Genomic DNA, 56,485 nt, shown 5'->3' with positions numbered 1-56,485 from the left:
GGCGCGCCGATGCCTGCGCCGATCGACGTGGAGCCGCTGGACGGTCCGGATGAGACGGCGCAATCGAGCGATCAGACCACGCCACCCGATGCGATGGCGAGCACACCCGATACGTCTGCCCAAGATACCACCACCGCGCCCGAAGCGCTGAACTCCGACACCACCGCGGCGACTGGCGCACCGGCCCTGCGGGACGTCACCCCAGCCCCGCAAGAGGCTACGCCCGCGCCCGAGCCGGTGGAGACGCTGGCGGAGTCGCGCCGTCTCGAAGCCGCCCTCGATCCGCAAACCAAGCGCGACATCCAGACCGCGCTGGAATGGGAAGGCAGCTATCAGGGCGCGATCGACGGGATTTTCGGCCGTGGCACGCGCGGCTCCATCGCCGACTGGCAGTCGAAGAATGGCTACCAGCCAACAGGCGTCCTGTCCTCGACCCAGCAGGCCGCACTTCTCGACAAGGTCGCCTCCGAGCGCGCGGCGCTGGGGCTGCAGACCGTCACCGAGCAGGAAGCCGGGATCCGGATCGAGCTGCCGATGGGGCTGGTGAAATTCGCCCGCCACAACGCGCCGTTCGTCAATTACGCCCCCAAGGACGACAGCGGCGTGCAGGTTCTGCTGATCTCTCAGCCCGGCGACACGGCGCGGCTGCGCGGGCTCTATGACGCGATGCAGACGCTTGAAATCGTGCCGACGGGCGGCGAGCGCAACATCCGCGGCAACAGCTTCACCATCGAGGGCGAGAATACGGCGGTCCATTCCTACACCCATGCGGAGCTCTCGAACGGGCAGATCAAGGGCTTCACGCTGGTTTGGCCCGCCGGGGACGACAAGCGAATGAATCGCGTGCTCGACGCGATGAAGAGAAGCTTCACGCCAATCGGCTCCAAGACGCTCGACGCGACGCTCGGTCAGCCGATGTCGGTAACGCGGGCTGCCCTGATGGCTGGGATCGAGAAACGCGCACCGGTCTTCTCGCGCTCGGGCTTCTTCATTGATGCGGACGGCCATGTGCTGACCGCCGCCGACGGGCTCGACCAGTGCGGCCGGATCACGATCGAAGACCATGCCGCCTCGCTCAGCTTCGACGGCGGCGCCAAGGGTTACGCGGTTCTGACGCCGCAAGACACGCTCGCCCCGAGGGAAGTCGCGAAATTCAATCCCGACGCGCCGCTGGCCGGGGCGAAGGTCGCGGTAGCGGGCTTCTCCTACCCCGAAGCGCTCTCCGCGCCGGTGCTGAATTTCGGTACGCTCTCGGCGCTCAAGGGGCTGGAAGGACAAGACAATCAGGCCCGGATCGAGGCGCAGACCCGCGCGGGCGACGTGGGCGGGCCGGTGCTCGACGGGACGGGCGCGGTCGTGGGGATGTTGCTGCCCGCGAGTGACGACGCGAACCGGGTGCTGCCCGACAATCTGAGCGTCGCGCTGCAAAGCAAGGCAATGACGCCGGGGCTGTCGGACAAGGGATTCACGCCGAAAGAGGCGGGCATCTCGGCCAACCGCGCGCCGGAAGACCTGCAGCAGATGGCCGACGGGATGGTGGTGCAGATTTCCTGCTGGAAGTGATCAGCCCCGCCAAAAGCGCGGCAGCAGCAGCACGAGCACGCTCATCAATTCGAGCCGCCCGAGACACATCGCCGCGCTCATCAGCCACTTCGCGCTGTCGGGGAAATCCGCGACCGAGCCGTTCGCGGTGATCTCGGGCCCCCATGCGGGGCCGATATTGGCGATAGAGGTCCAGGCGGCGGTCATCGCCGTTTCGGTTCCGAGCCCGGTGAAGGTCAGCGCGATGATCAGCATCCCGAAGATCAGGATGAAGAGCGAAAAGAACGCCATCACCGAGTTGACCACGCTATCCTCGACAGGGCGCCCGCCATATTGCACCTTCAGCAGGCGGTGGGGCGAGTAGAGCCGCTGGATCTGCGCCTTGATCGCCTCCAGCAGGATCAGGTAGCGGAACACCTTGACGGAACAGGCGGTGGAGGCCGTGCAGCCCCCGATCAGTCCGGAAATCAGCAGGATCGTGAAGGCCAGATGGCCCCATTGGGTCACGTCCTCAGAGGCATAGCCGGTGCCGGTGAAGGTCGAGACCACGTTGAACGTCACCTCCCGCAGCGTCGGCCAGAAAGAGGCCTCGTGGCGGATCATGCGGTAGAGCACGATGATCGCGATCGCGTAGCCCATCCAGCGCAGGAAGGCGCGCACCTGCGGGTCGCGCCACAGTGGCATCGTATCGCCGCGCATCACCTGAACGAAGCGGATGAACGGCATAGCGGCCAGCGCCATGAAGACCGAGGCCGCGTATTCGGGCGCGCCCTTATAAACGGCGAAGCTGGCGTCGTAATTCGAGAAGCCGCCCGTGCTCATCGTCGTAAGGGCGTGCATGATCGCATCGAACCCCTTCATGCCGAGACCGATATAGGTCAGCGCGCAGGCAATCGTCAGCCCGACATAGATGCGGATCAGCGCGGTCGAGATATCCATTGCGCGCGGCAGGATTTTCCCAAGCGTGTCAAACCCTTCCGAGCGGAAGAACTGCATCCCGCCGACCTTCATCACCGGAAGGAAGATCATCGCGACGATGATGATCCCCAGACCGCCCAGCCATTGCAGCAGTCCGCGCCACAGGTTCACCCCCGGCGGCAGCGTATCGAGTTGCGGAATCGCGGTGGTGCCGGTCGTGGTCAGCCCTGACATCGCCTCGAAATAGGCATCGACCAGAGACAGATGCGGCACACCCAGCATGAAAGGTAGCGCCCCGAAGAACGGCAGCGTCAGCCAGACGAGCGAGGTCAGCAGAAAGCTTTGATGGATCGAGAGCGTCCGCGCCAGCCCGTCGCGGGAGGCCAGCGCCAGCAGCGCGCCTGCCGTCGTCGTCAGCACCGCGCTTTCGACGAAAACCAGCCAATGCGCTGCACCATGGCCCAAATCCACCGCCGCCGGGATAAGCATCGTCAGCCCCAGCACGGATGTCAGCATTCCGATGATATATCCAACCGGGCGCAGATCGATCATGCGCCCCACCTTGCCCAGAGCGTCAGTCTAGTCAATCCCGGACCGGACCGGGACAGGCGCGCATCGGTGCGGATCGACTTTGCAAACTCTCGCACATTGGTCAGTAAATTTGCCCAAGTTTGCAGGTAGGCCCTTGCGCTGCGGCGCGGCAACTGTACCGTAGCGGCCACTTTCGACAACAGGGAGAACGCTATGTTCAACAAGATCCTCGTGGCCAACCGTGGCGAGATCGCCATCCGGGTGATGCGCGCCGCCAACGAGCTGGGCAAGAAGACGGTCGCCGTCTACGCCGAAGAGGACAAGTTGGGCTTGCACCGCTTCAAGGCCGATGAAGCCTATCGCATTGGCGAAGGCCTCTCGCCCGTCGGCGCCTATCTCTCGATCGAAGAGATCATCCGCGTCGCCAAGGAAAGCGGCGCCGACGCGATCCACCCGGGCTATGGCCTGCTGTCGGAGAACCCCGATTTCGTCGAAGCCTGCGACGCCGCCGGCATCACCTTCATCGGCCCGAGAGCCGAAACGATGCGCGCGCTCGGCGACAAGGCCTCGGCCCGGCGCGTCGCGATCAAGGCCGGCGTGCCGGTCATTCCCGCGACCGAAGTGCTGGGCGAGGATTTCGACGCGATCAAGAAAGAGGCCGCCGAGATCGGCTACCCGCTGATGCTGAAAGCCAGCTGGGGCGGCGGCGGGCGCGGCATGCGCCCGATCCTCGGCGAGGAGGAACTGGTCGAGAAGGTCCGCGAAGGCCGGCGCGAAGCCGAAGCCGCCTTCGGAAATGGCGAGGGCTATCTCGAGAAGATGATCACCCGCGCGCGCCACGTCGAAGTGCAGCTTCTGGGCGACACGCATGGCAATCTCTATCACCTCTACGAGCGCGACTGCACCGTGCAGCGCCGCAACCAGAAGGTCGTCGAGCGCGCCCCTGCCCCCTACCTGTCGGACGAACAGCGCGAAGAGGTCTGCCAGCTCGCGCTGAAGATCGGTCAGGCGGTCGGCTATGAATGTGCCGGCACGGTCGAATTCCTGATGGATATGGACACCGACAATTTCTACTTCATCGAGGTGAACCCGCGCGTTCAGGTCGAGCATACCGTGACCGAGGAAGTCACCGGCATCGACATCGTGCAGGCCCAGATCAAGATTGCCGAAGGCGCGACACTCGCAGAGGCGACCCGCGCCAAGTCGCAAGACGAGATCGAACTGTCGGGCCACGCGCTGCAATGCCGCGTGACCACCGAAGACCCGCAGAACAACTTCATCCCCGATTACGGCCGACTGACCGCCTATCGTTCGGCCACCGGCAACGGCATCCGTCTCGATGGCGGCACAGCCTATGCGGGCGGCGTCATCACCCGCTATTATGACTCGCTGCTGGTGAAGGTCACCGCCTGGGCGCAGGATCCCGATCAGGCGATCCGCCGGATGGACCGCGCCCTGCGCGAATTCCGTATCCGCGGCGTGAGCACGAATATCGACTTCGTCATCAACCTGCTCAAGCACCCGACCTTCCTCGACATGAGCTACACGACGAAGTTCATCGACACGACGCCGGAGCTGTTCGACTTCAAGCAACGCCGCGACCGGGGCACCAAGATCCTGACCTATATCGCGGACATCACGGTGAACGGTCACCCCGAGACCGCGGGCCGCAACAAGCCGCATGCCGAGGCGAGACCGCCGCGCCTGCCCGCGTTGAAAGACGAGGTGAAGCCCGGCAGCCGCAACCTGCTCGAGAAAGAGGGCGCGAAGGCGGTCGCCGACTGGATGAAGGCGCAGAAGAAGCTGCTGCTGACCGACACCACGATGCGCGACGGCCACCAGTCGCTGCTGGCAACCCGGATGCGTTCGATCGACATGATCAAGGCAGCCCCCGCCTATGCCTCGAACCTGAGCGATCTGTTCTCGGTCGAATGCTGGGGCGGCGCGACATTCGACGTGGCCTACCGCTTCTTGCAGGAATGCCCGTGGCAGCGCCTGCGCGACATCCGCGAAGAGATGCCCAACATCCTGACCCAGATGCTTCTGCGCGCCTCGAACGGCGTGGGCTACACGAACTACCCTGACAACGTGGTGCAGTTCTTCGTCAAGCAGGCGGCGGAAAGCGGCGTCGACGTGTTCCGCGTCTTCGACTCGCTGAACTGGGTCGAGAACATGCGCGTCGCGATGGATGCGGTGATCGAGAGCGGCAAGATCTGCGAAGGCACGATCTGCTACACGGGCGACATCCTCGATCCCGACCGCGCGAAATATGACCTGAAATACTATATCGGCATGGCGAAAGAGCTGGAAGCGGCGGGCGCCCATATCCTCGGCCTCAAGGACATGGCGGGTCTTCTGAAACCGGCCGCCGCGCGTCAGCTGATCTCGGCGCTCAAGGAAGAGGTCGATATCCCGATCCACTTCCACACCCATGACACCTCTGGCATCGCAGGCGCGACGATCCTTGCTGCCGCCGATGCGGGCGTCGATGCGGTGGACGCGGCGATGGACGCGTTCTCGGGCGGCACTTCGCAGCCCTGCCTCGGCTCCATCGTGGAGGCGCTGGCCCATACCGAGCGCGATACCGGCCTCGATATCCACGCGATCCGGATGATCTCGAACTACTGGGAGGCCGTGCGCCACCAATACGCGGCCTTCGAGAGCGGTCTCGAGGCTCCCGCCTCCGAGGTCTACCTGCACGAAATGCCCGGCGGCCAGTTCACCAACCTCAAGGCGCAGGCGCGCTCGCTGGGGCTGGAAGAGCGTTGGCACGAGGTGGCGCAGGCCTATGCCGATGCCAACCAGATCTTCGGCGATATCGTAAAGGTCACGCCGTCCTCGAAAGTCGTGGGCGACATGGCGCTGATGATGGTCGCGCAGGGCCTGTCCAAGGAAGACGTGCTCGATCCGGCCAAGGATGTCTCCTTCCCGGATTCGGTCATCGACATGATGCGTGGCAATCTCGGCCAACCGCCCGGCGGCTGGCCCGAGGGGATCGTGGCGAAGGTGCTCAAGGGCGAAACGCCTTCGACCGAGCGTCCCGGAAAAAACCTGCCCCCGGTGGATCTGGAAGCCGCCCGCAAGGAGGCCTCCGAACAACTCGACGGGCGCGAGATCGATAACGAGGATCTGGCGGGTTACCTGATGTATCCCAAGGTCTTCACCGATTACGCAAGTCGCCACGAAGCCTATGGCCCGGTGCGCACCCTGCCGACCCCGGTCTTCTTCTACGGGATGGAGCCGCAGGACGAGATTTCCGCCGAGATCGACCCCGGCAAAACGCTGGAGATTCGCTATCTCACCACCGGAGACACCGACGAACTGGGCGAGGTGAAGGTCTATTTCGAGCTCAACGGCCAGCCCCGCGCCGTGCGCGTTCCGAACCGCGCGGTGAAGGCGACGACGGCGGCGAAACCGAAGGCCGAGGCGGGCAACCCGGATCATATCGGTGCGCCTATGCCGGGTTCGATCGCCTCGATCGCGGTCAATGTCGGCCAGAAGGTGAAGCCGGGCGATATGCTCCTGACCATCGAGGCGATGAAGATGGAAACCGGCATCCACTCCGAGCGCGACGCCACCGTGAAAGCGATCCACGTTTCGCCGGGCGCCCAGATCGACGCGAAGGATTTGCTGATCGAGCTGGAGTAAACCGGTCCTGATCGAGACCGAACCGCGCGCCACGGCCCCGCCCCGGCGCGCGGTTTCATTTTCGGACCGACCGTGAAGTTCGGGGGGCTGCCCCGGGCCCGCACGGGATATTTGGTTCATTGAAGGCGAAAAACGCCCGGCTCTAGCCTCAGAGGGGAGGGAAAGCCGGGCTTCTCGAACTGCGCGGCAATCGGCATCCCGCCTGCACCGCAGCGGCAGCATAGACGGACCGAGGTTTAGTAATTATTTCGGCTTTCCAATTGCTTGATATTCCCCTGGGGCGTGAGACGGAGTGAGAATTCGTCGTTTCAAACGACACGACCCCGAACACTGAATAGCCTGGACTGAGGGCCGGCGGGCGCCAGTCCCCGCACCTCAGAACAATTCCGACCCGGGGCGCGAGGAGACCTCCAGAAGACCCATCACGTAGCCCGCGACGGAGCGGAAGGAGACCAGCGAGATCTCGTCTTCCCCCGATCGCCAGAACGCCGCCGCCACTTGTGCGGCGCGAGAGCGGCGGATTTCGCCTTTGGGTAGCGTCGCGACATCGGCGGGGGAGAGCTTCATCACCACTTGGTCGGCCTTCTCGCCGCGGATGGTGAACATCGCGCGGGCGTCAGAGACGTTGACGACCAGCGCATGCTCTGCGGCAAGCGCCTCGGCCAGCCGGTCGGTAAGCGCGGGCGCCTCGTCATGGGCGCAGATCAGCAATAGCTCATCCGGGCTCATCCACGCGATGGAGCGCCCGTCGACGGTCTCGATCCGGCGCGGACCGGGGACGGGCAGCCCCTCGGCCTTGAGCGCCTTGGCCAGCGCCTTCGCGCCCAGATCGCAGCGGATGGAGATCATGCCCACCAGTCCGGTCTCGGACACGGTGACGAAACCTTCGTGGCTCTGCCCGGAAAGGGCGCTGACGGCCTCAGACATTCTGCTTCTCCCCGTCTTTGTCGTAGAAGACCGGATCGACGATCCGCGCCTTGACCATGTCCTCGCCCTCACCGGTGAACTCGATCACCTCGCCCATCCGGTCGGGCCCGTTCAGCACCAGCCCCATCGCGATACCCTTGCCGATCGTCGGCGAGTAATAGGTCGAGGTGACGCGGCCTTGCGTGTTGCGCTGACCGTTGGCGTTGAACCCGTCGGCGGGCGCGTGGCTGCCATCGGGGATGACCGATCCGTCGAGCGTCTCGAGGCCGACGAGCTTCCAGCGGTTCGGGTCGGTCATGTGGGACCGCTCCTGCGCGCGTTTGCCCAGATAGTCGGTCTTCTTCTTCGAGATCGCCCAGTTGAGGCCCAGATCCTGCGGGATCACGGTGCCGTCGGTCTCGTCGCCGATCATGATGAAGCCCTTCTCGGCGCGCATCACGTGCAGCGCCTCGGTGCCGTAGGGCATCACGCCAAGCGCTTCGCCCTCGGTCATCAGCTTCTCCCACAGCGCGAGGCCCTGCGACGCGGGAACCGCGATCTCGTAGCTCAGCTCGCCCGAGAAGGAGATGCGGAAGATGCGCGCGTCGAAACCGCCCAGCGTGCCGTCCGCCCATTGCATGAAGGGCAGCGTCTCCTTGCTGACATCCATGCCACCCAGTCGCTCCAGCAGTTCGCGCGACTTCGGGCCGACGACGGCGATCTGGGCATATTGCTCGGTCAGGTTGGCGGTGTAGACCTTCCAGTCCCACCACTCGCATTGCAGCCAGTCTTCCATCCAGCCATGGATGTGATCCGCCCCGCCCGAGGTCGTGTGGCACAGCCACGTATCTTCGGACAGGCGCGCCACGACCCCGTCATCCATCAGGAAGCCGTTCTCGTTGCACATCAACCCGTAGCGGCATTTGCCGACTTTCAGCGTCGACATCATGTTGGTGTAGAGCATGTCGAGGAATTTCCCCGCATCCGGCCCTTTCACTACGATCTTGCCCAGCGTCGAGGCGTCGAGCATGCCCACATTCTTGCGGGTATTGGTGATCTCGCGATTGACCGCGTCGCGGTGGCTCTCGCCCGACTTCGGGTAGCAATAGGGGCGACGCCAATGGCCGACCGGCTCCCAATGCGCGCCCTTGGCTTCGTGCCAGGACTGGATCGGGGTGCGGCGCAGGGGCTGGAACAGCTCGCCCTTGGCCTCCGCCGTCACGGCGCCGAGCGAAATCGGCGTGTAGGGCGGGCGGAAGGTGGTCGTGCCAGTGGCCGGGATCGGTTGGCCAAGCGCATCCGAGAGAATAGCGAGCCCGTTGATATTGCTCAGCTTTCCCTGATCGGTCGCCATACCGAGCGTGGTGTAGCGCTTGGTATGTTCGACCGACTCGTAGCCCTCGCGGGCGGCCAGCTGCACATCGGAGACCTTCACGTCGTTCTGGTAGTCGAGGAAGCTCTTGAAGCGCAGCGCATCGGGCGCGCCCGCGGGCATCATCCAGACGGGGGCGAGCGGCGCTTCCTCATCGGAAGCCGCGCCGATGCCCAGACCGCCCATCGCCTCGGAGAGCGTCAGATCGCCATTGGCGGCCCCCACGACCGTCGCCATGCCGGTCCCATCCGCGCCGGTCGGCGGACGGTTCGGATCGGGGCGGAACATCGCACGCGCATCGTCCCAGGTCAGCTTGCCGCCGCAATGCGACCACAGGTGCACGACCGGCGACCAGCCGCCCGACATCGCGACGCAATCGCAGTCGATCGTCTCGACCGCCCCGCCCTCGCCGGCCTGTGCGCAGATCTCGACGCCGGAGACGCGTTTGCGACCGAGCACTTTCGCGATGCCGCGGCCTTCAAGCACACGCACACCGCGCGCTTTCACGGCTTCGGGCAACGCGCCATGGGTTTCCTCGCGCGCGTCGACGACGGCCGAGACCGTCAGCCCCGCATCGAGGATCGCGAGCGCCGTGCGATAGGCGTCGTCGTTGTTGGTCACGATCACCGTGCGATCGCCGGGCGAGACCGCCCAGTTCACGATGTAATCGCGCACCGCCGAGGCCAGCATCACGCCGGGCACGTCGTTGCCCGCGAAAGCAAGCGGGCGTTCGATCGCGCCGGTCGCAGTGATCGTGTGACCCGCACGGATGCGCCAGAGACGGTGGCGCGGACGGCCATCGCCGGGGGTGGTGTCGGCGAGGTTCTCGTAGCCGATGACATAGCCGTGATCGTGCAAGCCCGCCGCCATCAGGCGGGTCCGCATCGTGACATTCTCCATCGAGGACAGTTCGACCAGCGCGCTGTCGATCCAGTTCTGCGCGTCGTGACCGTCGATTTGACCGCCATCGACCGGCGTGCGCCCGCCCCAGTTCGGGGTCTGCTCGATCAGCCAGACGCGTTTACCGGCGCGGCCTTCCTTGAGCGCCGCGGCAAGACCCGCCACACCGCCGCCCACGACGAGCACGTCGCAATGGGCGTAGACCTGCTCGTAGCGATCCGGGTCGGCCTCTTTCGGCACGCCGCCCAAGCCCGCCGATTTGCGGATGATGGGTTCGAACAGGTGCTTCCACGCTGCGCGCGGGGCCATGAAGGTCTTGTAGTAGAAACCCGCGGGCAGGAATTTGTAGAAGGTGTTGTTGATCTCGCCGATGTCGAAATCGAGCGACGGCCAGTGGTTCTGGCTGGTGGTCTCGGCCCCCTCGAACAGCTCGGTCGTGGTGGTGCGCTGGTCGGGCTCGAACCGCGCGTTGCGGCCCAGACCGACGAGCGCGTTCGGCTCTTCCGCGCCCGAGGCCACGATGCCGCGCGGGCGGTGATATTTGAACGACCGGCCCACCATGACCTGACCGCCGCCCAAGAGCGCCGAGGCCAGCGTATCGCCCGCAAAGCCGCGCATCGGCTTGCCGTTGAAGGTGAAGGCGAGCGGTTTCGCGCGGTCGATCAGACGACCACCCTTGGAAAGACGCGTGCTCATTTATAGCCCTCCCAGTCGGGGCGTTTCGCTTTGATCTTCGCGATCACATCGGCGGGGGGCTCGGTGGTCTGCGCCTTGTAGGTCGCAAATACCTCGAGCGTGCCCGTGTCGCGCGCCGCCAGGAACCACTTGCCGCAGCCATAGGCATGGCGCCAGCGCTCGAAATGGACGCCTTTCGGGTTCTTGCGGGCGAACAGGTATCCCTCGAACTCGTCATCCGACGAGCCCGGCCCGAAGCGCTTGAGATGCGCCTCTCCGCCCGGGGCGAATTCGGTTTCCTCGGCGGTGACGCCGCAGCAGGGACAGGTGAGGGTCAGCATGTCGGATGCACCTCTTTACTGGAGAGCGCCGGGAGGGATTTGAAACAGGTCGAAAGGGAGGTCGTCTTCATCAGTGCGCCACCCCTGCGGCGACGCTTTCATCGATGAAGCGGCCTTCCTTGAAACGGTCGAGCCCGAATTGGTCGGTCAGCGGCGAGTGGCCGCGCGCGATCAGCTCGGCCATGCCATAGCCCGAGCCCGGGATCGCCTTGAACCCGCCCGTGCCCCAGCCGCAATTGACGAAGATGCCCTCGACCGGCGTTTTCGACAGGATGGGCGAGCGGTCGCCGGTCATGTCCACGATGCCGCCCCATTGGCGCAGCATCTTGAGGCGCGAGATGATCGGGAAGGTCTCGACCAGCGCGCGGGTGGTTTCCTCGACATGGTGCCACGAGCCGCGTTGGGTGTAGTTATTGAACCCGTCCGTGCCGCCGCCGATCACCATCTCGCCCTTGTCGGATTGCGACATGTAGCCGTGCACGGTGTTGGCCATCACGACCACATCCATGCAGGGTTTGATCGGCTCGGACACCCAGGCCTGCAGCGCCACGCTCTCGATCGGCAGACGGAAGCCCGCCATTTCGGCCAGGACCGAGGAATGCCCCGCGACGATGATGGCGAGCTGTTCACAGTCGATCTCGCCCTTGGTGGTCGAGATGCCCTGCACCTTGCCGCCTTCGGTGCGCACACCGGTCACTTCGCATTTCTGGATGATGTCCATTCCCATGTCCGAGCACGCCCGCGCATAGCCCCAGGCCACCGCGTCGTGCCGCGCCGTGCCGCCGCGCTTTTGCAGCAGAGCGCCCAACACCGGGTAACGCGGCCCGTCGATATTGATGATCGGCACCAGCTCCTTGACCTGCTCCGGTCCGATCCATTCGGTGTCGATGCCCTGCAGGCGGTTGGCGTGCACCGTGCGCTTGTAGCCGCGCACCTCGTGCTCGGTCTGGCCCAGCATCAAAAGACCGCGCGGCGAGAACATCACGTTGTAGTTCAGATCCTGGCTCAGATCCTCGTAAAGCGCACGGGCTTTCTCGTAGATCGCCGCCGACGGATCCTGCAGGTAGTTCGAGCGGATGATCGTGGTGTTGCGGCCGGTATTGCCGCCGCCCAGCCAGCCCTTCTCGATCACCGCGACATCGGTGATCCCATGCACCTTGCCAAGGTAATAGGCGGTGGCGAGGCCATGCCCCCCTGCCCCCACGACAATGACCTTGTAGCGTTTCTTCGGCTCGGGCGAGCGCCAGGCCCGCTCCCAACCGCGATGGAAGCGCATCGCCTCACGCGCAACGGCAAACATCGAATAGCGTTTCATGAGCGCGCCTCCGAGCAGTCTCGACTCTTTCGCCTTTGTGATGGACCGGGGCGGCGGGCGAAAGCCCCCCTGTTGCGGCATCGCAGGGAAAAAAGCGACATGGGCCTGCGACATCGGGTTCCATTCACGCGCTAGACCCTTTCGGCGCGGCGTCATCTCGCCTAAATGGGAGGCGAAGGATGAGGAGACGCCATGCTGTTCTGGATTATCGCCGCCGCGCTCGTTGCGGTTATTGCGCTTCTGTTTGCGCTTGCCCTGTTGCGCGGACGTGGGGAAGACGAGATGGCACCGGCGGCCTCGTATGACGTGCAGGTCTATCGCGACCAGCTGCGCGATCTGGAACGCGACGTCGAGCGTGGAGTCACATCACGCGAGGAAGCCGACCGGGCAAAGCTGGAAATTTCGCGCCGAATGCTCGAGGCGGACCGCAAGGCGCAGGCAGGCTCCGATCTGGGCCGGGCACCGAAAGGGCCAACCATCGCGCTGGTGATAGGTGGCGTCGTGATCTTCGGCGCGGCGTTCTGGCTCTATACCCGGATGGGCGCGGAGGGCTATCAGGACCAGCCGATCGCGCAGCGTTTCGCGGATGCCGACAAGCTCTATGACAGCCGCCCCTCGCAGGCCGAGGCCGAGAAGATGCAGAAGGCCCGTGCGACCCCCCCGGCCAATCCGGACCCGAAATTCCTCGAACTGATGAAGAAGCTGCGCGAAGCCGTGGCGAAGAAGCCCGACGATCCGAAGGGCCTCGAACTGCTTGCACGCAACGAGGCGGCGCTGGGCAATTTCGACGCCGCATGGAAAGCGCAGCAGCGGCTCGTCGCGACAAAGGGCGATGCCGCCACCGCTCAGGATTACGCCGAGCTGGGCGAGATGATGGCCGTGGCCGCTGGCGGGCTGATCACGCCCGAGGCGGAGAAAGTCTTCGCGACCGCGCTGAAGATGGACCAGAATAACGGGCTGGCGCTCTATTATGTTGGCCTGATGATGGCGCAGAACGGGCGCGGCGACCGGGCGTTCCGCCTCTGGGACAACCTGCTGCGCAACTCGGAAAGCAGCGATCCGTGGGTGCCGCTGGTGCAGCAGAACATCGAGGAACTGGCATGGCTCGCGGGCGAGAAGGATTACACCCCGCCGAGACCGCGCGGCGCACCCGGCCCGTCGCAGGCAGATGTCGCGGCGGCGGCGGACATGTCGCCCGAGGCGCGTCAGCAGATGATCCGCTCGATGGTGGAGCGCCTGAACGACCGGCTGGCGCAGGAAGGCGGCAGCGCAGATGACTGGGCACGCCTGATTTCGTCGCTGCGCATGATCGGTGAGGTCGACCGCGCAGATGCGGTCTATGGCGAAGCGAAGGGCAAATTCGGCTCGCGCCCGGACGACATGGCGAAGATCGACGCGGCGCATCAGGCCCCGGCCGGTCAGGCGCTGCAGGACATGGGTGGCGCGCAGGCGGGGCAAAGCGCCCCGCAAGCGGCCCCCGCCCTGCCCGGTCCGAGCGCGCAGCAGATGAAGGACGCGGCCTCGATGACGCCCGAGGAGCGCCAGCAGATGATCCAGGGCATGGTCGATGGTCTCTTTGACCGCCTGACCACCGAGGGTGGCACGCCGCAGGAATGGGCGCGGGTGATCTCGTCCCTCGCCACGTTGGGCCAAACCGACCGCGCCAAGGAAGCCTGGGGCGAGGCGCAGAAGGCGTTGGCCGACGAACCGGATGCGCTGGCTCAGGTCGAGGCGGCGGCGAAATCGGCAGGTGTGGCGCAATGATCTGCGAGACGATTGAAGAATTCGCCGATGCGATCCCGCGCATGGGCGGCGTCGCGGGGCTCGATCTGGGCACCAAGACCATCGGCGTCGCAGTGTCCGACGGGCTGCGCTCGGTCGCGACGCCGCTATCGACGATCAAGCGCAGGAAGTTCGGCCTAGATGCCGAGGCGCTTCTCAAGATCGTGGCGGAGCGTGATTTGAAGGGGCTGATCCTCGGCCTGCCGAAGAACATGGACGGGACCGAAGGAGCGCGCTGCCAATCGACCCGCGCCTTCGCTCGCAATCTCAGCCGCCTCACCGATCTGCCGATCAGCTATTGGGACGAGCGGCTGAGCACGGTCGCCGCCGAACGCGCGATGCTGGAGGCCGATATGTCGCGCGCCAAACGCGCAGAGGCGATCGACCACGTCGCGGCAAGCTTCATTCTGCAAGGCGCGCTGGATCGGCTGCGCTATCTGGGGGCGGCATGAACGATCCGCAAAACACCGACGACATCTGGAAACGCGCCGAGATCGAGAGCCCCTGCGTCAAGCTCTGCCAGATTCACCCCGAGGCGCGGATTTGCATCGGCTGCTACCGCACGATGGAAGAAATCGGCGCGTGGTCGCGGATGACGCCCGAGGCGCGCCGCGAAGTGATGGCGGAACTGCCCGAGCGAGCGCCGCAACTGCGCAAGCGCCGGGGCGGACGTGCGGGGCGACAGGACCGCTGAGCGGTTAAGCGTCGGCCCCTTTCGCCGGGAAGACAAAGCAGCGATCGCGACGGATCATCAGCCACATCGGCGTGCCGGGCTTCGGCAGGAATACGTTCGGGACGCTGGCGCGCAGGATCGTGCCGTCGAAATCCATCCGGAACTCGACGAGGCTCTCGCGGCCCAAGAAGCGTGCGCGTTCGACGACGCCACGCGCGGGCGTGCCGTCCTGCGGCGTCGGGGACGGGCCGCGCCCTGCCCGGTCGAAATCGATCTTCAGATGCTGCGGGCGGATCACGATGTCGATCTCGGTCCCGTCCGCATGGCCCGGCGTCAGGAAATCGCCGAAGGGCGTCACGGTCAGCGCGTCCTGCACCTGCCCCTTGAGCACATTCACATCCGAGAAAAACGCCGCCGCCGCCCGGTCCACAGGCGCGTTATAGAGGTTATAGGGTGCGCCGCGCTGCACGATCTTCCCGCCGCGCATCAGCAGGATCTCGTCGGCCATCCGCATCGCCTCATGCGGCTCATGCGTGACCAGAAGAACGGCGGTGTTTTCCTCTTTCAGAAGCGCCAGAGTCTCGTCGCGGATATCGTCGCGCAGGCGTTCGTCCAGTCCCGAGAAAGGCTCGTCCATCAAGAGGATACGCGGTCGGGGTGCAAGCGCACGTGCCAGCGCCACGCGCTGCTGCTCGCCGCCCGAAAGCCCGTGCGGATAGCTGTCGCGATGGCGCAGCAGGCGGACCTTCTCGAGCAATTCCGTCACGCGGGCGCGCTTTGCCGCCGCATCGCCCTTGAGGCCGAAGGCGATATTTTCGGCAACCGTCAGATGCGGAAACAGCGCAAAGTCCTGAAACATCAGCCCGATCGCGCGTTGCTCGGGCGGGACGTGAACGGAGCCGTCGCTGATCGCGGCTCCGTCGACGTAGATCTCGCCCGCATCCTGCGTATCGACTCCCGCGATCAGCCGGAGCGTCGTCGATTTGCCGCAGCCCGAGGGGCCCAGCAGACAGGTCACCTGCCCCGCTGGGATCGCAAAGGACACGTCGTCGACCACGGCCAACCCGTCGAACACGCGGCCAAGCGCGCGAACTTCGAGGCGCGGAGGGGGTAATTGTGCGCTCATGCAGCGAAATCTCGACCGAAAGTGTCAGGCAATGCAGGGCGGGAGATAACAGCCCCCCGCCCCCCAAGCAAGCCCGGTAGGTCGTCCGGCAGACCCGGCTCAGATCGAGATGTTGTTCAGCCCGCCGTCGAGCATCACGTTCTGCCCGACCATGAACCCGGCGTGAACCGAACACATGAAGGCACAGGTCGCACCGAACTCCTCGGACGTGCCGTAGCGACGCACCGGGATCAATGCCTCGCGCTGCGCTTTGGCTTCCTCGACCGAGATGCCCTTCGCCTTCGCCGCCGCCGTATCGAGCGACACCGCGCGGTCGGTCGCATGCAGGCCCGGCAACAGGTTGTTAATGTTCACGCCATATTCCGCGACCTGCCGCGAAGTGCCGGCGACGAAGCCGGTCAGGCCGGAACGTGCAGAGTTCGACAGGCCGAGCTGCGCGATCGGCGCGCGCACGGATTGCGAGGTGATATTGACCACCCGCCCCCAGCGCTGCTCGATCATGGCCGGCAGCACCGCCTGCATCATCGCGATCGGGGCCAGCATGTTCGCATCGAGCGCCGCGATGAAATCGTCGCGCGACCAGTCGCGCCAGTTGCCCGGAGGCGGCCCGCCCGCATTGGTCACCAGAATGTCGACCTCGCCCGCTTCGCCCAGCACCGCCGCGCGTCCCTCGGGCGTGGTGATGTCGGCGGCCACGGGCGTCACGGTGACCCCGGTCGCGGCCATGATCTCGTTCGCCGTCGCGGCCAGCGTGTCGGCGCCGCGCGCATTCAGCACGATGTCGACACCTGCCTGCGCGAGCGCCATCGCGCAGCCCCGTCCTAGCCCTTTCGAGCCCGCACATACGATCGCCTTGCGGCCCCTGATACCAAGATCCATCGCGCCCTCTCCTTTGCTTTCATTCTCCGGCGTGATCCGGCGAGCCCATCGCGCGAAACATCGCGCGCGGCCCTGCCAGCTACGCCTCGCACAGTAGCTTGCCCGAATGGGAGGACAAGCGCGCTGTGGCCGCTTGACCATCACGAGCGGCCCGCGGTAAGCCGATGCGATCCAGGAGTTTCAGACGGCCCGACAGGGCGAGGGAGAGCGCGTGTCAAACCCGAGCCAGATCGTTCACGTCTTCGAGGCAGAGGATATCTGGGTCACCTCCGGGGCCAATCAGGGCGACGCGCTCGGCCTTGCCGAAGATTGCGAACCCGGCGACATTTATCAGCTCCATCGCGCCGCCAAACCGCGCCGCCTCGTGCTGGCCCAGCAAGGCGCCGCGCCGACCGTTGCTGAAGGCTCCGAGATCGGCGCGCCGGGGGATGCGCTCGAGCTGATCGCGCGGCACCTGCTGATCACGCCCGAGGGCGACACGGTCGACATCCTGATGATCTGCCACGAGGCCACGGGCGCGCATTACGCGTTGCCGCTCTCACCGATGGCAGCGCGCTTCGACTACACGTTGCTGGAGGCGCGCGACGATCCCGGCGAGGTGCGGCTGTCGGACCTCGTCTGCGTGGCCTTCACCACCGGCACGATGATCACGCTGGCCGGCGGCGCGCAGATGCCGATCGAGCAACTCACCCCCGGCGCGCGGGTGCTGACCCGCGACAATGGCCCGCAGCCGGTGAAGCTGGTGGCGAAGGCGACGATGCGCGCGCTGGGGTCTTTCGCGCCGGTCGTGATTTCGGCGGGCGTACTGGGCAATGAAGGCGACCTGGTGATCTCGCCCCATCACCGCGTGTTCCTCTATCGCCGCGGCGCGCAGAAGTTGGGCGACACGTCGGAAATCCTCGTGCAGGCGAAGCATCTCGTCGATGGCGAGAATGTCTGGCAGCGCGAGGGCGGGTTCGTCGATTACTTCGCGCTGGTCTTCGACCGGCATGAGATCATCTATGCCGAAGGCGTTCCGGTCGAGAGCCTGATGGTGTCCGAGGCGACGCTGTCACTTCTACCTGAAGAATTGGGCCGCGAGATATCCGAGCGCTTGCCCGACCTAGCCCACCGCCAGCATTTCGGCACCGAGGCAACCCGAGAACTTCTCGATCGGATCGGGCGCGAGAAGCTGTTCCGCAAGCGCAAGGATTGAAGCACGAGGGGGCGCGGCCCCCGCTCTTTTCTGCCCTCCGCTTGCGCTTCGGGCGTTCCGCGGGGCGTCCTTCCACTGAAAGGCCGCTGATCTCGCCTCATCCGGCGGGATCTTTTCAGAAAGAGGAAGAGATTAGCCGTTCAGCGCTTCGAGCGCGGCGGCATGAATCTCCGGCGAGGCGGCGGCGAGCACCTGCCCGCCGCGATGCGCCGGACCACCCTGCCAGTTGGTGACAAGGCCTCCCGCCGCTTCGATCACCGCGATCGGAGCCGCCACGTCATAGGGCTGCAGGCCGGCCTCGACCACCAGATCGATCTGGCCGGCGGCAAGCAGCGCATAGGCGTAGCAATCCATGCCGTACCGCGTCAGCCGCACCTGCTTCGACAACCGAGCGAAGGCCGCGCCCTCTTCCGCCGTACCGACTTCGGGGAAGGTGGTGAAAAGCGTCGCGCTGTCGAGCCCGCGCCCGGTCCGCACGCCAAGCTGGCGCGCGCCATGCGGACCGTCGAGCGTCGCGCGCCCGAAGCCGCCGGTAAAACGTTCGCCGATATAAGGTTGGTCGATCACGCCCATGAGCGGCGCGCCGGGGCCGTCCGGTTCCTCGGCGCACAAGGCGATCAGCACGCCCCAGGTCGGCGTTCCCGACAGGTAGCCGCGGGTGCCGTCGATCGGGTCGAGTACCCAGGTCAGTCCGCTTTGCCCGCGGGTGACGCCATGCTCTTCGCCGTAGATGCCGTCTTGCGGACGACGCTCCATGATCAGGGCACGCATCGCGGCCTCGGCGGCACGGTCGGCCTCGGTCACCGGATCGAACCCACCTTCGAGCTTGTTATCCGCGCCGATCCCGCCCACGGGACGGAACTGCGCCAAGGTCTCCCGCCGCGCGCAATCGGCAAGCTCAGCGGCCAAGGCCGAAAGCTCCGCGCGGGTATCGGTGTCGAGATCAAGCATCAGTGTCCTCCCCGGGCCGCGCCGTCACCGCAACCGACCCCCAGAAATGAGATAAGGGGAGCGGTAACCGCCCCCCTTCTCCGGGTCAAGCTGCCGACCGCCCCACATTCGGTCGCCAGTTGCGCCTAAAGGCGTCCGCGTGGCGCTCAGGCCGCGTCGGAGAGCACCTTGGCGAGTTCGAACAGCCGGCGGCGCTGCGCCTCCGGGATCGAGTAATAGGAGCGCACGAGCGCGAGCGCCTCCTTGTCGGACAGAATATCTCCCGCCACTTCCGGTTGCATCCCGCTATCTTCCGCGAGCCCTTCGAAGAAGAAGGAGATCGGAACTTCGAGCGCATCCGCGATATCCCAGAGTCGAGATGCCGAAACCCGGTTCATCCCGGTTTCGTATTTCTGGATCTGCTGGAATTTGATCCCAACTTTGTCCGCGAGCTGTTGTTGGGTCATCCCAATCATCCAGCGGCGATGCCGGATCCGCTTGCCTACATGGACATCAACCGGATGCTTCATACTCTTTCCCCTTCAAGCCAATTTCACCCACAAACTACCGTGCGCTGAGTGTGGCCCGCGCGGGTAAAATCGCAAACCTGTCTAAAAAGACAGGGAAATTGCAGCTTTCCGCAGCACACCTAACCTAAAGGATAGGTGCCCCCCTATTCGCCTTCCGCGTGTTTTGCGATTTGCAACTCGAAGAGTTGGGTTCCGTTACGGAAGACTATGATGCCAACCGCCCTCTCACGGAGGATTGATTCGCTGGTCAATACCCGGCGGCGACCCTGCCGCGACGTCCCGCTCCGGGCTCTGGCAGGCGGGCTGGCCCTGATCGGCTGCGCGGTCTATCACGGGCGACGTAGGGTCCGCTTTGCTGGCCAACCAACCCCGCGACACAACTTGCCGGAGCATTCGATGCGCGCCTATGTTCAAGCCGCCCCCGGGCAAAACCCCGAGCTGACCGAAATCCCCCTTCCCGCCCCGGCACCGGGCGAGGTGCAGGTGGCCATCCGGGCCTGCGGTCTGAACTTTGCCGACCTGCTGATGATCGAGGGGAAATATCAGGACACCCCCACCCCGCCCTTCACCCTCGGCATGGAGCTCGCGGGAGAGGTCATCGCAGCAGGCGAGGGCTGCACCCTCGCCACGGGCACCCGCGTCGCCGTCTTCTTAGGGCAAGGCGGGCTGGCCGAGGCGGGCAATTTCCCCGAAAGCCGCTGCACGCCGATGCCGGACGCGATGAGCTACGCGCAGGCGGCGGCCTTCCAGATCGCCTATGGCACCAGCCATGTGGCCTTGGAGACGCGTGCAGGCCTCGCCGAGGGCGAGACGCTGGTGGTTCTGGGCGCGGCCGGTGGAGTCGGCCTCACGGCGGTCGAGATCGGCAAGAAGTTGGGCGCACGGGTGATTGCCTGTGCGCGCGGCGAGGCGAAGCAGCAGATCGCGCGCGCCGCCGGGGCCGATGAGACGCTCGATAGCGAGAGTGACGATCTGAAAAGCGCGATCAAGGCCCTTGGCGGTTGCGACGTGGTTTACGACGCAATCGGCGGCCCCGCAGGCGAAGCCGCCTTCCGCGCCCTGAGACCCGGCGGGCGCTATCTGATGATCGGGTTCGCCAGCGGCAGCCAGCCGAAGTTGCCCCTCAACCACGTGTTGGTGAAGAATATCGCGATCCACGGGCTTTACTGGGGTGGCTATCTCAAGCTCGATCCGCAGGTTCTGACCGGGTCGATGGCGCGGCTCTTCGACTGGTTCGCGCAGGGCGGCCTCAGCCCCCATATCGGCGCGACCTATCCGATGGAGCAGATCCCGGACGCGCTGGAAGATCTGCGCGCGCGCCGCTCCACCGGCAAGCTGGTCATCGAGATCGACGCTCAGGCATAGGCCTCCCGGATCAGCGCACGCAGCCCCTCGACCGGATCGCCGGTCAGCCGGCCCGTGTCGTAGAAGCAGATCCGCGAGCGACCGAGCGGCGGCAGACCGCTTTCCGGTCCCAGCGCCACGCAGCCCGGCGGGATGTCACGCGACAGCCGCACCGCGACGCCCATATCGGCGGCCACCGCCGCGCTCGCCATTTCGTCTGATTGCCCGTCGAAAGCCGGTTTGGACTCGATCCCGACCGCCTCGAGCGCCGCCAAGGCCGCGCCGTAGAACGCGCATCCTTCCTCGATCGACAGCATCAGAGGGCGCGCGCAAAAGGCGCGCCCGAGCTGCGCGCCGATCCAGACCAGTTGATCGGCAGAGAGCACCTCGGCCTCCGGACCGGGCGTCTCCTCCGTTGTCAGGATCATGTCCAGCTCGCCCGCATCCAGCATTCGCCGCAGGGTCTGCGAGCGGCGCGAGGCGAGTTGCAGCCGGACCATCGGCCATTGCTCTGAGAGCGCGCGCAACAGATGCGGCATCTGCGGGCTGACCAGATCATGTGGCAGGCCGAAGCGCACGGTCACCTCGGCATCTGCCGCGCGCAGCCGCGCCAGAGCCGCGTCATTCTCGGCGCAGATCCGGCGCGCATGGTCCAGAAGAGAGCGCCCCGCACGGGTCAGCGCCATCTTCCGGTTCGCCCGATCGAAGAGCACCTTGTCGAGCGCCTCCTCCAAGCGGCGGATCTGCATCGAGACTGCCGATTGGGTCAGGTTCAGAAGCCGCGCCGCCTGCGTCACCGAGCCGGTTTCCGAAACGGTCAGAAGCGCGCGCAGCGCTGCGATATCGAGGTTTTGTGCCATGTCGGCCTTTCCATCACGTTTCGTGATACTAAATAGCACAATCATTCGTTTTCATCATTAAAAAACTTGCGTCATCCTTCCGGGCAGAAACGATCACCCACGGAGGATAAGACGATGACCTTCCTGACCCAGCGCAACGCCGCCTGCTGCGCGCCTGACCGCCCCGCCCGGCGGAGCGCCCTTGCCACGCTCGCCGCGATTGTCACCCATTACCGCTCGCGCCGAGCGTTGGCGCGGCTCGATGCAAGGCTTCTCGAGGATATCGGGCTGACCGAGTCCGAAGCCGCGTTCGAGGTCCGGCGCCGGATTTGGGACGCCCCCGACCACTGGCGCGCGGGTCGCTGAGGCACAACCTGTGAAAACCATGTGAAACGACGCATTTTCCGGCAGCCCCAAATCTTGAATTCCGGGGCTGCTCTGCCAATATCGGTCGGGAAACCGGTCCGAGGGACGACCGGACGACATAGTTGGAGGTGCTGATGGCTGATTTCGAAACGATGCGGACCCCTCGCGCGGGCACGCGTCAGGCTGCGATTGACGAGGGTCTTCGCGCACATATGAACAAGGTCTACGGACTTATGTCGCTGGCGATGCTGGTGACCGGGGCCGTAGCGTTTGGTGTGGGTACGAACCCGGCGCTCGTTGCCGCGATCTTCGGTTCGGGCCTCAAATGGGTTGTGATGCTGGCCCCGCTGGCGATCGTCTTCGCCTTCGGCGCGATGATCAACAAGATGTCGACCAGCACGGCGCAGATCGTGTTCTTCGTCTATGCCGCGCTGATGGGCCTGTCGATCAGCTTCATCTTCGCCGCCTATACCGGCATCTCGATCGCGCAGACCTTCCTCGTGACGGCGATCTCCTTCGCGGGTCTCTCGCTTTACGGCTACACCACGAAGCGTAACCTTTCCGCGATGGGCTCGTTCCTGATGATGGGTCTGATCGGCCTGATCGTCGCCTCGATCGTGAACATCTTCCTCGCCTCCTCGGCGATGGCCTTCGCGATCTCGGTGATCGGCGTTCTGATCTTCGCGGGCCTCACGGCTTACGACACGCAGAACATCAAGAACACCTACCTGCAGCTCGCTGCCAGCGACTCGGAGTTCATGGGCAAGGCCGCCATCATCGGCGCGCTGCAGCTCTACCTGGACTTCCTGAACCTGTTCATGTTCCTGCTGCAATTCATGGGCAACCGCCAGTAATCGGCACGCCCACGAGACATTCGAAAGCCCCGCCCTTCCGGCGGGGCTTTTTCATGTCAGCCCATCCGTAGTGCCATATCCAGCATCCGGTTGGAGAAGCCCCACTCATTGTCATACCAGCCGAAGACCCGGATCAGCCCGTGCGCGGTCGCCCGCGTCTCGGGCAGCGCCATGACGACGCTCTCGGGGCGCGCGCGCAGATCGGTGGAGACGAGCGGCTTCCCGGTCGTGCCGATCACCCCGCCTGCGTCCCGCAGCATCGCGTTGACCTGTTCGACCGTGGCGGGATTTTTCACCGTCACCGCCAGATCAACCGCCGAGACGGAGGCCGTGGGCACCCGCACCGCCTGCGCGATCAGGCGACCGGCGAGATCGGGCAGCACCTCTTCCATCAGCTTGCCCGCAGAGGTCGTCGTCGGCACCATCGAGAGCGCCGCCGCGCGCGAGCGTTCCATCGGGCCGCGCGGCTTGTCGACCGTGGGCTGCGAGCCGGTATAGCAATGCACCGTCGTCATCGAGCCGGTGACGATCCCGAATTCCGCATCGATCAGCCGCGCGAGCGGCGCCAGCGCATTCGTCGTGCAGCTTGCATTGGAGACGATCTTCTGCCCGTTCAGCGCCGCGTCATTCGCGCCCAGAACCACCGTGATCTCCGCCGCTTTGGCAGGTCCCGATATCAGCACGCGAGACGCGCCGCCCGCGATCCCCTGCCCTGCAATCTGCGGACTGTCGGCCCGACCGGTGCATTCCATCACCAGATCAATGCCAGACAGATCGAGCGTGGAGATATCATCCGCGCGGTGCAGCGCGATCCGGGTGCCGTTGATCACCAGCGCGCCCTCTTCCAGCGTGACACGCCCGCGCCACGGGCCGAAGACGCTGTCATATTCGAAGAGGTAAGCCAGCATCTCGGGCGCTTCGATATCGTTCACGCCCACGATCTCCAGCCCCGGCCAGCGCGCAGGCGCCTCCGCCCAGGCGCGCAGCACCGAGCGACCGATCCGTCCGAACCCGTTTATGAAAACACGCATCTGGCGCACCTCCTGCAACCGCCCTTAGCGCCGCGAGGCGCCAAGGGAAAGCGCGCGATTGTCACCGATACGGCAGAGACCGCCTCAAGCGGACAATTCGCGCGCGGTGATCTGGTAGGTGAAGTCCTTGGCGTCGAGATAGTCGCGGCGTTTGCCGTCGATCTCGGCCTGCGGATACATAAGATAGGGCAGCTCCGGCCCGTCCGAACCCGGCAGATCCACGTCATGCGCGTAGTTATAGGCGACCCAGTTGCCTTCCCATGCGCCGAAGAGCTTCGCACGCACATCGACCACTTTGGGGTCTTTGAGGCCCAGATGCCCCTTGCCTTCCTGCAGCATCACCTTGCGCACATCGGCGGCATCGGCAGGCACCCAGCCGAAGCCGCTCAGCCAAACCTCCGAGCGGCAATGCTGCGCGCCGGTGGCGTCGTCGGATTTCAGACCGAGGCTCTTGTAGCCGAAACGCGAGGGCGCGACGCGGATGCCATAGACATCGCGCGCAGGGATCCCGGCGGCGCGCGCCAGACCCACGAAGAGCGCGTTGAGGTCGGCGCATTTGCCCGACAGATCGCCCGAGGTCAGCATGAAGGCGATATCGCCCAACCCGCAGCCCGGCGTCTTCGGGTTGCGCACGGTGTTCGCGACGATCCACTCGTAGATCGCGCGGGCTTTCTCCAGATCGCCGGTCTTTCCACGGGTGATCGAGTCGGCGGTCTGCTTCACGATCCCGTCGGTCGGCAGCAGCTTGGTCGCGGCGGTGAAACGCGCACGCTCGACCTCGTCGAGCGGCTCCACGTCGCCCGGTTTGCTCAGATCGACCACGAAGTCCTGCGTCTGGGCCTGTGCGGTCACGGTCAGCTTGCGCGGGCCCTCGGAAGCGCCCCAGACGGCATGCACCATCGGAGTGCCGCTATCGGGCGCGTTCACGATCTGCACCTCGTCCGCATCGCTTTCCCAGTTCACCGCGCCGGGCTTCATCCAGCCGTCGCCATGCACGGAGGGTACCGGCACCCAAAGCTGCGCCGTCTCGCCGCCGCCGGGCAGGCTGACTTTGGTGACCAGCTCGAAGTTGCGCCAGCCCGTGGGCTTGGGATCGAACGCCGCCATCGCGCCGCGCGGGCTGGCCGCCAGCGCCACCGAAGCCGCGCCGAGTTGCAGAAGACGCCGTCTGTTCAAAGCCATGTCACCACTCCGCTGAATTCTGGCCGCGTTCTACGCCCGCGTCCCTGCAAGAACAAGGCATCCGTGCGCTCAGCCGAAACGGCCAGTGATGTAATCCGACGTGCGCTCGACCCGCGGGCGGGTGAAAATCTGAGCGGTCTCGCCCTCTTCGATCAGCTCGCCCAGATACATGAAGGCGGTGCGGTCGCTGACGCGGCTCGCCTGCTGCATGTTGTGGGTGACGATGGCGATGGTGAACTGCTCCTTGAGCTGGTGGATCGTCTCCTCCAGCTTGCCGGTCGAGATCGGGTCGAGCGCGGAAGCCGGTTCGTCGAGCAGGATCACCTCCGGTTCCACCGCGATGGTGCGCGCGACGCACAGGCGCTGCTGCTGACCACCCGAGAGCGACTGGCCCGAGCTTTGCAGCTTGTCTTTCACCTCGTCCCAGAGCGCCGCGCCTTTCAGCGCCGCCTGCACCCGGTCGTCGATCTCGGATTTCGCGTAATTCGCGAGGCGGAGACCGAAAGCGATATTCTCGTGGATCGTCATCGGGAAGGGCGTGGGTTTCTGGAACACCATGCCCACCTTCGCGCGCAGCCGGTTCAGATCGACCTTCTTGCCGAGGATATTCTCGCCATCGAGCAGCACTTCCCCCGTCGCGGTCTGCTTCGGATAGAGGTCATACATGCGGTTGAGCACGCGCAGGAGCGTGGACTTGCCGCAACCCGACGGGCCGATGAAGGCCGTCACGCGGTTCTCGGGCAGGTCCAGATTGATCGATTTCAGGGCTTTGAAATCACCGTAGAAGAAATCGAGATTCTTGATCGAGATGCGCGGTTTCGGCGCGGGATCGACCCCGTCGAAGGTCATCGGCGAGCGTTCGCGGGTGAGGGTATCCATCAGTGTTTCTCCTTCTTGGAGGTGACAAGGCGGGCGACAATCGACAGCGCCAGCACCGCGACGGTGATGAGAAGCGCGCCTGCCCAGGCAAGGGCCTGCCAGTTATCGTAGGGCGAGAGCGCGAATTGGAAGATGGTGATCGGTAGCGAGGCCATCGGCTGCGTCAGATCGAGGCTGAAGAAATTGTTGCTGAGCGCCGTGAACAGAAGCGGCGCAGTCTCGCCCGAAATCCGGGCGATGGCCAGCAGCACGCCGGTCACGATCCCCGCCATCGCCGCCTTGTAAGCGACCGTGCGGATCACGATCCAGCGCGGCCAGCCCATCGCAAGCCCCGCTTCGCGCAGCTGATCGGGCACGAGGCGCAGCATGTCCTCTGTGGTGCGCACGACGATCGGGATCACGAGGATCGCCAGCGCGACCGAGCCCGCAAGCGCGGAGAAATGCCCGAGGCTGACGACGAGCACCTGATAGACGAAGAGGCCGACGATGATCGACGGCGCCGACAGCAGGATGTCGTTCACGAAACGGATCACTTTGGACAGCTTCGCATAGCGCCCGTATTCCGCCATGTAGGTCCCGGCGAGGATGCCAATCGGCGTCCCGATCGCCACCGCGATCACCGACATGATCACCGAGCCGAGGATCGCGTTGCGCAAGCCGCCCGGCTCCATCGGCGAGGGCGTGTCTTGCGTGAAGACGGCTAGGTTCAGCGCGCTCGCTCCCTTGTAGAGCAGGTAGAGCAGGATCACGGCCAGCACGAAGAGGCCGAGCGCCGCCGCCCCCGTGGACAGCGTCATCATCACCGCGTTGACGGTCTTTCTGCGGGTCATCGAAGCCATGCGTTACGCTCCCGACTTTTGCTTCATGCGCTTGAGCATCCACTGGGCAGCGGCGAGCACGATGAAGGTGAGGATGAACAGAACGAGGCCCAGCGCGATAAGCGATGAGGTGTAGATCGGCGTCGTGGCCTCGGTGAATTCGTTGGCGATGGCCGCCGAGATCGTCGTGCCCGGCGCGAGGATCGAGCCCGAGATGCGATGCGCGTTGCCGATCACGAAGGTCACGGCCATCGTCTCGCCCAGCGCGCGGCCGAGCGACAGCATGATACCGCCCACCAGCGCGGTGCGCACATGCGGGATAACGATGTGGCGGTTCACCTCCCAGCGGGTCATGCCCATGCCATAGGCGCTTTCACGCAGCATCGGCGGCACCGTCTGGAAGATGTCACGCGCGAGCGAGGCGATGAAGGGCAGGATCATCATCGCGAGGATCAGCCCCGCCGTCAGCATCCCGATCCCGTAGGGCGGGCCCGCGAAGAGAGAGCCGATCACCGGGACATTGCCCAGCGTGTCGATCAGGAAGGGCTGGATATAGCTCTGCATGAAGGGCGCGAAGACGAAGAGGCCCCAGATGCCGTAAATGATCGAGGGGATGCCCGCGAGCAGCTCGATCGCGATCCCCAACGGGCGACGCAACATGCGCGGGCAGGTCTCCGTCAGGAAGATCGCGATGCCAAGGCCCACCGGCACCGCTATGACCATCGCGATGATCGAGGTGACGACCGTGCCGTAGAGCGGTGCCAGCGCGCCGAACTTTTCGGTCACCGGGTTCCATTTCTCGGTCCACAGGAACGGCAGCCCGTATTCCTTGAGTGCCGGCCACGCCCCCATGATGAGCGAGACGAACACGCCCAGAAGGACCAGCAGCACCACCACCGCGGCGGCCAGCGTCAAGGTTCCGAAAATCCGATCGGACTGGGCCACCGGGCGCGCGCTCTTCACGCCTCTCTCGTAATCGCTTGTCGCCGTCATCGCGCACTCCACTCAAAATCGCAGAAAGGGAGGGCCGCAGTCACGGCCCTCCCCCGAAGGTGTTTATGAAGGAAGGATCAGTTGTTCATGGCCCAGACGGGGTTGCCGTCCTTGCCCTTGATCTGGCCCCATTCCTTCTTGATCTGGGCCACGACATTGTCGGGCATCGGGATGTAGTCCAGCTTCGCCGCGGCGTCGTCGCCGTTGGCGTAGGCCCAGTCGAAGAACTTCAGCGCCTCTTTCGACGCTGCGCCGTCCTTGGCATCCTTGTGCATCAGGATGAAGGTCGCCGCGGTCATCGGCCAGGTCTTGTCGCCCGGCTGGTTGGCGAGGATCACGCCGAAGCCCGGCTGGCTCGACCAGTCGGCATTGGCGGCGGCAGCGGCGAAGGCTTCGGCCTTCGGCGCGACTTTCTTGCCTGCTTTGTTGATCATGTCCGTGTAGGTCATGTTGTTCTGCAGCGCGTAGGCATATTCGACATAGCCGATCGAGTTCTTCGTCTGATCGACATTCGCGGCCACGCCCTGGTTACCCTTGGCGCCAAGACCCACCGGCCATTCGACCGAGGTCGAGACGCCGATATCGTTCTTCCAGGTCTCGTCGACCGAGGCGAGGTAATAGGTGTAGTTGAAGGTGGTGCCCGAACCGTCCGAACGGTGGACAACGGCGATTGCCGCATCGGGGAGCTTCACGCCGTCATTGAGCTTCGCGATGGCCGGATCGTTCCACTTGGTGATCTTGCCTTCGTAGATTTTCGCCAGCGTCTCGCCGTCGAGAACCAGCTCGCCCGGCTTGATGCCTTCGACGTTCACGACCGGAACGATGCCGCCCATGACGGTCGGGAACTGAACCAGCGTGTTCTTCTCCAGCTCGTCGCCGCCGAGCGGCTTGTCGGACGCGCCGAAGGTCACGGTGCGGGACTCGATCTGCTTGATGCCACCGCCCGAGCCGATGGCCTGATAGTTGAGACCGGTACCGGTCTTCTCTTTGTAGGTTTTCGCCCAGTCCGAGTAGATCGGGTAGGGGAAGGTCGCGCCGGCGCCGGAGATATCGGCGGCCTGCACGGCGGCGGCCGAAGCCAGCGTCGCACCGGCGATCGCGGCGGAGAGGGTGAGGCGGGTGATGAACATTGAACAGTCCTCGCTGTCAGAATTCGGATACTGTGAACGCGGTAACGAAACTCGTCCCGTCCGCTGGGGGGACTAATGACGGGGCTTCTTGACAGCTATGTAACAGTCGCGACTGCGTGAAAGGCCGTGATATTCGGACGTTTTCGCGGACTTCGGGATCACGAGGCGCGGCGCACGGACGCCCCGAAAATGACGACCTGCAAGACGCTTTCGCGCACCGCTATCGATCACGACAAAATCGCAAGGTCGCGAGGCACGCGCGTTTTGGGCCACCCCTCGTGTAAATTTCCCCGAGAAAATGACAGGTGGCAGGCGTTTTTTGTGACGGTTTCTCTCTCAAGCAGCGTCCGTGAGGGCCGGATTGTTCATCCCCAGCGACCCCGAGTCGCGGCGCCACAGCCCTGCGGCGACCGGCTGACTCGCCATGCTCGGCCTCCGCAGGTCAACTACGCGACCTGCCGGGCCGCCGGGCCGCTCACAAGATCACGCACGGCTCGGGAATGCCCACGAACGGCGCGCGCAGAAGATAGGTCAGGCCTTGCGCCGCATCCGGGTCGGTCATGCCCTCCAGCGCGCTCGTAACCAGCAGGTCGCGCATATCCGCGCCGCCGAAGGCCGGACAGGTGCTGTTCCTCCCGGGCAGATCGAGATGGTGGGTCATACGACCTTCCGCATCGAAGCGGGCCACGCGCCCGGAACTCCACAGCGCGCACCAGAGGCCACCCTCGGCATCGACCACCGCGCCGTCGGGATAGAGGCCCTCGGCCGAGAGGTCGAGAAAAGGTCTCCGCTCCCCCTCGGGCCAGCCATCCGCATCCAGCGGCTGACGCCAGACCTTGTGGCTGGGCGTATCTGCGAAATAGGCAGTCCGGCCATCCGGCGTGAAGCAAATCGCGTTGGGGATCGAAATCTCCGTGACCAGACGACGTAGCTCGCCGCGGTAATAGCGGTAGATCGCACCGCGCCGTCGCTCGGCCTTTTTGCCCATCGTGCCGAACCAGAAGCCGCCCTGCCGATCCGCGCGCCCGTCATTCGAGCGGGTGCCGGGATCGTCGCCTTCCACCTCGATGAGCGGCTCGAGCGTCCCCTCGGCAATGTTGAACAGAGACAGCCCGATCTCGGTCGCGAGGATCATCCGCTCGCGGTCCACCCAGCCCGCCGCCGAGGCCATACCCTCGAACTGCCATTCGCTCGGCCCGTTGGCATCGCGCGTCAGCAGCCGGCGGTTCAGGATGTCGAACCAGAAAAACTGGCTACGCTCGGGATGCCAGAACGGCCCCTCGCCCAGTTCGCAAACCCTGTCGTCAAACACGCTCATCTATTTCCTCCCGCAATTTGCGGAACCCTCTCACTCCTGCAAGTCCTCGGGCAAGAGGGTCCAGGACTTGTTCCGGCAATCGACCCTCCGCAAGGCGCGACGGGTCTCCAGGCTGCGCTAGGCTCACCCGGTCAGCCGCGTCGCCCGAAGATCGCCCGCCTGTTCGAGGATCGGGTAGGCGACATAGGTCATGTCCGTGTTGATCTGCTTCAGCGCGCGCACGGTTTCCTGATGGATATTCGTGGTCTCGATGGAGGCGCTGTTATTCGCACGCAGCCGGGCGAGGTGTGCGGCCTGCAATTCGGCCTCGGCGGCGCGGGTGCGGTCTTTCTCCTCCACGAGCTGTCGCGCGTCGTCGATCTCGCCCGACATCAGGACGTTCAGCGCAACCCGCGCATTCGACGCGACTCGGTCGTGGAAATCGGTCAGCTCACGCAGCCCCTCTTCGGAGAAGGTCAGGCCGCGTTCGTGGATACGCTGCGCGAGATCCACGAGATTGGTCGAGATCTGGTCGCCCGCATCCTCGAGATGGTTCGCGACCATCGCGATCTCCATCGCGCGCCGGGATTGCTCGGTGCTCAGCCGTGTCTCGTTGAGCCGCGCGACATAGAGCTTGATCTCGTAATGCATCCGGTCGACTTCGTTCTCGGTGCGCTTGATGCGGGCGGCGATTTCCGGATCCCAATGCACGAAGAGCCCCAAGGCGGGTTGCAGCATCTCGAAGACCGACTCGCCCATGCGCAACAGCTCGCGTGCCGCATTGCCGAGCGCATGCCCCGGATCGCCGAGCCCCTTTTGATCGAGGGCGCTGATCCGAGTGGGCGACATCTCCTTGCGGTCCGCCACGACCGCTCCGGCAAGGCGCAGCACCGACGGGATCAGCGGAAGCGACAGGATTGCGACGCCGAGGTTGAAGACGAGGTGCAGATTGATCACCCGCCGCGCCATCGTGCCACCCAAGAAGTCGAGCGCTTGCGGATAGAAAATCAGGCCGAGCAGCACGAGCATGGCCCCGCCCCCGCGCAGGACGAAATTCGACACCATGATCCGGCGCGGGATCGGATCGGCCGAGAGGGTCAGCATCACCGGGATGATCGCCCCGCCGAGATTGGCGCCGAGCACCATCGCCGCAGCGCCCGGCCCCGGCAGCAGGCCTTGCCCGGCGAAGGTCACGAACATCAGCACCGCCGCAATAGAGGAATGCATCGCCCAGGTCAGCAGGGCCCCGAGGACGAAGGCCGAGACCAGATCGCTGCCCAACCGCGTTAGCACCGCATTGACGAGCGCGCTTTCGCGCAGGGGCGCCGTCGCCTCGCCGATCAGCCCGAGCGAGAGCAGCACCAGCGCCAGCCCCACGAAGATACGCCCCGCCTGCCGCGGCCGCCGGGCTTTCGATTTGAGAAACAGCGTCACCCCGATCACCAGCAGCGCGGGCACCAGCACATGAATCGGCGAGAGCAGGATCTGGGCCACGATCGACGAGCCCAGATCGGCGCCCAGCACGAGCGCCACGCCAGAGATCGCCGCCAATGTTCCGCTCGCGGCAAAACCTGCAGTCAGGATCGCGACGGCGGTCGAACTTTGCAGCAGCATCGCCGCCCCCGTCCCCGCCGCCATCGCGCTGATCCGCGTCCCGGCCGTACGGCGCAGGAACTGTCGCAGCGACGCCATGAAAGCGCGCTCGACCCCGGTGCGGATCAGCCGAACCGCCCAGAGAAGCAGCGCCACCGCGCCCGCCAGATCGATCAGGAAATAGATCATGCGCTCTCCCAAATCCCGCACGCCGACCGGGTTACCTCCGACGGCGCGCGGTCCTTTTCAAGTTAAACTGCATCAAAATGTGGCATTAGCAACATTTTTCTTGAAATTACGAGGCATAGCCCACATCAATTTTTAGGAACGCGGTGAAAGGATCACCTTTCGGGAGAGGCAATGGACGCGAGCGCGAAACAAGAGGGAACGCGGCTCCGCAAACGCGACCGGCGGGAACAGATCCTGTTCGAGTTGAAGCTGCGCCCGCACTTGCGCATCTCGGAACTCGCGGCACGGTTCGGGGTCTCGACAGAGACGATACGGCGAGATTTCGATGCGCTCGAAGAAAAAGGGCTGATCGACCGCGCGCATGGCGGCGCGTCGCGGCCCCATCCTGGCCACTATCCCACGCTGGACGAGCGCGAACGCGACCAGTTTCAGGAGCGCGAGCGGATCGGCCGCATGGCCGCCGCGCAGGTCGCCGCTGGCGAGACGCTGATGATCGACTCCGGCTCGACCACGCAGCAGATGGCCAGATTTCTCGCCATGGCAGGAACGCCCTGTCGTGTGATCACCAATTCCCTGCCCATCGCCATGCTTCTCGGTGGTAGCGAGGGGGCGGACGTGATCCTCGCGCCGGGGAATTACCTGCCCACGGAGTCGGCGGTCGTGGGCGAAGAGACGCTCGATTTCCTGTCACGCCATCACGTCGACCGGGCGGTGATCGGCGCCACGGCGCTTTCGCTCGAGGGCGTGTCCGAGTCCATTCCGGGCTTCGCTGCGGTCAAACGCGCGATGCTCGCGCAGGCGCAGGCGGGGATGCTGCTGATCCTCGGCTCGAAATTCGGCATTCATGGTTTCACGCGCGCCGCGACGCTCGGGGCGCTGGCCTCGGTGGTGGTGGACCGCGCACCGCCCGCCGATCTGGAAGAGGCGCTGCGAAAGAACGGCGTGGACGTGCTGCTCGCGAAATGACGGCAAGGTCACAGGCGCGCCCGAACCGGCTGGTGATCGCGACCGCAGTGGTGATAAGCGCATGGCCATCGACGAAAGTGCTTAGGGACGACCTTCTGATGACAATGACAGCGCAGGAAGCGCTTGTGGCCTATGAGCGCGCGCGCCACAGACTGCCCTCCCCCGGGCTGACCAAGACGAGCCGGATGGCCCGCGACCTCTCGGAGCTTGCCGATCTGTTCGACGTCTTTCTGCTCGATGCGTTCGGCGTGCTCAATATCGGCGAGACCGCCATCGAGGGCACGCCCGAGCGCGTCGCGACGCTGCAAGCGGCGGGCAAGCGGGTAATGGTCGTGTCGAACGCGGCGGGCTTCCCGCACGACACCCTGATGCAAAAATACACGCGGCTCGGCTACAGCTTCGCTCCCGAGGATGTCGTCACCAGCCGTGCCGCCCTCGTCTCCGCCCTGCGCACCGCCCCTCCGCGCGCCTGGGGTCTGATGGCGAGCCGCGCGGCCGGGATCGGCGAGTTGGACGCGTTCGATGTCACATGGCTCGCCGAAGACCGTGCCGCCTACGACGCGGTCGAGGGCTTCCTTCTGATCGGCGCGGCGGAATGGACCGAGGAGCGGCACGCCCTGCTCGAAGCCTCTCTGCGCGACAACCCGCGCCCGGTCTGGGTCGGCAATCCCGACATCGTCGCCCCGCGCGAGATCGGTTTCACGCAGGAACCGGGGCACTTTGCCCACCGGCTCGCCGATGCGACGGGCATCGCGCCGGAGTTCTTCGGCAAGCCCTTCACCAATATCTACGATCTCGCCTTCGCGCGTCTCGGCCCGGTCGACCCCGCGCGCGTGCTGATGGTCGGCGACAGCCTGCACACCGACATTCTCGGCGCGCAGGCCGCCGGTATTCGCTCTGCCCTGATCGCGGGATACGGGTTCTTCGGCGGCGAGGACGCGCAAGCGGCAATCGCGACCTGCGGCATCTGTCCGGACTTCGTGCTGCAACGCCCGTGAGCCTGCGGCGACCAGTATAGTTCGACGCCCTCAGCGCGAGACTTGAGCCGTGCGCCCCGTCCTTGCTGCCATGCGGCATGCGGCGTCGCGCCGTCTCGGCGACAACGCGTGGCCGGGCAATGCCCTCGGGCACGCCTTACGCCGCCGGGCTAAAGGGTATACTTCATATGCATCTTTTAGTATCTGTTGCCGGAAAAGCATGGAGACCAGACCTGTCATGGACTCACCAGAGAGCATCCAACAGCATTTGGCCGCTATCGTGGAAAGCTCGGAAGATGCGATCGTCACCAAGGACCTCAACAGCATCATCCTGAGCTGGAACCGCGGCGCGGAGAAGCTGTTTGGCTACACTGCGGAAGAAGCCATCGGCCGGCCGATCACGATCATCTTTCCCGACGACCGGATGGACGAGGAGGTCGACTTCATCGCCCGCCTGCGGCGCGGCGAGCGGATCGCGAATTACGAAACGGTCCGTCAACGCAAAGATGGAAGCCCTGTCCCGGTGTCGCTGACCGTCTCGCCCGTGCGCGATGCCGAGGGACATGTCGTCGGCGCATCTAAGATCGCGCGCGACATCACCTTGCAGCATCAACTGGCAGAGCAGCAGCGGCTGCTCCTGTCAGAGATGCGCCACAGGGTCGGGAACGCCTTCGCCGTCGCGGCCTCCCTGATTGCCGTGGCCGCGCGACAGGCGGAAAGCGTCGAGCAGCTCAGTTCCGAAATGCGCTGCCGTCTCCACGCCATCGCGTCGCTCAACTCGATGACGGTGAACGACCCATCCGGCGACGAAGCGGAAGGCATGCCGCTCTCCTATCTCGTGAGCACCATCCTGAAACCTTTCAGCGAAGGGGCGACGGTCCAGACCTCGCTTCCCGATATTCAGGTGCGACCCGCCGCGATCACGCCCCTGACGCTCGTTCTGTTCGAACTCGCGACGAACTCGGTGAAGTACGGTGGCCTTTCGCGGGACGGCCACGGCATCGAGATAAACGCCGAGATAGAAGACGGGCGCTTCGGGCTCACGTGGAAAGAACCCGGCATCACCGAAGCGGGGTCGGGCCAAGCAGAAAGCAAGGGGTTTGGCACGTCCCTGTGCCGGCTGACCGTATCAACCTCGCTCGGAGGTAGCTTCTCGCGCGAATTCACGCCAGAGGGTCTGGTCGCGACCTTGGACCTCGATCTGGCCGCCGTATCGGAAATGTCGTGAGAGCGACCGGCATCGAGATGTGCGACCTGAAGGTCTGGCCTGCCGATTTGCGTCCGGGCCGGAGTAAGGGCTACGTATACCTCAAAGATGGCGGCAAAATCACGAGGCTCGGCAATGACGCGGGACGACAGCGCATCCAAACCGGCAGAGCTTCGGCACCGGATCATGGCCGGCTTCATCGGCAACGTGGTCGAATGGTATGACTTCGCGCTCTATGGCTATCTGGCGGGCGTCATCGCCCCGGTCTTCTTCCCCTCGAACGACCCGACCGCGGGCCTGATTGCAACCTACGGGATTTTCGCGGCCGGGTTCCTGATGCGTCCTCTAGGCGCGGCGGTGTTCGGGTGGTTCGGCGACCGCTACGGGCGCGCCCGAACGATGCAGATCTCGGTCGTGATGATGGCGATGCCGACGCTGTTTCTGGGCATATTACCAACCTATGCGCAGGTCGGCGTGCTGGCGCCGGCACTTCTGGTTCTGGTGCGGCTGCTGCAGGGCCTGTCGGTCGGTGGGGAGTTCTCGTCCTCGGCGACCTATCTTGTCGAAACCGCACCCCTGAAGAAACGCGGCCTGACGGGGAGCTGGGCCAATATCGGCTCCATGTCGGGATCACTTCTCGGGGTCGGGGCGGCGGCGCTGGTGACGAACCTGTTCGACGCGCAGACGCTCGCCGATTGGGCGTGGCGCCTTCCCTTCCTTGGGGGCGCACTCCTCGGGACAGTGGCGATCCTGATCCGCCGCAACCTGCACATGTCCGAGCATTTCCGGCAGCATCAGGAGGGGCGCGACGAGACGTCCCCCCTTCTCGAAGCCTTCACGACGAACCGTAAAGAGACGCTTCTGGCGGTGACCTTCGCGGCCAGTTACGGCACCTGCTACTACATCGCCTTCGTCTATCTTCCGGAATGGCTGTCCGGTCAGGGCTTGATGGCGCGAGACACGGCGCTTCTGATCAACACCGCGATGACGGTCCTCGTGATCCCCGCGATGCCACTGGCGGCGATCGTGGGCGACCGGTGGCTGCCGCGCAAGGTCTGGATCGCTCGGGCGATCGGGTCGTTGGCGCTGGCCGCGTGGCCCTTGCACGAATGGATGCTCACGTCAGGCGGCGCGATTCTGCCCGTGGTGGTGGCGCATGCGGTGAGCTTCCTGCTCTTGGCCGTACCGCTGGGATCGGGGCCCGCCCTGTTCGCGGAGATGTTCCCCGAGCGGGACCGGCTCTCGGGCTATTCCGTGGCCTTCAACATCGGCCTCGGCATCTTCGGAGGTCTCACCCCGATGATCGCAACGAGCCTCATCGCCGCGACGGGCCTCGTCACCGCCCCCGCGCTCTACATGCTCGTGGCGGGCTTGATCGCTGTGGTCGCACTCGTCTTCACCCCGGATCGCAGCCGCGCGCCCTTGCGCTGACCGGATCGCCTGGCGAAACCCGATTGAAAGCTGGACCGATCGCCGGGATGCGCTATCACGGTATCGGCGCGATCCTCTGCGGACTGACGCGCGATCGACCGTGAACCGTGCAGAAGGAACGCAGACCGGATGGAACAGCGCGGAACCGACCGTTTCAAGCTCGCTCTTCTCGCGCTCGCCGCAGCGGCCCTGATCGTGGGGCTCGCCTTCTGGTTCGCGGGCGCCGAGGCCATGGCAAAAGCGAGCTGGGTCGTCGGCGTCGTGCCCACCCTCGCCGCGCTGGTTTACGAAATCTCGCGCAGCCTGAGGCGCGGCGAAGTCGGTCTGGATATCGTGGCCGCGCTCTCGATGACCGCCGCGCTTGTCTTTGACGAAACACTCGCGGCCGCGGTCGTGGCGGTGATGTATTCCGGCGGCACGTTCCTCGAAAGCTTCGCCGAAGGCCGCGCCCGGCGGGAGATGCACGACCTGCTTTCCCGCGTCCCTCGGACCGCGACGCGTCACCGCGACGGCGAGCTGGAAGATATCTCCCTCGACGAGATCGCCCCCGGGGACCGCCTGCTGATCCATCAGGGCAACGTGGTGCCCGTGGACGGGACCTTGGCGTCCGAGACGGCTTTTCTGGACACATCGGCGCTGACCGGGGAGTCCTTGCCAGTGCGTCTGGCGCACGGGGGCGACATCATGAGCGGCTCGACCAACGCGGGCGAAGCCTTCGACCTTATCGCGGTGCGGCCCGCGAAGGACAGCACCTATGCCGGGATCGTCCGGCTGGTCGAGGAAGCGCAGGCCTCGAAGGCGCCGATGTCGCGGCTGGCGGATCGCTGGTCTCTGGGCTTTCTCGTGGTCACCGTCGCCATCGCCTTCGCCGCGTGGTGGTTCACCGGAGACCCGATCCGGGCCGTTGCCGTTCTGGTGGTCGCGACGCCCTGCCCGCTCATCCTCGCCGTACCGGTCGCGCTGGTCGCGGGCCTCTCGCGCGCGGCGCATTACGGCGTGCTCATCAAGGGTGCGGGCCCGCTTGAGACGATGGCGCGTATCCGCACGCTGATCCTCGACAAGACCGGGACTCTGACCGACGGCCGCCCGCAGATCGTGTCCATCGACAGCCATGACGGGATGGAGGAGGACGAGATCCTGCGCCTCGCCGCAGCGCTCGATCAGGCGTCGAAACACCCCGTAGCACAGGCGATCGTCGCTGAGGCGAAAGAGCGCGGCTTCACCCTGCCCGTCCCCTCGGATGTGGCTGAAATCGCCGGCGAGGGAGTCGTCGGCCATGTCGAGGGGCGCAAGGTCTTCGTCGGCGGTGACGATTTCGTAGCGGCGCGGGTCGGGCGCAAACCGGGCGATCACCCAGCGATGGCCGCCGGGGCGGTTCTCGTCGCCGTCGCAGTGGATGGCAGGATGGCCGGGCATCTGGTGATGGCCGATCCGCTGCGCGAAGGTGCGGGCGCGATGCTCGACGGGCTGCGTCAGGAGGGGATCGCCCGGATCCTGCTCGCCACCGGCGACCGGACGGACGTCGCCGAGCGTGTGACCGAGGGCCTCGGCCTCGACGGGTTGCGCGCGGGCCTCACACCGGACCAGAAAGTTCTCCTCGTGCTCTCCGAGCGCAAGAACGGGCCGGTCATGATGGTGGGCGACGGCGTGAACGACGCGCCCGCCCTCGCCGCGGCAGATGTCGGCGTCGCCATGGGCGCACGCGGGGCCGCCGCCTCGGCCGAAGCGGCGGATGTGGTGCTTCTCGTCGACCGGATCGATCAACTGCGCGCGGGAATCGAAATCGCCGCGTCCTCGCGGCGGATCGCCTTCGAGAGCGTCGCCGCCGGGATCGGGCTCTCCGTGCTCGGTATGATCGCGGCCGCCTACGGCTACCTCACCCCGGTCGAGGGGGCGATTTTGCAGGAGGTGATCGACGTCGCCGTCATCCTCAACGCCTTGCGCGCCCTCCGGATCAGGCCCGAGTGAGACCGCATCGCAATCGCGCGCCCTCACCCGGCCCTGCGCCGAAAGATGCTATCGCAGGTAGACCTGGTTGCCGCTGCGCACGACGCTCACCCTGTCGCCGACGCGGAACTGGTTCGACATCTGGATCACGGTGATCGAGCCGCCATTGTCGAGCCGCACGGTCCACGCATAGGAGGTGTAGGTGCCGCCCTGGCTGGCGATGTTGCTACCGACGATCGTGCCCGCGATCGCGCCGACGCCGGTCATCACGTCCTTGCCTTTCCCTGAGCCGAGCTGATGGCCAATCACGGCACCGACGAGACCGCCCGTGACCGCGCCGACGATCTGGTCGCCGTCACTGGTCCGGCGCATCGTGACCGGCTGCATCGCGACGATGCGGCCGTATTCCACACTCTCGTAATTGTAGGTGGTGCGCGTGCCGGGGGCCGGGCCGTTATAGGGCCCGGTCGCATAGGGACCCGGCGTCGGGTTACAGGCAGCGACGCTCAGCGCCGCCGGCAGGACAAGAAGAAAGAAACGCATTTGAACCTCCATGGTAGCTCCGCCGCATGTCGTCGACATCGGGGCGTAGGAAGAGCTTGCCGCGACTCAGAGAGCGTTTCCTTGTTTTCGGACAATACGCGCGAAGAAGTCGCAGGCGGAGGCTGCATGGAGGGGAGAAAGTTTCTTGGCGATCCCTGAAGGACTCGAACCCTCAACCTGCTGATTAGAAGTCAGCTGCTCTATCCAGTTGAGCTAAGGGACCGCGTGGCCCCTAAATGCGCGATCGGGGCGCGCGGCGCAAGTTCAGATCGCGCGCATCAGGAAGACGGAATTCGGATCGGGCTGGTAGCCGACATAGGGCCCGCATTCCGTAAAGCCCGCGCGCAGGTAAAGCTGGCGCGCCGGGGCGAAGGAGTCCTGCGATCCGGTCTCGAGATAGAGGCGCGCCATGCCCTCGGCGCGGGCGGCTTCGACCAACTGCTCGAGCATCCGCTGCGCCAGCCCCTGCCCGCGCATTTCGGAAAGGATGTGCATCGACTTGATCTCGCCCTCATCGGGCGCGATGCGCTTCAGCGCCCCCATGCCGACCGGGCGTCCCGCCTGCCGCATAACGAAAAACGAGATGCCGGGCGCGGCGAGCGCATCGGGCGGCAGCATATGGATCGACTCCGGCGGCGTATCGGCGTGCATCGCCGCCGCGTGGCGGGCGTGAAGCTCTGCGAGATCGCCCCCCAGCGGGGTCTCGCGCGCGATTTCGATCGTGTCTTGCATTGGGCGTCCTCATTCGTATCGGCGGCAGATTAGGCATGGCGCGCGCCGGCCTCCAGCGCGAAAACGCATCAGTTGCGAATGACTTTGCAGAAGCCGCCCCCACCGCGGATTTTCTCGCAGGTCGCCAGCGCCTCCTTGCGCGAACCCGCCGGGACCTGCGCGGTGTATTGCGCGCGTCGTCCGAAGCCCGGCATGACCGCACGTACGAAGCGCAGCTTGGCGTCGCCGATAACCCCGGAGTGGCGCGCGGCAGCCTTTTTCCCGAAAGTCTCGGCCGATCTCTGGGTGCGCCCGGCGGCCACGATGACGCCCCAGGGCGGGACCGGATCGCGGAATTCGCGGATCGCCTGACCCTCCGCCAATGTGGTGCAGGCGACGAGGAAAGGCGTATCGCCATCGAGCCTGTAATCCACCCCATCTGGCGGCGTGTCGCGCCAGTCTTCTGCCGAGTGGCCGGTGATCGCGCGGACATAGGCCCGGGTTTCTCCCGCGAGGCCGTCGGTCTTCGCAATGAAGCCCGCCGCGCGATCCTCGCCGCCGTTATAGCCGATCGCTGCGAGGCCGGGATTGCCGAAGCGTCTGGCCATCTCGCCGAGGTAACGCGCCGAGGCCTCGATCGCTTCCGCCGGGTTGAACGGGTCGGCAAGCGCGCGCAGCCGCGCCGTGCCCGGCATGAATTGCGCGATACCCTGCGCGCCCGCCGGGCTGATCGCCGCCGGATCGAACCGGCTTTCGCGCCACAAAAGCCGCGCGAAATAGCCCGGATCGAGCCCAGCTTCGTCGGCCGCGCTTTGAATGAGCCCGCAGGTGTCGGCGAAATAATCCGTCAGTCCGATACATCGCCGCCCGTCCGCGGTGCAGCGCAGATCGGGCGCGGGCGGACCGATCATCGCCCGCGCCGGTTGCGCGTTCGGCGCCCCCGCGAGGGCACAGAGGATCAGGGCGGAAAGGACGGCTCGCATTGCGGAAAATTACCGGGATTCCCGGCGTGGGGCCAGCGCGAGTTCAAGGACGAAGTCACCAGACATCGTGCGGCTGCATGGACGAATGGGCTGGCTTCAAGCAGCGGTCGCTCAGCCCCAGTCGCGCAGCCCTAGTCGCGCAGCACCCCGGCGGCGGTCAGCGCGTGCCGGTCAGGCCGCCAGATATCGGCATGCGGTGTCGCGAAGGCCCGCGCGGCGAAGCGCGCCGTCACGCCACGCTCGCGCAGGAAAGCGCGGTCGATCTCCTCCTCTTTTCCGATGTCGATCGGCAACGGGTAAGCTTCCAGGCTGTAGCCGTGAAAACCCAGCTTCCCTTCGGGGCCAAGATCGCGATGCGCGCCTGCCATGAAAATCAGCGTGCAGGCCGAGTAGCATCGCTTCGTCACCCGCGTCTTCAGCCCCCGCCTCATCACGCGCTGCGCCAGCGCGCGGGCGGCAAAGACGTGCCCACCGGCGCTGTCGAGATCGATCGCCGAGACGCCCTGCGTCGGGGTCGCCTCGAACCGAGCCAGAAGATCGTAGCTGATATCGCCGGTGAGATAGGCGATGCCGTTTCGCACCTCCAGCGGCATCGGCCCGGCATGAGCGATCGGCGCCAAGGCCATTGTTTGCCGTGCCGATTGGTCGAGCGCATGCGTCGCGCTCACCACCGCGACGGCCCCGATCGCCACACGCGCGGCGAACAGCACATCGCCCCGTGCCCGCGCATCGACCCAATGTGAGACGCTGCGCCACGCCCCCACCACCTGCCATACCGCCAGCGCGATGTCCGCGAGGATGAGCATTGAGAAGAGTGGCATTGGCACCGGCGGCGACACGACCTGCCAAAGCCGAGCCACGGCGAACCGCCCGCCGATGAGCACGACTATAAGCGCGATCCACGGCGGGTACGCGCCGCGCCAATATGCGCCGATGCCCCAGAGCGGGGCTGGTTGCGATGTCCGGGTGGCTCGGGCCATTCACGCCGTCCTTTCGAACACTATCAAGCGTCAGTGTAGCACGACCGAGCCGAAAACCGGGAATCCGCCTCGCCGACCGGGCTGCGAGGCAGACCGAAGGTGGACCTTCTGCGACGACGGGAGCCTCTGTTATACTTATCGGATCGGGAGGTTTCTTCGCATGATCACGCTGACGATCAATGGGCGACATATCGACGTCGCGGACGGCACCAGCTTGCTGGAGGCGGCGAAGACAGCCGGCATCCACATCCCGACCTTGTGCCATTATCCCGGCCTGCCCGCCCATGCCGTGTGCCGCATGTGCCTCGTGGAGATCGAGGGCACGCAGAACCCGCAACCGGCCTGTCGCACTCTGGCGAAGGATGGGGACGTGGTGACGACGGACAGCGAAGCGCTGACTGCCTTTCGGAAAGCCGATGCGGAATGGCTGCTCGCGCGGCATCCGAACGACTGCATGCGCTGCGAAGTGAACGGGGCGTGCCAGCTCCAGCGTCTCGTCCATGAGAACCAGTGGGAAGAGCGTTGGCCGAAGACGCCGGCCGGGGCCGTCACCGCGTCGGAAGAACTCTCCTGCGATCACACCTCCCCCAGCATCTGGCGGGACTTGTCGAAATGTATCGAATGCGGGCTTTGCGCGGAGGTCTGCGGCGACAGCGTGCAGAACCAGAACGTGATCGGCTTCGCCAATCGGGGCTTCGACCGGCGCCCCGTCACCGTCTTCGACGTGCCGCTGTCGCAGACCAACTGCATTTCCTGCGGCCAGTGCACGCTTGTCTGCCCGGTTGGCGCGCTGATTGAGGCCCCGCACTGGCACGAGGTGCTGCGCACGCTCGATGCCCATCGGCGCGTCTCCGTGGTTCAGGTCGCCCCGGCGACCCGCATCGCCATCAGCGAGGAATTCGGTCTGGAGTCGGGAACTGTCAGCACGGGGCGCCTGATCAATGCGCTGCGGCTCTTGGGGTTCGATTATGTGTTCGACACGAATTTCGCCGCCGATCTCACGATCATGGAGGAAGGCACTGAATTGCTGTCGCGCCTCGAGGCGGGCACGGATTTGCCGCTGTTCACCTCCTGCTGTCCGGGTTGGGTGAATTGGGTCGAGTTGAACCGGCCCGATCTTCTGCCGCATCTGAGCACGACCAAATCGCCACAGCAGATGCATGGCGCGATCGCCAAACGGGGCCGCTTCGCGCGGTCACTGGGCCCTGATTTCGCAGACGGCAAGGCCGAACCCTACGTGGTGAGCGTGATGCCCTGCACCGCCAAGAAGGACGAGGCTCAGCGGCCCGGCGTCTCGGGCGACGTGGATCATGTGCTCACCACCCGAGAGCTGGCGCGGATGATCCGGTCGCGCGGGATCCCGTTCGGGGCGCTCTCCGAGGACGGGCAATTCGACAGCCCGCTGGGCGAGAGCACCGGGGCCGCCCAGATATTCGGCGCCTCGGGCGGCGTCATGGAGGCGATGGTCCGCACGGCTGCGCATTTCAAAGGGGTCGAGCACGATCTGCCGCTGGAATGGGAGGCACTGCGCGGTGTGCGCGAGGGCGTGAAGACCGCGACCATTCCCGGCGTCGGCACGGTGGCCGTGTGCAACGGGATCGCGTCCGCCCAGCGCATGCTGGAGGATGAGACGTGGCGCGAGGACTATGTCGCGATCGAGGTCATGGCCTGCGTCGGTGGCTGCCTCGGCGGCGGCGGCGAGCCGAAATCCATGGACCCGCAAATTCTGCAAAAACGCGCCAAGGCGATCTACAGCGTCGATGCAAAGGCACCGCGCCGCCGTTCCTATGAGAATGCGGATGTGCAGGCGCTCTATGCCTCGGAACTGGGCGCGCCGAACTCCCCGACCGCGCACCATCTGCTCCACACCCATTACGCCGCCAGACATTCCAAACGCTCGCTGCTGATGCGCTTTCTGGATTGCGTGGACCGGCGCGACGGTGCGGCGGCTGCAAAGCTGTTTCATCCCGACGGGGTCTGGTCGACCGCCTCTCCCTTCGGCGTGCTGACCGGCGCGGACGAGATCGCGGGGCTCATCGACGCGAAGCTTCCGCCGAACCTGCGCGGCGCGAAATATGCGCGCCACCAGATGGAAACCGCGGCCGATACAGACGATCTCACGGTCCTCGCCCCCGACGGGAGCCGCAGCCGCTTCGATCTGGAGCTGAGCACCGTGGAGGAGGACGGATATTCGCAGATGGCGATCAAGACCCTCACGCGCACGGTCCTTTGATGCGGTGATGTGCAAGCATTGCCCGCAGCGGCCGACGACAGATCGCGAATTGATCAACTCGCCGACCCCACGCGCGTTTCTTCTTCCCTTCTTGTTCTAGAGCAAAGCCATAGCGGGCGACGGGGTTCATCCTTTGCGACGTATCACACCTGCCCTCCCTGCGGGACGAGAAACCGGAACGGATTCATCATGCCGAGTCAGAGCCGCGACGAGATCGAACACGTATTGTCCAGCGCGAAAAGCCGCCGACCTTGGCGGCTCTGGGCCCTCGGCGCGGGGGCCCTCGTGATCGCGGTCGGCGCTTGGGTCTGGTTGGCGCCGTCCCGCGACAGCACCGGCACGAGCTACATCACGCAGGCCGTCACCCGGGGCGATTTGACCGTCACGGTCACCGCGACCGGCACGGTGCAGCCCACGACGGAAGTCGAGGTCTCCTCGGAGCTGTCGGGTACGCTGGCAAGCATCGACGTCGACTATAACGACGAGGTCAAAGTGGGTCAGGTCCTCGCGCGGCTCGACGATACGAAATTCAAGGCGCAGGTCGCCAATGCCGAGGCCGCGCTCGCGGCCGCCAAGGCGCAGCTCGCACAGGCCGAAGCCACGCAGAAAGAAGCGACGGCGCTTTATGAGACACAGGCGGAACTGGACCGGCGCGGCGTCTCGACCCATAGCACCTTCGTCACCTATATCGCGCAGCGCGATCGCGCGGTGGCGGCCGTTCAGGCCGCGAAAGCGTCGCTGACTTTGGCCGAGGCGAACCTTGCTTTGGAGAAGGACGATCTGGAGAAATCGGTCATCCGGTCCCCGATCAACGGCGTCGTTCTGGACCGCAATGTCTCGGCCGGTCAGATCGTGGCCGCCTCGCTATCCGCGCCCACCTTGTTCACGCTCGCCGAGGACCTGCGCCGCATGCAGTTGCTCGTCGATATCGACGAGGCGGATATCGGTCAGGTCGCGGTCGGCAATGACGCGACATTCACCGTCGACGCCTATTCCGGTCGCTCTTTCCCGGCGACGATCACGCAGGTGCGCTACGCCCCCGAGACAACCGACGATGTCGTGACCTACAAGGGTGTGCTGGCGGTCGACAATGCCGACCTGCTGTTGCGCCCCGGCATGACCGCGACGGCGACGATCACCGTGGACGAGGCCAAGGACGCGCTCCTGATCCCGAATGCGGCGCTGCGCTATGCGCCCCCGCAAGAGGTCGAAGACGCAGGCAATGGCGCGAGCGGGCTCATCGGCCTCGTGATACCGAGCCGACCGGGTTCGGAGAGCGGTACCGCGAGCGGGAAATCCGTCTGGGTTCTTCGCGAGGGCACCCCTGTCGAGGTTGCGGTCACGCCGGGGGCGACGAATGGCAAGTTCACGATCGTCACCGAAGGCGACCTGGTCGTCGGCGATCAGGTCATCACCGATCAGCGGGACACGTCGCGATGAGTGAGCCGCTCCTCGAACTGCGCGGAATCGAGCGCCACTACGGCCACGGGGAGACCCTCGTGCGTGCCCTCGACGGCGTGGATCTTCGCGTCGAACCGGGGGAATTCCTTGCGATCATGGGCCCCTCGGGGTCGGGAAAGTCGACCGCAATGAATATCATCGGCTGCCTCGACCGGCCCACCGCGGGGAATTACCTGTTCAACGGCGTCGAGGTCGCGACCCTGAACCGCGATCAACGGGCCCTGCTGCGCAGGCATTACCTCGGCTTCGTCTTTCAGGGCTACAACCTTCTGCCGCGCACCACCGCGCTGGAGAACGTCGAACTTCCGCTGATCTACAAAGGGATGCGGAAGGCCGAACGCGTGGCGCGCGCCCAGCTGGCTCTGGCACGCGTCGGGCTTGAGGGGCGCGAGGATCACACGCCGTCGCAGCTCTCGGGTGGTCAGCAGCAACGGGTCGCGATCGCGCGGGCGCTTGCGGGAGAGCCGATGGTTATGCTCGCCGACGAGCCCACGGGCAATCTCGACACCAAACGCAGCGTCGAGATCATGGACCTGATGCAGGATCTCAACCGCGAGTCCGGCCTGACCATCGTCATGGTCACGCATGAGGAGGATATGGCCGCCTACGCTTCGCGCCTCGTCGTCTTCACCGACGGCCGGGTCGTGCGTGACGAGAAGATGCGCGAGGGGGCCCTGTGATGCTCTGGGAAACCATCCGGCTCGCACTCACCGCGATCACCCGAAACGCGCTTCGCTCCTTTCTCACCGTGCTGGGCGTCGTGATCGGGGTGGCGGCCGTCATCGCGATGATGACCGTCGGGCAAGGTTCCTCGGAACAGGTCTCGGCGAATGTCGCCGCGCTCGGCACCAATGTTCTCGTCCTGCGATCCGGTGCGCGGATGATGGGGCCCGGATCGCGCGAGGCCGCCCCGCCCTTCAAGCTGTCGGACGCCGAGGCGCTGAAAGACCTGAGCAGCCTCTCCGCCGTCGCGCCGGTCGTCTCGACCGCGGCCACGGCCGTGTTCGGCAATAACAACCGCATGACGTCGATCACCGGGACGACCTCCGCCTATCTCGATATCGGTGGCTGGTCTCTCGCACTCGGGCGCAGCTTCACCCCGGCCGAGGATCGCAGCGGCGCCAATCTTTGCATCATCGGCGAGACCGTGCGGACGACCCTGTTCGGCGCGACCGATCCGACCGGCGAGAAGGTCCGCATCAAGTCGATTTCCTGCGAGGTGATCGGCTTGCTGAAGGCGAAAGGCGCAGGCTCGTTCGGGCAGGATCAGGACGATCTCGTCATCATGCCCATCCGAACGGTGCAAAGACGGCTGATGGGCAGTCAGGACGTTTCCACGATCTCGGTTCAGGTCGCGCCGAACGTGTCGACGGCCCGGGCGACCTCCGACATTGAGACCCTGATGCGCGAGCGGCGTCGCATCGCCATCGGCGAAGAGGACGATTTCTCGGTCTTCGACATGGCCGAGCTGAGTTCGATGCTCAATTCGGTCAACTCGGTGCTCACCGGCCTGCTCTCCTCCGTCGCGGCGGTCAGCCTGCTGGTGGGCGGCATCGGCATCATGAACATCATGCTCGTCTCGGTGACCGAGCGTACCCGCGAGATCGGCATCCGCCTCTCGGTCGGCGCGCAGGCGCATCAGGTGCTGATGCAGTTTCTGGTGGAGGCCGTCGTGCTCTCGGTTCTGGGCGGGATCATCGGCATCCTCTTCGGCCTCGGCCTCGCCTATGTCGCGTCGCGGATCATGGCGATCCCCTTCTCGCCACGCCCGGATATCATTCTTCTCGCCTTCGGCTTCTCGGCGGTAGTGGGAATGGTCTTCGGCTACTTCCCGGCGCGACGCGCGGCACGGCTCGACCCGATCGATGCGCTTCATTACCAGTAGAGGCGGTGGCCGGGTGGCCCCTGAAACGCAAAACGGCGCTGCCACCGCAACGCCGTTCTCGTCATTCGTTGGTGATGACCTGGCCCCTCAGTGCGTCCAGTTCGCGCGGCGGTCGGTGGCGAAGTTCTCGCCGTAGCCGCGAGCGCGGACATTCGGGGCGCGCTTATGCGGCTCGGTCACGACGTAATCGATGCCCTTTTCCTTGGCATAGGCTTCCGCCGCTTCGCGTGTCTCGAAGCGCAGCCGTACCTGCGCCTGCGTGTCGTTCGAGCTGGTCCAGCCCATCAGCGGGTCGATTTCGCGAGCGTCGGCAGCGACGTAGTCGAGATACCAGAACCGCGTCTTCGCGTTGCCCGATTGCATGGCGTTGCGGGCGGGTTGGTAAATGCGCGCGCGCATGGGCAAACTCCTCTGCGATACCTCTGGCTTTTCTTAGTGCATCTGCAACAAATCGCAAGCCCCGGAGCGCAATGGCAACGGATGCGCGGCGATTATGCAGGGTGCAGCGGGAAGGAAGGAAGACCGCCCGCCGCTGTTGCCCGGGCATCCGCTTTGCACGAAGAATGTGGCGGACCTGCGGACCGACCGGAGGGCAAGCTCAGGGTGACGCGCCGCTCGGCGGTCGGACACGCCCCAAGAGGCAAAAGACGCTCCGCCGGACCGACGCGCCCCTTGGTCGAACTCCGCCACAAGCCTCTGTTAAATATGGACAATCCGACAGCACGCATTAAGCTTTCCGCGTCCTCCCTCGCAAACCCTTGAATGCGAACGAAAAGAGGACAAATCTGGGGAGCAAGCAAAAGGTCTGCCCGATGCCCCACAACAATACCAATCTGCCCACCGAACGCCCCGATGTGCTTACCCGCCCCAAGCTGGAAGGCGGCAAGCGGTTCGTGATGCACACTCAGTACGCTCCGGCCGGCGACCAACCCACCGCGATTGCAGAGCTGTCTTCCGGGATCGAGGCGATGGAGCGCGATCAGGTGCTGCTCGGGGCGACCGGGACCGGCAAGACCTTCACCATGGCAAAGGTGATCGAGGAGACTCAGCGCCCCGCGATCATCCTCGCGCCCAACAAGACCCTGGCCGCGCAGCTCTACGGCGAGTTCAAGAGCTTCTTCCCCGAAAACTCGGTGGAATATTTCGTCTCATATTATGACTACTACCAGCCCGAAGCCTACGTGCCGCGCTCGGACACCTATATCGAGAAGGAATCACAGATCAACGAGCAGATCGACCGGATGCGCCACTCGGCCACCCGGGCGCTTCTGGAACGTGACGACGTGATCATAGTGGCCTCGGTCTCGTGCATCTACGGCATCGGCTCGGTCGAGACCTATTCGGCGATGACGCAGGATCTCAAGACCGGCGACCTGATCGAGCAGCGCAAGTTCATCAACGAGCTGGTGGCGCAACAGTACAAACGCCTCGACGCGGCCTTCCAGCGCGGCGCGTTCCGGGTGAAGGGCGACACGGTCGATCTGTGGCCCGCCCACTTGGAGGACCGCGCCTGGCGGTTCTCCTTCTTCGGCGAAGAGCTGGAGGCGATCACGGAGTTCGACCCGCTGACGGGCGCGAAGACCGACAGTTTCGACCAGATCCGCATCTACGCGAACAGCCACTACGTCACACCACGCCCGACCCTGCAGCAAGCGGCCAAGGGCATCCGCAAGGAGCTGGCGCTCCGGCTCAAACAGCTGGAAGAGGAAGGCAAGCTGCTGGAGGCGCAGCGCCTCGAACAACGCACGAATTTCGATCTGGAGATGCTGGAGGCGACCGGCGTCTGCAACGGGATCGAAAACTATTCGCGCTACCTCACGGGTCGCGCACCCGGTGAGCCGCCGCCCACCCTCTTCGAATTCATCCCCGACAACGCGATCGTCTTCGCCGACGAGAGCCACGTCACCGTGCCCCAGATCGGCGGCATGTATCGCGGGGACTATCGGCGCAAGTTCACGCTGGCAGAACACGGCTTCCGCCTGCCGTCTTGCATGGATAACCGCCCTCTCAAGTTCGAGGAATGGGATGCGATGCGCCCGCAGTCGGTTTTCGTCTCGGCGACGCCCGCCGCATGGGAGCTGGAACAGACCGGCGGCGTCTTCACCGAACAGGTCATTCGCCCGACCGGCCTTCTGGACCCGATCGTGGAAATCCGCCCGGTCGAGACGCAGGTGGACGATGTGCTCGATGAAATCCGCACCGTCGCGGCGCGCGGCTATCGCACACTGGTCACCACGCTGACCAAACGCATGGCCGAGGATCTGACCGAATACCTGCACGAGCAGGGCGTTCGCGTGCGCTACATGCACTCCGACATCGACACGATCGAGCGGATCGAGATCTTGCGCGACCTGCGCTTGGGCGCGTTCGACGTGCTGATCGGGATCAACCTGCTGCGCGAGGGTCTGGACATTCCCGAATGCGGGCTGGTCGCGATCCTCGATGCCGACAAGGAGGGCTTCCTGCGCTCGGAAACCTCGCTGATCCAGACCATCGGCCGCGCCGCACGGAACTCCGAGGGGCGGGTCATCATGTATGCTGACAGGATCACCGGCTCGATGCAGCGCGCGATGGACGAGACCGACCGCCGCCGCGCCAAGCAGATCGCCTATAACGAGGAACACGGCATCACGCCGGAGACGATCAAGAAGAATGTCGATGACGTTCTGGCGGGCCTCTATCAGGGCGACACCGACATGTCGCGCGTGACCGCCAAGGTCGATGCGGTGAAGCCGGGGGCCAACCTTCAGGCCCATCTGGATGACATGCGTGCGAAGATGCGCAAGGCCGCCGAAGATCTGGAATTCGAGGAAGCCGCCCGCCTGCGCGACGAGGTGAAACGTCTCGAAGCGGTGGACCTCGCCGTCCACGACGACCCACTCGCACGACAGTCCGCAGTGGAAGCGGCAAGCGAGGCTGCGGTCAAGGCGACGGGCCGGTCTACTGCGGGTCGCCCGGGCCAGCGCGGGGGTGTGAAGCGGCGGAAGGGTCGGTGAGGCTTGTCCGGCGCCTCTTGCTGAGCCTCTGGCTCGGTGCGCTCGCCGTGCCCGCGCAGGCCCAGATACTAACCTGCGCCGCACCGCCATTCGACGATCCCCCCGAGGTCGCAACCATCGTCGATCAGCTGCGTCCCGCTCTCGACCGCTGGCCGAGCCTGCATGTTGCGCTCTTTCGAGACGCTAGAGAGCTGTGTGTTGCCGACACGCTGCACGATGCGCGGGGATATTTCGAGCCGCGCTCCTCCCGGCTCGTGATCGCCACCGATATGGCACCCGCTTTGCAAAAGGCAGTTCTGATTCACGAATTGCGCCATCTGGAGCAGAAATTCCACGGCTCCTGCCCCGAGCCGAACCTGTCGATGAAGGAAAACGCCCGCGCGATCTTCGCGATGGAGGCCGATGCCACCACCTACAGTCTCGCCGTCGCCTGGGACTTGCGCAAAGCCGAGATGCCCGACACCTGGAACGCGCTGGCGACCTGGCCAATGCAGGCCGATATCGCGACCGCGTTCGAGGCGGAAATGGGCCGCTCGGGCGATCTCATCAGCGCGGCCAGCGCCGCGTTCACCCAATGGTACGCGAAAGACGAACGACGCGAGCTGTACTACCTCGCGTCGTGCAGCGATTATCTCGAGTCCCGCGACCGGGACCACAGAATGCTCAGCTATGATCGACTTTCCAGCGGCTTCTTCAACGCGCTTTGTCGGCTTCCCGATGGCGAAGCCTACCCTTGCGCAGAATCCGGAGGATGAGGGTCAGCCGCCGCTGACCGTCAAGCCCAGCAGCCGCCATTGCTGCATCCCGCCGCGGTAGTAATAGATCTTTTCCGCCGGGAAGCCGGCTTCGATCATCCGGCGCGCGGCTGTCGGCGACTGGCCGCACCACGGACCGTTGCAGTAAAGCGCGACCGATTTCACGTCCGGACCATCGCAGATGAAGCCCTCGAAATCGGGCTGGCAGCCAAGCTCGCCCAGACGATCGGGGGCTTCCATATAGGGAATATTGATCGCACCGGGGATCGCACCGCCCTCAAAATCGCGGGTCACACGTCCGTCGACGACCACCACGTTGGGATCCTTGAGAAACTCCATCATCTCCAGTTCACCCACCGGGGTCACACCCGGCGCCGGGATCATCGGCTGGATGCAGAAATTCGGACAGGGGCGCGAGGTCTTGGCCCACTCGCCTTCCAGCTTGTTCTCGTTATCCTGAATCCGCTTGATCTCGACCGGCCCCTTGGCAGTCTCCACGGTCACGGACATAACGTCCGGGCGAATATTCACCGGCTCGGCGAAAGCGGGCGCGGTCAGAACAGGCGCGGCAACAAGCAGCGCGGCAAGAAACATGAAACGCATGATAACCTCCCTTTTTCGTGATCTTAACATAAATCCCGGCCTTGTCGCCGGACGTGCGGATCTTTAGCTCAACGAAATGAGAGCGATTTTGATCCTCGGTGCGGCTGTCTGGGCGGAGGGCGCCCCGTCCCCCACCTTGCTACGGCGCACGCGGCACGCGGCTGCGCTATGGCACGCGGGCGCGGCGGAGCGGGTGATCTGCTGCGGGGGTGTCGGGCGGTATCCACCGAGCGAGGCGGAAGTGATGGCCCGGATATTGCGCGCGGAAGGTGTGGATTCTGAGGCGATCTTTCTCGAAGATCGCTCGACCAGCACTTACGAGAATATCGGCTTCGCGCAGGCGCATCTGGATGGCGACGAGGTAACCATCGTGACCGATCCCTACCACGCACCGCGCGCGGTGATGATCGCGCGCCGGATGGGGCTGCGGGCACGCGCGGATTGCCCCACGCACCGCGCAAGCGCGAAGGCCCGCGCCCGCGAAGGCTTCGCCTACCTGAAGCTGGGATGGTGGATGGCGCGGGGCGGGCCCTTGCCCTGACCCGCGCCGCATGCGTCAGTCGAGGATCATCTTGCCGATGATCAGCACGATCACCGCCCCGACAAGCGCGATGGCGATTATCGCAAGCAGGCCGCCCGCCGCAAGCACCGCTCCGCCCAGAAGGGCCACGATGAACGGGGTGATGAGGGCGCCGACGACGCCGATCGCCAGATAGGCGGCTTTGTGCCGTCCGCCCGAGACGACGCTCGCGATCCAGCCCGCCAGAAGACCTGCGAGCACGAGAAGGATCAGGCCGACCGTGCCGATTGCTTGCAGAACGCTTTCCATGATTTCACTCCGATATGTCTTTTCACATCAACGCGAGGCGCGCTCTGAAGTTCCCTCTTCGCGCGCCTATTTCGGCAGCGCAGCGCCCCGTGCGCGCCAGTCAGAAATCGGCGGAAACTTCGTACATCACCGGCTCGAAATTGCGGCAGAGCGTGTAGATGACCCGGTTGCGCTCGATCATCTCGGGGCTGCGCAGCATCGCCTGATAGTCGCCGCGCTCGTGCCATTTGGAATAGGTCGCGATCCGCGTGCGCGCGTCGTTCATATGCAGCCCCGCGCCGATGAAACCGGGCGCTTTCGAGATCACCTCGGCATAGGCGGCTTGCAGCTTCTCCATCAATTCGTCGGCTGTGGCGGGCGTCATCTCGAAGGTGCAGATCACGGTCTGCCCTTTGAAATCGCTGGTAATCTCGGTCATGGGCGGTCCTCCTCCGGGTCATGCTCGCACAGAAGCGCGCAGAAATCACCGCTCTTTTGTTCTCCCGTATCAGAGCGGCAGAAGCGCCAGTGCCGGGATCGCTACGATCAGCGCGATCCGGATCAGATCGGCGCCGACGAACCAGCTGACCGCGCCCCAGCTCGCGCGGCCCGGCCCCTGCCCTTCGATGGCGGAAATGACGAAGAGGTTCATGCCCACGGGCGGCGTGATCAGCCCGACCTCGACCACGATCAGCACCAGCACCCCGAACCAGATCGCGAGTGCCTGCGGGTCGAGGCCGAAATCGAGCCCCGCGACGATCGGCCAGAAGGTCGGAACGGTCAGCAGGATCATCGAGAGGCTGTCCATGAAGCAGCCGAGCACGAGATAAAGAACCAGCATCGCGATCAGCACAGCCCACGGAGACACCCCCGCGCCGGTGATGATCTGCGCGAGTTCCTGCGGGAAGCGCGCGAAGCCGAGGAACCCGTTATAGACCGCCGCGCCAAGGATGATGAAGAACACCATCCCGGTCGTCTGCGCGGTCTCCAAAAGGGCGCGCACCAGCCCGCCTCCGCGCAAGCCCCCCGAGGCCCAGGCGGCGATCCCGGTCAGCGCCGCGCCGATGGCCGCACCTTCGGTGGGCGAAACGATGCCGCCATAGATGCCACCTACGACGAGTGCGAAGATCGCGACCACTGGCCAGATTCCAATCAGCGCCCGCACACGTTGGGTCAAATTGAGCGCAGCGCGCGGAGCGCCGGCGGCGTCAGGATGCCGGATCAGGTAGGCGCGCGTCGCGATCACGTAGCCCAGAACCGCCAGCAACCCCGGCAGCACGGCGGCGGCGAAGAGCGTCGCGATGTTCTGCTCGGTGAGGATCGCGAAGATCACCAGTACGATCGAGGGCGGGATCAGGATGCCGAGCGTGCCGCCCGCCGCGAGCGTCGCGGTGGCGAGCGCGCTCGAATAGCCCGCCGCCCGCATCTCGGGCAGTGCCACACGCCCCATCGTCGCCGCCGTCGCGAGCGAGGAGCCGCAGATCGCACCAAAGCCCGCGCAGGCTGCGATCGCTGACATCGCCAGCCCGCCCCGCCGGTGCCCGATCAGCGCGTCCGCGGCGCGAAACAGCGCGCGACTCATCCCCCCCTGGGTCGCGAATTGCCCCATCAGCAGGAACATCGGGATCACAGACAGCTCGTAATGGGCGAAGGTCGAAAACCCCTCGTTTTTCATCTTGGCGAGCCAGATCTGCGGGCTTCCGGTCAGCGCCCAGAGCCCGCCTGCGCCGAGAACCAGCATCGCCAAACCGATGGGCGCGCGCAGGGCGATCATCAAGAGCAGTAGCGGGAAAGAGGTCAATGCGAGGGCGAAATCACTCATCGTATCCCCCGCCAGCCGCAAGCCGCCAGCCGTTCCACGCGACCACCACGGCTGAGCCCCATGCGCCGGGCAAGCAGGCCGCATAGCCCCACCAGAGCGGCAGCCCCAGCAGGAAGGTCGTGGTGCCCGAGCGCATCTTCGCCCCCATACCCAATCCGATCCGCCACGCGATCACAGCGAACAACACCGCCGCCACCAACTGCCAGAACAGGTCAAGCCAGCGCGCCGAACGGCCACGCAGGATCTCGACCCGCGCATGGGCGTGGCGCAGTTGCACCAAGGGGATCATAGCGTAGACGATGGCAGGCAGGCTCAGTTCGACGATCTCGAAACCTGCCTTGAACGGGCCTATCCCAACGCCCCCGGGGAGCCAACCGCCTTGCGCGCCCTTCAAGCCGAGCGCGCCGAGGCTGGAAAGACAGGTCATCACGACCAGCGCCAATAGCACCAGCCCGCCGAGCAGCGCGAGCCCCTGCGCCGCCCTCTCGATCGCGCCGCGAGCCATGCTCAGAACAAGTGTTTCTCGATCAGGGCGCGCGCGGTTTCCAGTAGCTCATCGCCCGGCACGCCGTTCTCTTTCATCTCGGCGACCCATGCGTCGATCACGGGCTGCGAGGCGTCTCTCCACATAGGTGTATCCTCGGCCGGGATCGTGATGATCTCGTTGCCCAGATCCATCGCGGCCTGACGCGAGGGGATATCCTCGGCCTGCTGCAAACGGCCCGCCTGCGCCGAGAAGTCGGCGCCGGAGACGCTGTCGATCGCGGCTTGCAGTTCGGGATCGAGCGCGGCGTAGCGCTCCTTGTTCATCGCGAGGATGAAGCTCGCGGTGTAGATCGAAGGCCCGGCGAATTGCGTGTGATGGTGGACCAGCTCGCCGATGTGCAGCGAGGCGGACACCTCCCAAGGCAAAAGCGCCCCATCGATCGTCCCGCGGGAAAGCGCCTCGGGCACAGAAGGCACCGGCATCCCGACTGCCGTCGAGCCGAAATGCTCCAGCAGCTTCGTCGTCACCCGCGAAGGCCCGCGCAGTTTCAGCCCCTCGAAATCGGGAATGTTCCGCACCGCCTTGTTCGCGTGGATAACGCCCGGCCCGTGCACCCAGGTGCCCAGAAGATGGAAGTCGCGAAAATCCGTGTCGACCATCTCCGCTTGCGCCAATTCCCACAGCGCTGCGGAGGCCGCCTCGGCCTCGGCGACCATGAAGGGCAGCTCCATCACCTCGGTGCGCGGGAACCGTCCCGGCGTGTAGCCCGGCAGTGTCCAGACGATGTCGACCACCCCATCGGTGACCTGATCGACGAGATCGGTCGGTTTCCCGCCCAACTGCATGGAGGGGTAGTGCTGGATGCGAACCCGGCCCTGCGTCGCCTCCTCGACCGCCTTGATCCACGGTGTGAGGATATGGGCGGGCACGAAGCTGGTCAGCGGCAGGAACTGGTGGAGTCGCAGAGTGACCTCCGGCTCGTCGGCCAACACGGGCGGCGCGGCCAGAGCGGCGGCGCCTGCGGCAAGGGCGAAACTCTCACGGCGGGTGAATCTCTGGCTCATGCGGGGCTCCCTCTCACGCAGTCCAGAGCGGATTTACCCGGCGGATGCCCCGACGTCCAGTTTTGCTTTTCACGAGAGGACGGGATCTGTCATGCGGCGCGCGATCCGGTGCCCCGCTCGGGCGGATCCCTCCTCTTTCCGCAAAAGAAAAACCCGCGCCAAGCGCGGGCTTTTCCTGTCCCCGGAGCGTCAGGCCCTACCCCGTATCTCCGGAAATGAAAGAGGCCGGAACGCTAACGTCCGGCCTCTTCCAATTCGGTGTTAACCGAAATTAGTTGTTCGAGGCTGCGACAGCAACGCCGAGCAGCAGCAGAACCGGGATGATGATGCCGGCGTTCGAGGACGACGACTGCTCAACCACGACGGGCTCGGGCTCGACGACCGGAGCGGTGTAGCCACCGGCGAAAGCGGTCGAACCGGTGAGGCCGAGGGCCAGGGCGATGGTAGCGATCTTTTTCATAGTAATCTCCGTCATTACCGTAGGGAGCCGCCGGGTTTTCTGGCAGCTTCCCGGCGAGACTTACACAGCTTCCCGGGATTGCAAAGAGTGAATTACACGGCCCATTCACGCAGAGGCGAAGACTGTTGCACTTTGGCACGTTTATTGCATGAAATGCCCACAATTCGTGTCTAACGCGGCACATGGCACCATTCTGCGCTTCTTGAGCGGCGCGGATTCTGAGAAGAATTACCAGAACTTGCCGGGAAATGGCTTGCATCTTCGCCGCCCGGGAATCAAGGCATCGACATAGCACAGGCAAGGACGAGAATATGAAAATCGCGATGATCGGCACGGGCTATGTTGGCCTAGTTTCGGGGGTCTGTTTCTCGGATTTCGGCCATGAGGT

51 protein-coding genes and 1 tRNA gene (1 of these 52 cut by a window edge) are annotated in these 56,485 nt (G+C 65.2%); 21 read left to right on the top strand and 31 right to left on the bottom strand.

The features are described from left to right. Nucleotides 1-1,563, top strand: the 3' portion of a protein-coding gene (locus tag B6V75_RS13850) for a trypsin-like peptidase domain-containing protein (protein WP_088720088.1). 405 nt of this gene lie to the left of the window's left edge; the window shows 1,563 of its 1,968 coding nt (coding positions 406-1,968); its start codon lies beyond the left edge, outside the window; it ends in the stop codon at nt 1,561-1,563. Here the strand turns inward: B6V75_RS13850 and B6V75_RS13845 are convergent, their stop codons facing one another. After that, complete coding sequence (locus tag B6V75_RS13845; RefSeq protein WP_075776959.1) at nt 1,564-3,012, bottom strand: TrkH family potassium uptake protein; 1,449 nt, start codon at nt 3,010-3,012, stop codon at nt 1,564-1,566. A 192-nt stretch (nt 3,013-3,204) separates the two neighbouring features. On the opposite strand from B6V75_RS13845, the gene pyc reads away from it, so the two are divergent. Further along, nucleotides 3,205-6,639, top strand: a complete 3,435-nt coding sequence (gene pyc, locus B6V75_RS13840) for a pyruvate carboxylase (RefSeq protein WP_088720087.1) — start codon at nt 3,205-3,207, stop codon at nt 6,637-6,639. A gap of 375 nt (nt 6,640-7,014) precedes the next feature. Here pyc and B6V75_RS13835 read toward each other — a convergent pair whose 3' ends face one another. The 4 genes from B6V75_RS13835 to B6V75_RS13820 all read right to left on the bottom strand — a co-directional run bounded on the left by B6V75_RS13835 (nt 7,015) and on the right by B6V75_RS13820 (nt 12,148). Beyond that, nucleotides 7,015-7,566, bottom strand: a complete 552-nt coding sequence (locus B6V75_RS13835) for a sarcosine oxidase subunit gamma family protein (RefSeq protein WP_088720086.1) — start codon at nt 7,564-7,566, stop codon at nt 7,015-7,017. Continuing rightward, nucleotides 7,559-10,513, bottom strand: a complete 2,955-nt coding sequence (locus B6V75_RS13830; RefSeq protein WP_088720085.1) for a sarcosine oxidase subunit alpha family protein — start codon at nt 10,511-10,513, stop codon at nt 7,559-7,561. The genes B6V75_RS13835 and B6V75_RS13830 overlap by 8 nt, the downstream gene beginning before the upstream one ends. Beyond that, entirely contained in the window at nt 10,510-10,833 is a 324-nt protein-coding gene (locus B6V75_RS13825) for a sarcosine oxidase subunit delta (protein WP_088720084.1), read from the bottom strand. The genes B6V75_RS13830 and B6V75_RS13825 overlap by 4 nt, the downstream gene beginning before the upstream one ends. A 70-nt stretch (nt 10,834-10,903) precedes the next feature. Then, nucleotides 10,904-12,148, bottom strand: coding sequence for a sarcosine oxidase subunit beta family protein (locus tag B6V75_RS13820; protein ID WP_075776998.1), 1,245 nt, complete (start codon nt 12,146-12,148; stop codon nt 10,904-10,906). A gap of 192 nt (nt 12,149-12,340) precedes the next feature. On the opposite strand from B6V75_RS13820, the gene ccmI reads away from it, so the two are divergent. From ccmI to B6V75_RS13805, 3 genes are read left to right on the top strand one after another with little or no spacing between them, the layout of a single operon-like run. Continuing rightward, nucleotides 12,341-13,912: a c-type cytochrome biogenesis protein CcmI gene (gene ccmI, locus B6V75_RS13815; protein ID WP_088720083.1), complete on the top strand. Its 1,572-nt coding sequence runs from the start codon at nt 12,341-12,343 to the stop codon at nt 13,910-13,912. Further along, the gene (gene ruvX / locus B6V75_RS13810) at nt 13,909-14,382 is read left to right on the top strand and encodes a Holliday junction resolvase RuvX (protein WP_088720082.1); all 474 of its coding nucleotides are present in this window, start codon (nt 13,909-13,911) and stop codon (nt 14,380-14,382) included. The genes ccmI and ruvX overlap by 4 nt, the downstream gene beginning before the upstream one ends. Continuing rightward, the gene (locus tag B6V75_RS13805; protein ID WP_078548071.1) at nt 14,379-14,624 is read left to right on the top strand and encodes a DUF1289 domain-containing protein; all 246 of its coding nucleotides are present in this window, start codon (nt 14,379-14,381) and stop codon (nt 14,622-14,624) included. The genes ruvX and B6V75_RS13805 overlap by 4 nt, the downstream gene beginning before the upstream one ends. Nucleotides 14,625-14,628: 4 nt before the next feature. Here the strand turns inward: B6V75_RS13805 and B6V75_RS13800 are convergent, their stop codons facing one another. Further along, complete coding sequence (locus B6V75_RS13800) at nt 14,629-15,729, bottom strand: ABC transporter ATP-binding protein (protein ID WP_088720081.1); 1,101 nt, start codon at nt 15,727-15,729, stop codon at nt 14,629-14,631. Nucleotides 15,730-15,828: 99 nt separating this feature from the next. Continuing rightward, nucleotides 15,829-16,608, bottom strand: a complete 780-nt coding sequence (locus tag B6V75_RS13795) for an SDR family oxidoreductase (RefSeq protein WP_088720080.1) — start codon at nt 16,606-16,608, stop codon at nt 15,829-15,831. Nucleotides 16,609-16,819: 211 nt separating this feature from the next. Here B6V75_RS13795 and B6V75_RS13790 point away from each other — a divergent pair, with 211 nt between their 5' ends. Beyond that, nucleotides 16,820-17,803 carry a Hint domain-containing protein gene (locus B6V75_RS13790; protein ID WP_088720079.1) on the top strand — a complete coding sequence of 328 codons (984 nt, stop codon included), beginning with the start codon at nt 16,820-16,822 and terminating at the stop codon, nt 17,801-17,803. Between the two features lie 132 nt (nt 17,804-17,935). Here B6V75_RS13790 and B6V75_RS13785 read toward each other — a convergent pair whose 3' ends face one another. Continuing rightward, on the bottom strand, nt 17,936-18,754 hold the full coding sequence (locus tag B6V75_RS13785; RefSeq protein WP_088720078.1) for an inositol monophosphatase family protein: 819 nt from the start codon (nt 18,752-18,754) through the stop codon (nt 17,936-17,938). 146 nt (nt 18,755-18,900) lie between these two features. Further along, entirely contained in the window at nt 18,901-19,263 is a 363-nt protein-coding gene (locus B6V75_RS13780; RefSeq protein ID WP_075776971.1) for a helix-turn-helix transcriptional regulator, read from the bottom strand. A 396-nt stretch (nt 19,264-19,659) separates the two neighbouring features. Here B6V75_RS13780 and B6V75_RS13775 point away from each other — a divergent pair, with 396 nt between their 5' ends. Beyond that, on the top strand, nt 19,660-20,628 hold the full coding sequence (locus B6V75_RS13775) for an NADPH:quinone oxidoreductase family protein (protein ID WP_088720077.1): 969 nt from the start codon (nt 19,660-19,662) through the stop codon (nt 20,626-20,628). Here the strand turns inward: B6V75_RS13775 and B6V75_RS13770 are convergent. Then, complete coding sequence (locus B6V75_RS13770) at nt 20,619-21,467, bottom strand: LysR family transcriptional regulator (RefSeq protein WP_168174484.1); 849 nt, start codon at nt 21,465-21,467, stop codon at nt 20,619-20,621. The two genes, B6V75_RS13775 and B6V75_RS13770, sit on opposite strands and share 10 nt — an antisense overlap. A 114-nt stretch (nt 21,468-21,581) precedes the next feature. Between B6V75_RS13770 and B6V75_RS13765 the strand changes: the two genes are divergently transcribed. Further along, complete coding sequence (locus B6V75_RS13765; protein ID WP_088720075.1) at nt 21,582-21,812, top strand: DUF1127 domain-containing protein; 231 nt, start codon at nt 21,582-21,584, stop codon at nt 21,810-21,812. A gap of 134 nt (nt 21,813-21,946) precedes the next feature. Beyond that, on the top strand, nt 21,947-22,666 hold the full coding sequence (locus tag B6V75_RS13760; protein WP_075776975.1) for a Bax inhibitor-1/YccA family protein: 720 nt from the start codon (nt 21,947-21,949) through the stop codon (nt 22,664-22,666). A gap of 56 nt (nt 22,667-22,722) precedes the next feature. Here the strand turns inward: B6V75_RS13760 and B6V75_RS13755 are convergent, their stop codons facing one another. The 8 genes from B6V75_RS13755 to B6V75_RS13720 form a co-directional block, all read right to left on the bottom strand. Beyond that, entirely contained in the window at nt 22,723-23,697 is a 975-nt protein-coding gene (locus B6V75_RS13755) for a glyceraldehyde 3-phosphate dehydrogenase NAD-binding domain-containing protein (protein ID WP_088720074.1), read from the bottom strand. An 84-nt stretch (nt 23,698-23,781) separates the two neighbouring features. Beyond that, on the bottom strand, nt 23,782-24,879 hold the full coding sequence (locus B6V75_RS13750; protein WP_088720073.1) for a transglutaminase domain-containing protein: 1,098 nt from the start codon (nt 24,877-24,879) through the stop codon (nt 23,782-23,784). Nucleotides 24,880-24,948: 69 nt separating this feature from the next. Next, nucleotides 24,949-25,728: a phosphate ABC transporter ATP-binding protein PstB gene (gene pstB / locus B6V75_RS13745; RefSeq protein ID WP_075776999.1), complete on the bottom strand. Its 780-nt coding sequence runs from the start codon at nt 25,726-25,728 to the stop codon at nt 24,949-24,951. Nucleotides 25,729-25,757: 29 nt separating this feature from the next. Further along, the gene (gene pstA, locus B6V75_RS13740; RefSeq protein WP_075776978.1) at nt 25,758-26,597 is read right to left on the bottom strand and encodes a phosphate ABC transporter permease PstA; all 840 of its coding nucleotides are present in this window, start codon (nt 26,595-26,597) and stop codon (nt 25,758-25,760) included. A gap of 3 nt (nt 26,598-26,600) precedes the next feature. Beyond that, nucleotides 26,601-27,569, bottom strand: a complete 969-nt coding sequence (gene pstC, locus B6V75_RS13735; RefSeq protein WP_088720072.1) for a phosphate ABC transporter permease subunit PstC — start codon at nt 27,567-27,569, stop codon at nt 26,601-26,603. Nucleotides 27,570-27,646: 77 nt separating this feature from the next. After that, complete coding sequence (pstS, locus tag B6V75_RS13730) at nt 27,647-28,699, bottom strand: phosphate ABC transporter substrate-binding protein PstS (protein WP_088720071.1); 1,053 nt, start codon at nt 28,697-28,699, stop codon at nt 27,647-27,649. Between the two features lie 475 nt (nt 28,700-29,174). Further along, on the bottom strand, nt 29,175-30,017 hold the full coding sequence (locus B6V75_RS13725) for an SMP-30/gluconolactonase/LRE family protein (protein ID WP_088720070.1): 843 nt from the start codon (nt 30,015-30,017) through the stop codon (nt 29,175-29,177). Nucleotides 30,018-30,140: 123 nt separating this feature from the next. Further along, entirely contained in the window at nt 30,141-31,778 is a 1,638-nt protein-coding gene (locus B6V75_RS13720; RefSeq protein ID WP_088720069.1) for a Na/Pi cotransporter family protein, read from the bottom strand. Between the two features lie 171 nt (nt 31,779-31,949). Between B6V75_RS13720 and B6V75_RS13715 the strand changes: the two genes are divergently transcribed. From B6V75_RS13715 to B6V75_RS13695, 5 genes are all read left to right on the top strand, one after another. Next, nucleotides 31,950-32,744, top strand: coding sequence for a DeoR/GlpR family DNA-binding transcription regulator (locus B6V75_RS13715; protein WP_088720068.1), 795 nt, complete (start codon nt 31,950-31,952; stop codon nt 32,742-32,744). A 98-nt stretch (nt 32,745-32,842) separates the two neighbouring features. Further along, nucleotides 32,843-33,742: an HAD-IIA family hydrolase gene (locus B6V75_RS13710; RefSeq protein WP_346393647.1), complete on the top strand. Its 900-nt coding sequence runs from the start codon at nt 32,843-32,845 to the stop codon at nt 33,740-33,742. 49 nt (nt 33,743-33,791) lie between these two features. Beyond that, a complete protein-coding gene (locus tag B6V75_RS13705; RefSeq protein WP_146735143.1) occupies nt 33,792-34,949 on the top strand; it encodes a PAS domain S-box protein in 1,158 nt (385 codons plus the stop codon). Between the two features lie 114 nt (nt 34,950-35,063). Next, nucleotides 35,064-36,359 carry an MFS transporter gene (locus B6V75_RS13700; protein ID WP_206198495.1) on the top strand — a complete coding sequence of 432 codons (1,296 nt, stop codon included), beginning with the start codon at nt 35,064-35,066 and terminating at the stop codon, nt 36,357-36,359. Nucleotides 36,360-36,488: 129 nt separating this feature from the next. Then, nucleotides 36,489-38,327: a heavy metal translocating P-type ATPase gene (locus tag B6V75_RS13695; RefSeq protein WP_075776986.1), complete on the top strand. Its 1,839-nt coding sequence runs from the start codon at nt 36,489-36,491 to the stop codon at nt 38,325-38,327. A 48-nt stretch (nt 38,328-38,375) separates the two neighbouring features. Here the strand turns inward: B6V75_RS13695 and B6V75_RS13690 are convergent, their stop codons facing one another. The 5 genes from B6V75_RS13690 to B6V75_RS13670 all read right to left on the bottom strand — a co-directional run bounded on the left by B6V75_RS13690 (nt 38,376) and on the right by B6V75_RS13670 (nt 41,523). Then, a complete protein-coding gene (locus B6V75_RS13690) occupies nt 38,376-38,849 on the bottom strand; it encodes a glycine zipper 2TM domain-containing protein (protein ID WP_075776987.1) in 474 nt (157 codons plus the stop codon). A gap of 146 nt (nt 38,850-38,995) precedes the next feature. Continuing rightward, nucleotides 38,996-39,072, bottom strand: a tRNA-Arg gene (locus tag B6V75_RS13685). Between the two features lie 41 nt (nt 39,073-39,113). Continuing rightward, nucleotides 39,114-39,581, bottom strand: coding sequence for a GNAT family N-acetyltransferase (locus B6V75_RS13680; protein WP_075774298.1), 468 nt, complete (start codon nt 39,579-39,581; stop codon nt 39,114-39,116). 68 nt (nt 39,582-39,649) lie between these two features. Next, a complete protein-coding gene (locus tag B6V75_RS13675) occupies nt 39,650-40,471 on the bottom strand; it encodes a lytic transglycosylase domain-containing protein (protein ID WP_088720289.1) in 822 nt (273 codons plus the stop codon). A gap of 203 nt (nt 40,472-40,674) precedes the next feature. Then, nucleotides 40,675-41,523 carry a hypothetical protein gene (locus B6V75_RS13670; protein WP_088720065.1) on the bottom strand — a complete coding sequence of 283 codons (849 nt, stop codon included), beginning with the start codon at nt 41,521-41,523 and terminating at the stop codon, nt 40,675-40,677. A gap of 160 nt (nt 41,524-41,683) precedes the next feature. Between B6V75_RS13670 and B6V75_RS13665 the strand changes: the two genes are divergently transcribed. From B6V75_RS13665 to B6V75_RS13650, 4 genes are all read left to right on the top strand, one after another. Beyond that, a complete protein-coding gene (locus B6V75_RS13665; RefSeq protein WP_088720064.1) occupies nt 41,684-43,756 on the top strand; it encodes a [FeFe] hydrogenase, group A in 2,073 nt (690 codons plus the stop codon). 189 nt (nt 43,757-43,945) lie between these two features. Then, nucleotides 43,946-45,196: an efflux RND transporter periplasmic adaptor subunit gene (locus B6V75_RS13660; RefSeq protein ID WP_088720063.1), complete on the top strand. Its 1,251-nt coding sequence runs from the start codon at nt 43,946-43,948 to the stop codon at nt 45,194-45,196. Continuing rightward, a complete protein-coding gene (locus tag B6V75_RS13655; RefSeq protein WP_088720062.1) occupies nt 45,193-45,897 on the top strand; it encodes an ABC transporter ATP-binding protein in 705 nt (234 codons plus the stop codon). The genes B6V75_RS13660 and B6V75_RS13655 overlap by 4 nt, the downstream gene beginning before the upstream one ends. Continuing rightward, a complete protein-coding gene (locus tag B6V75_RS13650) occupies nt 45,897-47,102 on the top strand; it encodes an ABC transporter permease (RefSeq protein ID WP_088720061.1) in 1,206 nt (401 codons plus the stop codon). The genes B6V75_RS13655 and B6V75_RS13650 overlap by 1 nt, the downstream gene beginning before the upstream one ends. A gap of 87 nt (nt 47,103-47,189) precedes the next feature. Here the strand turns inward: B6V75_RS13650 and B6V75_RS13645 are convergent, their stop codons facing one another. After that, on the bottom strand, nt 47,190-47,501 hold the full coding sequence (locus B6V75_RS13645; RefSeq protein ID WP_075774291.1) for an ETC complex I subunit: 312 nt from the start codon (nt 47,499-47,501) through the stop codon (nt 47,190-47,192). Between the two features lie 413 nt (nt 47,502-47,914). Between B6V75_RS13645 and uvrB the strand changes: the two genes are divergently transcribed. Beyond that, nucleotides 47,915-50,098, top strand: coding sequence for an excinuclease ABC subunit UvrB (gene uvrB, locus B6V75_RS13640; RefSeq protein WP_088720060.1), 2,184 nt, complete (start codon nt 47,915-47,917; stop codon nt 50,096-50,098). Next, nucleotides 50,095-50,853 carry a DUF6782 family putative metallopeptidase gene (locus B6V75_RS13635; protein WP_146735142.1) on the top strand — a complete coding sequence of 253 codons (759 nt, stop codon included), beginning with the start codon at nt 50,095-50,097 and terminating at the stop codon, nt 50,851-50,853. The genes uvrB and B6V75_RS13635 overlap by 4 nt, the downstream gene beginning before the upstream one ends. Nucleotides 50,854-50,856: 3 nt before the next feature. Here the strand turns inward: B6V75_RS13635 and B6V75_RS13630 are convergent, their stop codons facing one another. Further along, entirely contained in the window at nt 50,857-51,456 is a 600-nt protein-coding gene (locus tag B6V75_RS13630) for a rhodanese-like domain-containing protein (RefSeq protein ID WP_075774288.1), read from the bottom strand. A 76-nt stretch (nt 51,457-51,532) separates the two neighbouring features. Here B6V75_RS13630 and B6V75_RS13625 point away from each other — a divergent pair, with 76 nt between their 5' ends. Beyond that, a complete protein-coding gene (locus tag B6V75_RS13625) occupies nt 51,533-51,997 on the top strand; it encodes a YdcF family protein (RefSeq protein WP_088720058.1) in 465 nt (154 codons plus the stop codon). 15 nt (nt 51,998-52,012) lie between these two features. Here the strand turns inward: B6V75_RS13625 and B6V75_RS13620 are convergent, their stop codons facing one another. The 6 genes from B6V75_RS13620 to B6V75_RS13595 all read right to left on the bottom strand — a co-directional run bounded on the left by B6V75_RS13620 (nt 52,013) and on the right by B6V75_RS13595 (nt 56,097). Further along, nucleotides 52,013-52,285, bottom strand: a complete 273-nt coding sequence (locus B6V75_RS13620; RefSeq protein ID WP_075774286.1) for a hypothetical protein — start codon at nt 52,283-52,285, stop codon at nt 52,013-52,015. 100 nt (nt 52,286-52,385) lie between these two features. Beyond that, nucleotides 52,386-52,703 carry an antibiotic biosynthesis monooxygenase gene (locus tag B6V75_RS13615; RefSeq protein ID WP_075774285.1) on the bottom strand — a complete coding sequence of 106 codons (318 nt, stop codon included), beginning with the start codon at nt 52,701-52,703 and terminating at the stop codon, nt 52,386-52,388. A 69-nt stretch (nt 52,704-52,772) separates the two neighbouring features. Further along, the gene (locus B6V75_RS13610) at nt 52,773-54,086 is read right to left on the bottom strand and encodes a TRAP transporter large permease (protein WP_088720057.1); all 1,314 of its coding nucleotides are present in this window, start codon (nt 54,084-54,086) and stop codon (nt 52,773-52,775) included. Further along, a complete protein-coding gene (locus B6V75_RS13605) occupies nt 54,079-54,591 on the bottom strand; it encodes a TRAP transporter small permease (RefSeq protein WP_088720056.1) in 513 nt (170 codons plus the stop codon). The genes B6V75_RS13610 and B6V75_RS13605 overlap by 8 nt, the downstream gene beginning before the upstream one ends. 2 nt (nt 54,592-54,593) lie before the next feature. Further along, nucleotides 54,594-55,637, bottom strand: a complete 1,044-nt coding sequence (locus B6V75_RS13600) for a TRAP transporter substrate-binding protein (RefSeq protein ID WP_088720055.1) — start codon at nt 55,635-55,637, stop codon at nt 54,594-54,596. A gap of 271 nt (nt 55,638-55,908) precedes the next feature. Then, the gene (locus B6V75_RS13595; protein ID WP_172976163.1) at nt 55,909-56,097 is read right to left on the bottom strand and encodes a hypothetical protein; all 189 of its coding nucleotides are present in this window, start codon (nt 56,095-56,097) and stop codon (nt 55,909-55,911) included. Nucleotides 56,098-56,485: the final 388 nt, after the last annotated feature.

The organism is Thioclava sp. F1Mire-8 (genome assembly GCF_002213165.1).
Lineage (GTDB): Bacteria > Pseudomonadota > Alphaproteobacteria > Rhodobacterales > Rhodobacteraceae > Thioclava > Thioclava nitratireducens.
The sequence above is the reverse complement of the archived record's forward strand: the minus strand, read 5'-3'. Positions and strand labels throughout refer to the sequence as shown.

Bases quoted from the DNA above. Each gene is read 5' to 3' on its own strand.
- B6V75_RS13845 (WP_075776959.1), bottom strand. From the start codon at position 3,012: ATGATCGATCTGCGCCCGGTTGGATATATCATCGGAATGCTGACATCC.
- pyc (WP_088720087.1), top strand. From the start codon at position 3,205: ATGTTCAACAAGATCCTCGTGGCCAACCGTGGCGAGATCGCCATCCGG.
- B6V75_RS13835 (WP_088720086.1), bottom strand. From the start codon at position 7,566: ATGTCTGAGGCCGTCAGCGCCCTTTCCGGGCAGAGCCACGAAGGTTTC.
- B6V75_RS13830 (WP_088720085.1), bottom strand. From the start codon at position 10,513: ATGAGCACGCGTCTTTCCAAGGGTGGTCGTCTGATCGACCGCGCGAAA.
- B6V75_RS13825 (WP_088720084.1), bottom strand. From the start codon at position 10,833: ATGCTGACCCTCACCTGTCCCTGCTGCGGCGTCACCGCCGAGGAAACC.
- B6V75_RS13820 (WP_075776998.1), bottom strand. From the start codon at position 12,148: ATGAAACGCTATTCGATGTTTGCCGTTGCGCGTGAGGCGATGCGCTTC.
- ccmI (WP_088720083.1), top strand. From the start codon at position 12,341: ATGCTGTTCTGGATTATCGCCGCCGCGCTCGTTGCGGTTATTGCGCTT.
- ruvX (WP_088720082.1), top strand. From the start codon at position 13,909: ATGATCTGCGAGACGATTGAAGAATTCGCCGATGCGATCCCGCGCATG.
- B6V75_RS13805 (WP_078548071.1), top strand. From the start codon at position 14,379: ATGAACGATCCGCAAAACACCGACGACATCTGGAAACGCGCCGAGATC.
- B6V75_RS13800 (WP_088720081.1), bottom strand. From the start codon at position 15,729: ATGAGCGCACAATTACCCCCTCCGCGCCTCGAAGTTCGCGCGCTTGGC.
- B6V75_RS13795 (WP_088720080.1), bottom strand. From the start codon at position 16,608: ATGGATCTTGGTATCAGGGGCCGCAAGGCGATCGTATGTGCGGGCTCG.
- B6V75_RS13785 (WP_088720078.1), bottom strand. From the start codon at position 18,754: ATGCTTGATCTCGACACCGATACCCGCGCGGAGCTTTCGGCCTTGGCC.
- B6V75_RS13780 (WP_075776971.1), bottom strand. From the start codon at position 19,263: ATGAAGCATCCGGTTGATGTCCATGTAGGCAAGCGGATCCGGCATCGC.
- B6V75_RS13775 (WP_088720077.1), top strand. From the start codon at position 19,660: ATGCGCGCCTATGTTCAAGCCGCCCCCGGGCAAAACCCCGAGCTGACC.
- B6V75_RS13770 (WP_168174484.1), bottom strand. From the start codon at position 21,467: ATGGCACAAAACCTCGATATCGCAGCGCTGCGCGCGCTTCTGACCGTT.
- B6V75_RS13765 (WP_088720075.1), top strand. From the start codon at position 21,582: ATGACCTTCCTGACCCAGCGCAACGCCGCCTGCTGCGCGCCTGACCGC.
- B6V75_RS13760 (WP_075776975.1), top strand. From the start codon at position 21,947: ATGGCTGATTTCGAAACGATGCGGACCCCTCGCGCGGGCACGCGTCAG.
- B6V75_RS13755 (WP_088720074.1), bottom strand. From the start codon at position 23,697: ATGCGTGTTTTCATAAACGGGTTCGGACGGATCGGTCGCTCGGTGCTG.
- B6V75_RS13750 (WP_088720073.1), bottom strand. From the start codon at position 24,879: ATGGCTTTGAACAGACGGCGTCTTCTGCAACTCGGCGCGGCTTCGGTG.
- pstB (WP_075776999.1), bottom strand. From the start codon at position 25,728: ATGACCTTCGACGGGGTCGATCCCGCGCCGAAACCGCGCATCTCGATC.
- pstA (WP_075776978.1), bottom strand. From the start codon at position 26,597: ATGGCTTCGATGACCCGCAGAAAGACCGTCAACGCGGTGATGATGACG.
- pstC (WP_088720072.1), bottom strand. From the start codon at position 27,569: ATGACGGCGACAAGCGATTACGAGAGAGGCGTGAAGAGCGCGCGCCCG.
- pstS (WP_088720071.1), bottom strand. From the start codon at position 28,699: ATGTTCATCACCCGCCTCACCCTCTCCGCCGCGATCGCCGGTGCGACG.
- B6V75_RS13725 (WP_088720070.1), bottom strand. From the start codon at position 30,017: ATGAGCGTGTTTGACGACAGGGTTTGCGAACTGGGCGAGGGGCCGTTC.
- B6V75_RS13720 (WP_088720069.1), bottom strand. From the start codon at position 31,778: ATGATCTATTTCCTGATCGATCTGGCGGGCGCGGTGGCGCTGCTTCTC.
- B6V75_RS13715 (WP_088720068.1), top strand. From the start codon at position 31,950: ATGGACGCGAGCGCGAAACAAGAGGGAACGCGGCTCCGCAAACGCGAC.
- B6V75_RS13710 (WP_346393647.1), top strand. From the start codon at position 32,843: ATGACAATGACAGCGCAGGAAGCGCTTGTGGCCTATGAGCGCGCGCGC.
- B6V75_RS13700 (WP_206198495.1), top strand. From the start codon at position 35,064: ATGACGCGGGACGACAGCGCATCCAAACCGGCAGAGCTTCGGCACCGG.
- B6V75_RS13695 (WP_075776986.1), top strand. From the start codon at position 36,489: ATGGAACAGCGCGGAACCGACCGTTTCAAGCTCGCTCTTCTCGCGCTC.
- B6V75_RS13690 (WP_075776987.1), bottom strand. From the start codon at position 38,849: ATGCGTTTCTTTCTTCTTGTCCTGCCGGCGGCGCTGAGCGTCGCTGCC.
- B6V75_RS13680 (WP_075774298.1), bottom strand. From the start codon at position 39,581: ATGCAAGACACGATCGAAATCGCGCGCGAGACCCCGCTGGGGGGCGAT.
- B6V75_RS13675 (WP_088720289.1), bottom strand. From the start codon at position 40,471: ATGATCGGTCCGCCCGCGCCCGATCTGCGCTGCACCGCGGACGGGCGG.
- B6V75_RS13670 (WP_088720065.1), bottom strand. From the start codon at position 41,523: ATGGCCCGAGCCACCCGGACATCGCAACCAGCCCCGCTCTGGGGCATC.
- B6V75_RS13665 (WP_088720064.1), top strand. From the start codon at position 41,684: ATGATCACGCTGACGATCAATGGGCGACATATCGACGTCGCGGACGGC.
- B6V75_RS13660 (WP_088720063.1), top strand. From the start codon at position 43,946: ATGCCGAGTCAGAGCCGCGACGAGATCGAACACGTATTGTCCAGCGCG.
- B6V75_RS13655 (WP_088720062.1), top strand. From the start codon at position 45,193: ATGAGTGAGCCGCTCCTCGAACTGCGCGGAATCGAGCGCCACTACGGC.
- B6V75_RS13650 (WP_088720061.1), top strand. From the start codon at position 45,897: ATGCTCTGGGAAACCATCCGGCTCGCACTCACCGCGATCACCCGAAAC.
- B6V75_RS13645 (WP_075774291.1), bottom strand. From the start codon at position 47,501: ATGCGCGCGCGCATTTACCAACCCGCCCGCAACGCCATGCAATCGGGC.
- uvrB (WP_088720060.1), top strand. From the start codon at position 47,915: ATGCCCCACAACAATACCAATCTGCCCACCGAACGCCCCGATGTGCTT.
- B6V75_RS13630 (WP_075774288.1), bottom strand. From the start codon at position 51,456: ATGCGTTTCATGTTTCTTGCCGCGCTGCTTGTTGCCGCGCCTGTTCTG.
- B6V75_RS13625 (WP_088720058.1), top strand. From the start codon at position 51,533: ATGAGAGCGATTTTGATCCTCGGTGCGGCTGTCTGGGCGGAGGGCGCC.
- B6V75_RS13620 (WP_075774286.1), bottom strand. From the start codon at position 52,285: ATGGAAAGCGTTCTGCAAGCAATCGGCACGGTCGGCCTGATCCTTCTC.
- B6V75_RS13615 (WP_075774285.1), bottom strand. From the start codon at position 52,703: ATGACCGAGATTACCAGCGATTTCAAAGGGCAGACCGTGATCTGCACC.
- B6V75_RS13610 (WP_088720057.1), bottom strand. From the start codon at position 54,086: ATGAGTGATTTCGCCCTCGCATTGACCTCTTTCCCGCTACTGCTCTTG.
- B6V75_RS13605 (WP_088720056.1), bottom strand. From the start codon at position 54,591: ATGGCTCGCGGCGCGATCGAGAGGGCGGCGCAGGGGCTCGCGCTGCTC.
- B6V75_RS13600 (WP_088720055.1), bottom strand. From the start codon at position 55,637: ATGAGCCAGAGATTCACCCGCCGTGAGAGTTTCGCCCTTGCCGCAGGC.
- B6V75_RS13595 (WP_172976163.1), bottom strand. From the start codon at position 56,097: ATGAAAAAGATCGCTACCATCGCCCTGGCCCTCGGCCTCACCGGTTCG.